51 protein-coding genes, 1 tRNA gene and 1 pseudogene (1 of these 53 running past the window's edge) are annotated in these 57671 nt (G+C 56.7%); 29 read left to right on the top strand and 24 right to left on the bottom strand.

Annotated features, from left to right (window positions below; genetic code table 11):
- Positions 1-358 precede the first annotated feature (358 nt).
- On the top strand, positions 359-1306 hold the full coding sequence (locus tag JOE34_RS08800; protein WP_209995143.1) for an IS110 family transposase: 948 nt from the start codon (positions 359-361) through the stop codon (positions 1304-1306).
- A gap of 150 nt (positions 1307-1456) precedes the next feature.
- Here JOE34_RS08800 and JOE34_RS08795 read toward each other — a convergent pair whose 3' ends face one another.
- Positions 1457-2086: a response regulator transcription factor gene (locus tag JOE34_RS08795; protein ID WP_003341145.1), complete on the bottom strand. Its 630-nt coding sequence runs from the start codon at positions 2084-2086 to the stop codon at positions 1457-1459.
- A complete protein-coding gene (locus tag JOE34_RS08790) occupies positions 2083-4095 on the bottom strand; it encodes a transporter substrate-binding domain-containing protein (protein WP_209995591.1) in 2013 nt (670 codons plus the stop codon). Before JOE34_RS08790 ends, JOE34_RS08795 begins: the two co-directional genes overlap by 4 nt.
- Before the next feature lie 114 nt (positions 4096-4209).
- Here JOE34_RS08790 and JOE34_RS08785 point away from each other — a divergent pair, with 114 nt between their 5' ends.
- Positions 4210-5214 (top strand): alpha/beta hydrolase family protein, encoded by a 1005-nt coding sequence (locus JOE34_RS08785; protein WP_074909568.1) that lies wholly within the window; start codon positions 4210-4212, stop codon positions 5212-5214.
- Positions 5215-5235: 21 nt separating this feature from the next.
- Here the strand turns inward: JOE34_RS08785 and JOE34_RS08780 are convergent, their stop codons facing one another.
- The 3 genes from JOE34_RS08780 to JOE34_RS08770 all read right to left on the bottom strand — a co-directional run bounded on the left by JOE34_RS08780 (position 5236) and on the right by JOE34_RS08770 (position 7802).
- On the bottom strand, positions 5236-6006 hold the full coding sequence (locus tag JOE34_RS08780; protein WP_003394942.1) for a TerB family tellurite resistance protein: 771 nt from the start codon (positions 6004-6006) through the stop codon (positions 5236-5238).
- A complete protein-coding gene (gene murU / locus JOE34_RS08775; protein WP_003394944.1) occupies positions 6007-6678 on the bottom strand; it encodes an N-acetylmuramate alpha-1-phosphate uridylyltransferase MurU in 672 nt (223 codons plus the stop codon).
- 101 nt (positions 6679-6779) lie between these two features.
- Positions 6780-7802, bottom strand: a complete 1023-nt coding sequence (locus tag JOE34_RS08770) for a phosphotransferase (protein WP_003394946.1) — start codon at positions 7800-7802, stop codon at positions 6780-6782.
- 129 nt (positions 7803-7931) lie between these two features.
- Between JOE34_RS08770 and JOE34_RS08765 the strand changes: the two genes are divergently transcribed.
- The 11 genes from JOE34_RS08765 to JOE34_RS08715 all read left to right on the top strand — a co-directional run bounded on the left by JOE34_RS08765 (position 7932) and on the right by JOE34_RS08715 (position 22006).
- On the top strand, positions 7932-10712 hold the full coding sequence (locus tag JOE34_RS08765) for an LPS-assembly protein LptD (RefSeq protein ID WP_032662888.1): 2781 nt from the start codon (positions 7932-7934) through the stop codon (positions 10710-10712).
- Positions 10693-12015: a peptidylprolyl isomerase gene (locus JOE34_RS08760; RefSeq protein WP_003341160.1), complete on the top strand. Its 1323-nt coding sequence runs from the start codon at positions 10693-10695 to the stop codon at positions 12013-12015. The genes JOE34_RS08765 and JOE34_RS08760 overlap by 20 nt, the downstream gene beginning before the upstream one ends.
- Complete coding sequence (gene pdxA, locus JOE34_RS08755) at positions 12012-13001, top strand: 4-hydroxythreonine-4-phosphate dehydrogenase PdxA (RefSeq protein ID WP_209995588.1); 990 nt, start codon at positions 12012-12014, stop codon at positions 12999-13001. Before JOE34_RS08760 ends, pdxA begins: the two co-directional genes overlap by 4 nt.
- Positions 12998-13804, top strand: coding sequence for a 16S rRNA (adenine(1518)-N(6)/adenine(1519)-N(6))-dimethyltransferase RsmA (rsmA, locus tag JOE34_RS08750; RefSeq protein WP_209995586.1), 807 nt, complete (start codon positions 12998-13000; stop codon positions 13802-13804). The genes pdxA and rsmA overlap by 4 nt, the downstream gene beginning before the upstream one ends.
- Before the next feature lie 116 nt (positions 13805-13920).
- Complete coding sequence (gene apaG / locus JOE34_RS08745; RefSeq protein WP_003316251.1) at positions 13921-14301, top strand: Co2+/Mg2+ efflux protein ApaG; 381 nt, start codon at positions 13921-13923, stop codon at positions 14299-14301.
- Positions 14301-15176 carry a symmetrical bis(5'-nucleosyl)-tetraphosphatase gene (locus JOE34_RS08740; protein ID WP_057445874.1) on the top strand — a complete coding sequence of 292 codons (876 nt, stop codon included), beginning with the start codon at positions 14301-14303 and terminating at the stop codon, positions 15174-15176. Before apaG ends, JOE34_RS08740 begins: the two co-directional genes overlap by 1 nt.
- A gap of 23 nt (positions 15177-15199) precedes the next feature.
- On the top strand, positions 15200-15520 hold the full coding sequence (glpE, locus tag JOE34_RS08735; RefSeq protein WP_003341167.1) for a thiosulfate sulfurtransferase GlpE: 321 nt from the start codon (positions 15200-15202) through the stop codon (positions 15518-15520).
- Between the two features lie 284 nt (positions 15521-15804).
- Positions 15805-17727 carry a PrkA family serine protein kinase gene (locus JOE34_RS08730; RefSeq protein WP_003341169.1) on the top strand — a complete coding sequence of 641 codons (1923 nt, stop codon included), beginning with the start codon at positions 15805-15807 and terminating at the stop codon, positions 17725-17727.
- Positions 17728-17848: 121 nt separating this feature from the next.
- Positions 17849-19120, top strand: a complete 1272-nt coding sequence (locus JOE34_RS08725) for a YeaH/YhbH family protein (RefSeq protein WP_003316246.1) — start codon at positions 17849-17851, stop codon at positions 19118-19120.
- Positions 19117-20679, top strand: a complete 1563-nt coding sequence (locus JOE34_RS08720) for a SpoVR family protein (RefSeq protein WP_003419771.1) — start codon at positions 19117-19119, stop codon at positions 20677-20679. Before JOE34_RS08725 ends, JOE34_RS08720 begins: the two co-directional genes overlap by 4 nt.
- Positions 20680-20776: 97 nt before the next feature.
- Positions 20777-22006, top strand: a complete 1230-nt coding sequence (locus tag JOE34_RS08715) for a multifunctional CCA addition/repair protein (RefSeq protein ID WP_024683319.1) — start codon at positions 20777-20779, stop codon at positions 22004-22006.
- A 119-nt stretch (positions 22007-22125) separates the two neighbouring features.
- Here the strand turns inward: JOE34_RS08715 and folK are convergent, their stop codons facing one another.
- Positions 22126-22650, bottom strand: a complete 525-nt coding sequence (gene folK, locus JOE34_RS08710; protein WP_209995584.1) for a 2-amino-4-hydroxy-6-hydroxymethyldihydropteridine diphosphokinase — start codon at positions 22648-22650, stop codon at positions 22126-22128.
- Positions 22641-22994: a dihydroneopterin aldolase gene (folB, locus tag JOE34_RS08705; RefSeq protein WP_003316242.1), complete on the bottom strand. Its 354-nt coding sequence runs from the start codon at positions 22992-22994 to the stop codon at positions 22641-22643. The genes folK and folB overlap by 10 nt, the downstream gene beginning before the upstream one ends.
- A gap of 74 nt (positions 22995-23068) precedes the next feature.
- Between folB and plsY the strand changes: the two genes are divergently transcribed.
- Complete coding sequence (gene plsY, locus JOE34_RS08700; protein ID WP_003394968.1) at positions 23069-23638, top strand: glycerol-3-phosphate 1-O-acyltransferase PlsY; 570 nt, start codon at positions 23069-23071, stop codon at positions 23636-23638.
- Between the two features lie 23 nt (positions 23639-23661).
- Here plsY and tsaD read toward each other — a convergent pair whose 3' ends face one another.
- Complete coding sequence (gene tsaD / locus JOE34_RS08695; protein WP_003394970.1) at positions 23662-24687, bottom strand: tRNA (adenosine(37)-N6)-threonylcarbamoyltransferase complex transferase subunit TsaD; 1026 nt, start codon at positions 24685-24687, stop codon at positions 23662-23664.
- 198 nt (positions 24688-24885) lie between these two features.
- Between tsaD and rpsU the strand changes: the two genes are divergently transcribed.
- The 8 genes from rpsU (at position 24886) to JOE34_RS08660 (ending at position 34799) form a co-directional block, all read left to right on the top strand.
- Positions 24886-25101 carry a 30S ribosomal protein S21 gene (gene rpsU / locus JOE34_RS08690; protein ID WP_002551877.1) on the top strand — a complete coding sequence of 72 codons (216 nt, stop codon included), beginning with the start codon at positions 24886-24888 and terminating at the stop codon, positions 25099-25101.
- Positions 25102-25580: 479 nt separating this feature from the next.
- The gene (gene dnaG / locus JOE34_RS08685; protein ID WP_003411786.1) at positions 25581-27536 is read left to right on the top strand and encodes a DNA primase; all 1956 of its coding nucleotides are present in this window, start codon (positions 25581-25583) and stop codon (positions 27534-27536) included.
- Between the two features lie 67 nt (positions 27537-27603).
- Complete coding sequence (rpoD, locus tag JOE34_RS08680; protein ID WP_003316235.1) at positions 27604-29454, top strand: RNA polymerase sigma factor RpoD; 1851 nt, start codon at positions 27604-27606, stop codon at positions 29452-29454.
- A gap of 269 nt (positions 29455-29723) precedes the next feature.
- Positions 29724-32210, top strand: coding sequence for a bifunctional diguanylate cyclase/phosphodiesterase (locus JOE34_RS08675; RefSeq protein WP_209995582.1), 2487 nt, complete (start codon positions 29724-29726; stop codon positions 32208-32210).
- A gap of 15 nt (positions 32211-32225) precedes the next feature.
- Positions 32226-32302: transfer RNA gene (locus tag JOE34_RS08670), tRNA-Ile, on the top strand.
- 127 nt (positions 32303-32429) lie between these two features.
- Positions 32430-33494, top strand: a complete 1065-nt coding sequence (locus JOE34_RS08665; protein WP_209995575.1) for a site-specific integrase — start codon at positions 32430-32432, stop codon at positions 33492-33494.
- 238 nt (positions 33495-33732) lie between these two features.
- A complete protein-coding gene (locus JOE34_RS25825) occupies positions 33733-33969 on the top strand; it encodes a hypothetical protein (RefSeq protein ID WP_010419322.1) in 237 nt (78 codons plus the stop codon).
- On the top strand, positions 33966-34799 hold the full coding sequence (locus tag JOE34_RS08660) for a hypothetical protein (RefSeq protein ID WP_010419319.1): 834 nt from the start codon (positions 33966-33968) through the stop codon (positions 34797-34799). Before JOE34_RS25825 ends, JOE34_RS08660 begins: the two co-directional genes overlap by 4 nt.
- A 276-nt stretch (positions 34800-35075) precedes the next feature.
- On the opposite strand, the gene JOE34_RS08655 is transcribed toward JOE34_RS08660, so the two are convergent.
- The 5 genes from JOE34_RS08655 to virB5 form a co-directional block, all read right to left on the bottom strand.
- Positions 35076-35267, bottom strand: coding sequence for an antitoxin VbhA family protein (locus JOE34_RS08655; RefSeq protein ID WP_010419316.1), 192 nt, complete (start codon positions 35265-35267; stop codon positions 35076-35078).
- A 292-nt stretch (positions 35268-35559) separates the two neighbouring features.
- Positions 35560-36639, bottom strand: a complete 1080-nt coding sequence (locus JOE34_RS08650) for a type IV secretion system protein (RefSeq protein ID WP_010419312.1) — start codon at positions 36637-36639, stop codon at positions 35560-35562.
- A 2-nt stretch (positions 36640-36641) separates the two neighbouring features.
- A complete protein-coding gene (locus JOE34_RS08645; RefSeq protein WP_010419308.1) occupies positions 36642-36896 on the bottom strand; it encodes an EexN family lipoprotein in 255 nt (84 codons plus the stop codon).
- Complete coding sequence (locus tag JOE34_RS08640; RefSeq protein WP_209995573.1) at positions 36893-37378, bottom strand: hypothetical protein; 486 nt, start codon at positions 37376-37378, stop codon at positions 36893-36895. Before JOE34_RS08640 ends, JOE34_RS08645 begins: the two co-directional genes overlap by 4 nt.
- A 1-nt stretch (position 37379) precedes the next feature.
- Positions 37380-38144, bottom strand: a complete 765-nt coding sequence (gene virB5 / locus JOE34_RS08635; protein WP_010419296.1) for a P-type DNA transfer protein VirB5 — start codon at positions 38142-38144, stop codon at positions 37380-37382.
- Positions 38145-38934: 790 nt separating this feature from the next.
- Between virB5 and mobC the strand changes: the two genes are divergently transcribed.
- From mobC to JOE34_RS25820, 5 genes and pseudogenes are all read left to right on the top strand, one after another.
- The gene (gene mobC / locus JOE34_RS26110) at positions 38935-39204 is read left to right on the top strand and encodes a plasmid mobilization relaxosome protein MobC (protein ID WP_010419294.1); all 270 of its coding nucleotides are present in this window, start codon (positions 38935-38937) and stop codon (positions 39202-39204) included.
- Positions 39205-39437: 233 nt separating this feature from the next.
- A complete protein-coding gene (locus JOE34_RS08625) occupies positions 39438-40322 on the top strand; it encodes a sce7726 family protein (protein WP_251007350.1) in 885 nt (294 codons plus the stop codon).
- Positions 40323-40327: 5 nt separating this feature from the next.
- Entirely contained in the window at positions 40328-41260 is a 933-nt protein-coding gene (locus JOE34_RS08620) for a sce7725 family protein (RefSeq protein WP_010419287.1), read from the top strand.
- A gap of 49 nt (positions 41261-41309) precedes the next feature.
- Positions 41310-42293, top strand: coding sequence for an RES family NAD+ phosphorylase (locus JOE34_RS08615; protein WP_245227002.1), 984 nt, complete (start codon positions 41310-41312; stop codon positions 42291-42293).
- Positions 42294-42447: 154 nt separating this feature from the next.
- Positions 42448-42693: pseudogene (locus tag JOE34_RS25820) on the top strand (conjugal transfer protein TrbJ); the annotation flags it as partial.
- Between the two features lie 402 nt (positions 42694-43095).
- Here the strand turns inward: JOE34_RS25820 and JOE34_RS08605 are convergent.
- The 5 genes from JOE34_RS08605 to msrA all read right to left on the bottom strand — a co-directional run bounded on the left by JOE34_RS08605 (position 43096) and on the right by msrA (position 46775).
- A complete protein-coding gene (locus JOE34_RS08605) occupies positions 43096-43773 on the bottom strand; it encodes a deoxynucleoside kinase (protein ID WP_010419277.1) in 678 nt (225 codons plus the stop codon).
- Between the two features lie 5 nt (positions 43774-43778).
- The gene (locus JOE34_RS08600; protein WP_010419274.1) at positions 43779-44594 is read right to left on the bottom strand and encodes a phosphoribosyltransferase; all 816 of its coding nucleotides are present in this window, start codon (positions 44592-44594) and stop codon (positions 43779-43781) included.
- A 4-nt stretch (positions 44595-44598) separates the two neighbouring features.
- Entirely contained in the window at positions 44599-45027 is a 429-nt protein-coding gene (locus tag JOE34_RS08595; protein WP_010419272.1) for a hypothetical protein, read from the bottom strand.
- On the bottom strand, positions 45024-45797 hold the full coding sequence (locus JOE34_RS08590; RefSeq protein ID WP_209995569.1) for a hypothetical protein: 774 nt from the start codon (positions 45795-45797) through the stop codon (positions 45024-45026). The genes JOE34_RS08595 and JOE34_RS08590 overlap by 4 nt, the downstream gene beginning before the upstream one ends.
- A gap of 471 nt (positions 45798-46268) precedes the next feature.
- Entirely contained in the window at positions 46269-46775 is a 507-nt protein-coding gene (gene msrA, locus JOE34_RS08585; RefSeq protein ID WP_010419266.1) for a peptide-methionine (S)-S-oxide reductase MsrA, read from the bottom strand.
- 441 nt (positions 46776-47216) lie between these two features.
- Between msrA and JOE34_RS08580 the strand changes: the two genes are divergently transcribed.
- Positions 47217-48032: a formate/nitrite transporter family protein gene (locus tag JOE34_RS08580; RefSeq protein ID WP_010419263.1), complete on the top strand. Its 816-nt coding sequence runs from the start codon at positions 47217-47219 to the stop codon at positions 48030-48032.
- Positions 48033-48205: 173 nt separating this feature from the next.
- Here JOE34_RS08580 and JOE34_RS08575 read toward each other — a convergent pair whose 3' ends face one another.
- The 4 genes from JOE34_RS08575 to JOE34_RS08560 form a co-directional block, all read right to left on the bottom strand.
- Positions 48206-48781: a LysE family translocator gene (locus tag JOE34_RS08575; protein ID WP_209995567.1), complete on the bottom strand. Its 576-nt coding sequence runs from the start codon at positions 48779-48781 to the stop codon at positions 48206-48208.
- A gap of 49 nt (positions 48782-48830) precedes the next feature.
- Positions 48831-49667, bottom strand: a complete 837-nt coding sequence (locus tag JOE34_RS08570; RefSeq protein WP_209995565.1) for an AraC family transcriptional regulator — start codon at positions 49665-49667, stop codon at positions 48831-48833.
- A gap of 99 nt (positions 49668-49766) precedes the next feature.
- The gene (locus JOE34_RS08565; RefSeq protein ID WP_209995563.1) at positions 49767-50399 is read right to left on the bottom strand and encodes a 4'-phosphopantetheinyl transferase superfamily protein; all 633 of its coding nucleotides are present in this window, start codon (positions 50397-50399) and stop codon (positions 49767-49769) included.
- Positions 50396-54436, bottom strand: a complete 4041-nt coding sequence (locus JOE34_RS08560; protein WP_209995553.1) for a Pls/PosA family non-ribosomal peptide synthetase — start codon at positions 54434-54436, stop codon at positions 50396-50398. The genes JOE34_RS08565 and JOE34_RS08560 overlap by 4 nt, the downstream gene beginning before the upstream one ends.
- Positions 54437-54981: 545 nt before the next feature.
- Here JOE34_RS08560 and JOE34_RS08555 point away from each other — a divergent pair.
- Complete coding sequence (locus JOE34_RS08555; protein WP_161421597.1) at positions 54982-56112, top strand: Fic family protein; 1131 nt, start codon at positions 54982-54984, stop codon at positions 56110-56112.
- Positions 56113-56136: 24 nt separating this feature from the next.
- Here JOE34_RS08555 and JOE34_RS08550 read toward each other — a convergent pair whose 3' ends face one another.
- Positions 56137-57363, bottom strand: coding sequence for a type II toxin-antitoxin system HipA family toxin (locus tag JOE34_RS08550; RefSeq protein ID WP_161421595.1), 1227 nt, complete (start codon positions 57361-57363; stop codon positions 56137-56139).
- Positions 57363-57671, bottom strand: the 3' portion of a protein-coding gene (locus JOE34_RS08545; protein WP_003316216.1) for a helix-turn-helix transcriptional regulator. The gene runs 15 nt beyond the window's last position; the window shows 309 of its 324 coding nt (coding positions 16-324); the start codon falls outside the window, past its right edge; the stop codon is at positions 57363-57365. Before JOE34_RS08545 ends, JOE34_RS08550 begins: the two co-directional genes overlap by 1 nt.

Genomic DNA, 57671 nt, shown 5'->3' with positions numbered 1-57671 from the left:
CACTCATCGTTATACACAAGTCCTAGAACGCGCAGGATAAAGGGCTTCAAGGCTTCGGCCCGAAGGGCGTAGGAGCGAACTTGTTCGCGAAGACAGTTTTTCAGACGATTCATTTTCGGCGATCATACCGGCCCTCTCGCGAACAAGTTCGCTTGTATGGTAAGACTTGAAGGGAGGAGGAGGGACTTAGTTCGCTTCTGACTGTTCGCGCAGTACAGACCCGTAGGAGATTTCACCCCTCCTCCTTTCACCCAAGCGCCGATAAAGAATGCTTAAGGCTCACAACCTACGATAGAAACAAGCCTGCGCCTCTGGGTGGCCCCTTCAAGTCTGTAAACCTTATCCCCGAGGAGGCGTTATGGCAATGCGGGTTACTCTGGAAAAACCGATCATCGGTGTAGATGTCGCCAAGAATGAGTTGGTGATCTACCACGATCAATATGATCGACTTGAGGCAATCCCCAATACCAAAGTCGCCATCACACAATGGCTGAAGGCCTTGGCGAGCAGCTGCGCCATCGCCATCGAAGCCACTAACGTCTATCACGTCCTGTTCGCGGATGCGGCCCACGAAGCAGGCTGTGACGTTTATATGGTGGATGGCTATCAGCTCAGTCATTACCGTAAAGGCGTCAACATACGCGCCAAAACCGATGCCCAAGATGCTCGTTTGTTGGCCCGATACCTGAAAAACGAGCTTGATGAGTTGCGGCCCTGGATACCTGCGAGCCCGCTTTATCGGCAGCTTCTGAGCCTGTTCCGACGTCGTGCAGCCTTGGTTCAGGCTCGTACTGGCCTGGTGCAAAGCTGGACCAACGAGCCTTTTCTGAGAACAGCGTTCGCCAATCAGGTCAACTCGATGAAACGATTTGAGGCGCTCGTTGAAAAGAAGATTCGCGATGTACTGCAGGAAGCCGGTCTGATGAGGCAGGTCAACCGCTGTATGAAAGTAGAAGGGATCGGCTTTCTGACTGCAGCTCGCTTGGTCACTTCTTTTCAGCGAGGCGAGTTCAGCGGAGCGAACGCCTTTATCGCGTTTCTTGGGCTGGACCTGAAAGTATCCAAATCAGGGCAAAGTGATGGACCTCGTCGATTGACCAAACGCGGCGATCCAGAAGCCCGACGGTTGCTGCACAACGCGGCTATGTCCGGGAGCCGTACGCCGGCCTGGAAGCCTTTTTATGAAGAGCAGAGAAAGCGTGGCTTTAGTACAACTCAAGCGCTGGTCATGCTCTCCCGAAAGTTGGCTCGAGTAGTCTTCGCTCTGTTAAAGAACCAGAGCGAATATCAAACAAAAGTGGCTTGAGGGCTTTGCCAAAACCATAGAATCTCCTACGGCCTTCGGCCAGAATCCAAATCAGACTTGTGTACAACGATGAGCGCTCCAGCGTGGGAATGCAGGTCTCGACGCTCTGCGTCGCAAAGGGGCGCGGGGTGTCGGGTGTCGTTTTCAGACTCAGAGCAGCTTGTGCTCCATCGCGTACTTGACCAGATCGGCCAGCGAGTTGAGTTTCATTTTTTGCATCAGCCGGGCCTTGTGGGTGCTGATGGTCTTGCTGCTCAAGGCCAATTGCTGAGCGATGTCGTTGACGTTGGCGCCTTGAGCGAGGCGCTCGAATACCGAAAACTCGCGCTCCGACAATAACGAGTGCAAAGGCCGGCTGTCGGTGAGGCCGACTTCAAAGACCATACGGTCGGCCAGATCCGGATCGATATAACGCCCGCCGGCCGCCACCCGGCGAATGGCCGTGAGCAGCAGCGCCGGGTCGCTGTCCTTGGTGGCATAACCTGCCGCGCCGACCTTCAATGCACGCGCAGCCATCTGCGCCTCATTGTGCATCGACAGCACCAGAATGGCCGGCGGGTTGGTCAATGCGAGAATCCTCGGTATCGCCTCAAGGCCATTGACGCCGGGCATGGAGATATCCAGCAGCACTACTTCGCAGGCCACATGACGCAGGGTTTCGAGCAACTGTTCGCCATTGCTGGCCTCGCCCACCACTTGCAGATCCCTGGCCAGGCCAATCAATTGCTTGATCCCTTCACGCACGATGGTGTGGTCTTCGGCTACCAAAACACGAATCACTGTTTTCGCTCCTGTGCGAGGGTGTCCAGCGGGATATAGGCGCGCAAGGTTGTGCCCTCACCCACCTCGCTGTCCAGCTCAAGTCGGCCGCCGAGCATCAGCACCCGCTCGCGCATCCCGACCAGACCGAACGAAACCGCCCTGCCCGACTCGATGACAAAGCCCTGCCCGTCATCGGCGATGCTCATGCACATCATGCCGTCCTGCAGCGTCAGGCTGATCTCTACCGTGTGTGCCTGGGCATGGCGCATCACATTGGTCAGCGCCTCCTGAAGGATCCGGAACATGCCTGTGGCCCTGGCATCGCTGAGCGTCGGGAGATTGTCCGGCACCTGCACCAGACACGGGATCTGCGTACGCGCCTCGAAACGGCGCGCCTGCCATTCGATGGCCGAAGCGATACCAGCGTCGAGAATCGGTGGCCGCAAGGCCGTGGCAACATCGCGCACCAGTTGAAACAACTGAGCGATCAGACGCTTCATGCTCTCCAGCCGCTCGCTCAGGCCAGGGTCGAGGTCGGCATAGGCCAGCTCGCACATGGACGTCTCGAGCTTCAATACCGTCAGCATCTGACCCAGCTCGTCGTGAACCTCGCGGGCAATATGCGCCTTCTCTTCTTCACGCACGCTTTCCAGATGCGCTGACAAGTCACGTAACTGCTCATGTGCGCGGCGGCGCTCGCTGACGTCAGTGAGGAACACCACCAGGTATTCGGCATCGCGAAAGCGCAGGAAGCTCAACGAGACATCGACAGGCAGCAGGCTGCCATCGGCGCGCAGGCAATGGGTCTCGAACACTTGCGGGCTGTCTTCGCTGGAGCGCGCGTTCTTCCACAGGTTAAGCCAGCGATCCATGTGCAGACCGGGCTCGAAATCGATCAGCGGGCGCTCGACCACCTGCCCCGACGCATAGCCCAGCATGGATTCCGCCGCCCGGTTGGCGTAACGCACCCGGCTGTCCCAGTTGACCCAGAGGATGCCGACGGTGCTTTGATCAATGGAAAACTGCGCCAGACGCAGCGCCTCCTCCTCTTCGACACGGCGGGCGAGTTCTTCACGCGCAGCCAGCAGCTCCTGCTCCAGCGCCTGCTGCTGGCGACGTTGCCAGATCACGATGGCGAAACACGCCAGCAACATCACCAGCAGCAGAATGCACAGGTTCTTCCAGAGTTTGGTCGACTCGATGAAATGTGAAGGGGTCAGCGGCATCCAGCGCGCATGCAGTTGCTCCAGCTCCTTGGCAGGGATCGCTCGCAAGGCTTCGCTGACGATGGCTGCCAGCTCCGGCATGTCGCGACGTGAAGCCACCCGCAACAATTGCGGCAGCCCGATATCCCCCACCACCGCCAGCCCGGCGAACCCCGGCTCGCGCAGCAAACGACTGAGTTGCGCTTCGTCCACCACGGCATAACGTGCCTGCTGACTGAGCAACAGCTGCAAGGCCTGGCGCTCCAGCGGTACCCCTTGCAGGTTGAGGTGCGCAAAGTTGCTACGCAGGTAGTCGGCCGTGGTGCTCGGCATGCGTACCGCGACGCGCGAAAGGCTGTCGAGTTTCTCCAGGTCCACGGCAGTGCTGCCATCACGTTCGCCGATCAACAGCTGCGAAACACGTAGATACGGGTCGGAAAACAACCACAGACGCAGGCCTGCGGGTGTTTGCATCAAGCCGGGCGCAACGTCGATTTCACCCTTGGCCAGCGCGTTCTCCAGCGCGCTCTGGTCAGGAAAATTCCGCCACAGCAACTCGACCGGCAGCGTCGCAGCCAGCGCATTCATCAGGTCGACGTTGGCGCCGGACAACTGCTGCAAGCGTTGATCGAACTGCGCGTAAGGCGCACGCAACACCAGCCCTACGCGCAACGGGCCATGCTGGTCGAGCCAGTTGCGCTGTGCTGAACTCAAGTGCGCAACGGCAGGTGTTTCAGGTTCGTCAGCCTGCGTATTCGCCATCTGAGCCATCAAGAGCAAGGCCAGGCAGCCGATAAAACCGGTGCGCAGAAGACGAATCATCAGTATGTCGCTCTCGTGTGTACGTATCACGGCCGTGTGCCGCGCAGGCTCAGGCCTGACAAAAGCCGATCAACCCATTAGGCTGCCGGGATAGTTTCTGGCTTGGAATATCCGATGTCCTACACCTTTCGCGCAACGTTTCCTGCATTGTTTCTGTCATTGATACTGCCTTGCGCCTTGCCTGCCCTCGCAGCGGACCCGACCCCTGACCCGGCCAAGGACGCTGCTGCGCAAGCGCCCGTCGAAAGAGCCCCGCTGCTCAGCCGCTCGCAGGAAGACGCAATAGCGCTGGAACGCCAATTGCCGCGCGAAGACCAGCAGCAACTTCAGGCCGGAGATGACAGCTTTCTCGCGCTCTGGAAACCCGCCAACACTGAGGCCCCTGAAGGCGCGGTCATCATTGTGCCTGGCGAAGCCGAGTCACCGGACTGGCCCGACGCTGTCGGCCCGCTGCGACGCAAGTTTCCGGATGTGGGCTGGTCGAGCCTGAGCATCACCATGCCGGACCCGCTCGACAACACGCCGGGCGCGCGCGAGCCCGATGCTGCCTCGGCAGATGCAAACGCCGCTAAAGCCACTGAGGCACCGAAGGAAACCTCCAAGGACGCCAACGCGACAGCAAAAGACCCGTCCGCAGAAGCCGAGGCGCTGGCTGCGGCTGAAACAGCCAAGGCTGCTGCCGACGAAGAACTCGACAAGGCTCAGGCCGAGCGCATCTTCGCGCGGATCGAAAGCGCGATCAGCTTTGCGCAGCAGAACAAGGCACGCAGCATCGTGTTGATCGGCCACAGCAGCGGCGCGTACTGGGCGGCCAGGTTCCTCAATGAACGGACGTCGCCTGTGGTGCAGAAACTGGTGATGCTGGCGGCGCGCGAACCCCTGAATGCCAAGCCTTCGCTGCTGGACATGGTGCCTCAGCTGAAAGTAAAAGCCGTCGATTTCATCTACAAAAACTCGCCTGACGAGGCTGCAAAGGCCCGTCTGCAGGCCAGTAAACGCACCAAGGGGCCGGGATTTACACAGATTGCTCTGATCAACATCGCCGGTGGCGGAGATGCCGAACAAGAGCAGCTATTCCGCCGTGTTCGCGGCTGGATAGACGCCAAAGAGGAAAAGTAAGCGCCAGACGCACCAGCAGGCTCAGTTGAACCCGCGTCGGGCTTTCACCACCCGATAGGCATTGTGCAACTCACTGGTCCTCTCGGTCGCCACCCGCACTTGCTGTGGATTGGCGCCCGAGCCGGCAATCTTGTCAGGGTGATGCCGGCTGAGCAGGCGCCGGTAGGCACGCTTGATGCTCAAAGGATCGGTGTCCGACTTTATCCCCAGCAGCGTCATCGCACTTTTGTAGTCGCCGCCGCTGCTGCTGATCGGCGAGCGCTTCATGGGGTCGTGGTCAGCAGCCAGCGCCTCGATCTGTGGACCTGTCCAGCCAAGCCACATGCCCCACACCCCGATCAGCTCGCGCTCGACCCGAGAAGCCTTGCCGTCCGCCCACGCCATCCGCCAGCAGGCGCGCAACATATCTTCGGCAATATCAGGCTGGCCTTGCAGGTCACGCAGATAACTGCGCAGGCCATCGGTGCCGTCGCGGCCGCGTTTGAAGGCGTTTATGGCGCGCAACTGATCCGCCTCGTTCAGATTCAAACGGCGCATCTCGGTACGTGCCTGATGGATATGGCTGGCCAGAACCCGTCCGTCACTTTTGGCCAGACGGCCCAGCAACACAAACAGCAGATCGTCCTTGTGGACCGTTGCACGTCCACCCAGGCGCTCACGCAGATGCGCCCAACTCTGCAGTTTCAGGCGCCGGTCCAGCGCCTGCCCCAACAGAGCACCGAGCATTGCGCCTGGAATACTGGCAATTGCGTAACCGACTCCAGCGCCGATCAGTGTGCCGGGCCAAAGCATTCAGCGAGTCTCCACAAGCATCTGCTCGGCTTCAGCCAGGCGCTCGTGGGTACCGACATCGACCCAGCGCCCTCTGTAGTGCTCGCCCGTGACCAGCCCGTTATGCATCGCCTCGCGCAACAGCGGCGCAAGCTTGAACGCGCCGGGCTCGCAATTGGCAAACAGCTGTGGATGAAGGATGGCGATACCGCTGTACGTCAGGCGTTGACCCGCCGAATCGTCGTCGCGCACCTGACCATCGACCAGCGAGAAGTCACCCGTCGGGTGATGCGCGGGGTTATCGACCAAGACCAGGTGAGCGAGGCCCGCAAGCGGCACACGCAATGCGCTGAAGTCGTAATCGGTCCAGATATCCCCGTTGATCACCACGAAGGGCTCAAGGCCAAGCAACGGCAATGCGCGCTGAATGCCACCGCCGGTTTCCAGCGGCAGGCCTTCGGGGGAGTAACGAATGCTCAGGTCGAAACGCTGACCGTCGCCCAGGTAATCCTCGATCTGCTGGCCCAGCCACGCATGATTGATGACCAACTGGTGAAACCCTGCATCGCGCAAGGCGTTCAGGTGGTATTCGATCAACGGTACATCGCCGACACGCACCAGCGGTTTGGGCGTATGCAGGGTCAACGGGCGCATTCGCTCGCCTTTACCGGCGGCGAGAATCATCGCTTTCATGCAGTCCTCTTCGACACAATCAAGATCTTTTCCAAAATGGCCATGTTTCAAAGCGGCCCTGTATAAACGGGCTGTCTATGACGTGGGCCGTCTCTGTCATTTCAGACAGCGGCGTCTACCGGCTGCAGACTGGTAAGCAATTGCCCGAGCTGCGCCAGTTCTGGGCGACGTGACAACACCGCTTCTATATAAGCGAAAAAGCGCGGAACGTCTTCCAGGTAGCGAGGTTTTCCATCCCGGTGGCAAATGCGGGCAAAAATGCCGATCACCTTCAAATGTCGCTGTACGCCCATCAGATCACTGGCGCGCTCGAATGCGGCAAAATCTTCCTGTACCGGGATGCCGATAGCCCGCGCCTGATCCCAGTAGGTGCGCAGCCAGTCACTGACACGTTCCTGCGGCCAGCTCAGGAATGCGTCCTTGAACAGGCACGTCACGTCATAGGTGACCGGGCCATAGACCGCATCCTGAAAATCCAGCACGCCCGGGTTAGGCTCGCTGATCATCAGGTTTCGCGGCATATAGTCGCGATGCACCAGTACTTTGGGCTGTGCCAGGGCGCTGTTGATCAACAGCTCGCTGACCTGCTGCCAGTCGCTCAACTGCGCCTCGTCCATCTCGACACCCAAGTGCCGCTTCACGTACCACTCTGGAAACAGCTCCAGCTCACGGCGCAGCAACGCGACGTCATAGCTGGGCAATGGCGCGTCCATAGGCAGTTGCTGGTAGGCCAGCAACGCCTGGATAGCATCAGCGAACAAGGCATCGGCATTATCGGCGTCAATGACATCCAGATAAGTCTGACGGCCCAGATCGTTGAGCAGCAAAAAGCCTTGTGTCAGGTCTTCGGCATAAATTTTTGGAACATTAATGCCCGACTTTTCCAATAAATGAGCGATATCCACGAACGGTTTGCAGTTTTCCTGCGGTGGAGGGGCGTCCATGACAATAAAAGTTCGGTCCGCACCCTCCCAGCGAAAATAACGGCGAAAACTTGCGTCACTGCTGGCCGCAGTCAATGTAGCCGGGGGCACGGCGCCCCAACCGTGCGCCGAAAACAGCGCCGGCAACTGCTCATCGAGCCAAACTTTCAGGGATTGCAGGCGTATATCTTGATCTGACATTACAAGGGTCTCCGACGGCGCTAGCCGTCAAGCGGGTCATGCTTTATTATCCGGAATCTTTTTCAGCCCATCGAGAGGCGTGCGGCCCCCCCGCGGGCAGATGGCGCGCAGGAAGCCCGGACTAATAAGATGGCATTGAAATCCCCCGCGTTTCGTAAAAAATTTCCGTTGCTCGTAACCGGCAGTCTGCTGGCGATGCAACCTCTGGCCACTCAGTTCGTGGTCGCCGCGGAACAGTATGACTGCTCAGTCTCTGCTTCGGGTGCCTGGAACTGTGCGCCGAAATCCAATGCTGCTGCAGTGGATCTGCCTCCGCGCCCCGTGCATGACACGACGTCGGTCAGTTCCAACGGCACGGTCACCTCACAAGGCACCTCTTCGGGTGAACAGTCTGCGGGTACGCAACTGGTCACTGAAGCCAAGGGCAAAGGTCTGAAGTCGCGTAGTGCTGACTACAGCCACCTCGATTGGGTTCCTCGCGAAAAGCTTACCGCAGCGCAACTGGCCGAGACCGGCCCGTATTGCTCGGGTGCCTACGTCGAGCCGATCCGTCCTGGCATGGACGACAAGACGCCGATGAAAGACGCGCCAATGTTCGTGGGAGCCAAGGCTTCGCGTTACGAACAGGAAGCGCAGGTCGCCACGCTGGCGGGTGATGTCGTGATGCGTCAGGGCAGCATGCAGGTGCAGGCCCAGGAGGCTGCACTGCATCAGGCCGAGAACCGTGGCGAGCTGAACGGCGATGTCCGTCTGCGCGACAACGGTGCGCTGATCGTTGGTGACAAGGCCGAACTGCAACTCGATACCGGCGAAGCCCGTGTCGACAACGCCGAGTACGTCCTGCACAAGTCGAACATTCGCGGTAACGCCCTGTACGCCAAGCGTGCAGAGAACGCGATCATCCGGCTCAAGGACGGTACCTACACGACGTGCGAGCCGAACAGCAACGCCTGGACGCTCAAGGGCAACAACATCACGCTGAACCCGGCCACCGGCTTTGGTACAGCGACGAACGTTACCCTGCGGGTCAAGGACATACCGGTTCTGTACACGCCGTATATCTACTTCCCGATCGACGACCGTCGCCAGTCCGGTTTCCTGCCGCCGACCATTGCAGCAGGCGGCGACAACGGCTTCACACTGGTCACCCCGTACTACTTCAACCTGGCGCCGAACTACGACGCCACGTTGTACCCGCGTTACATGGCTGATCGTGGCTTGCTGATGGAAGGCGAGTTCCGCTACCTGACCAAGGGCAGCGAAGGTCAGTTCGGCGGCGCGTACCTGAACGACGAGAATGACGACCGCAAACAGCAGTCGGACTACGACAAGACCCGCTGGATGATCAACTGGCAGCACAAGGGCGGGCTTGATACGCGCTGGCTGACCCAGGTCGATTACACCGACATCAGCGATCCTTACTACTTCCAGGATCTGGAAACCGATCAGATCGGCGTCAAACGGACTGACTATCTCAACCAGCAGGGCTCCCTGACCTACCGTGGCGACAGCTTCGCGGCAGTGCTCAATGCTCAGGCCTACAAGCTGGCGACGGTTGCCAACGTTACGCCGTACAACCGTCTGCCTCAGCTGACGCTCAACGGTACGTTGCCCTACAACCCCGGCGGTCTGAAGTTCGATTATCAGACTGAAGCGGTGCGCTTCGAGCGTGACCTGCGCAGCGGCGCGTTCATCGATGAAGATGGCAACTCCGAGACACGTCTGGACAACAACATCTCCGGCCTGGCTCGCGCCAACGGCGATCGCCTGAACCTGGCTCCGTCCGTCAGCCTGCCGATGAACTGGACCTATGGCTTCCTGACGCCGAAGCTGAAGTACGTCTACACGCAATACGATCTGGATCTGGACAGTCAGGGCAAAAACACCCTGCTGGCCGGCGAAGAGTACAGCAGCAGCCAAAGCCGCAGCGTACCGATCTTCAGCGTCGACAGCGGCCTGTACTTCGACCGCAATACCAACTGGTTCGGCAAGGATTACCGCCAGACCCTGGAGCCGCGCCTGTTCTATCTCTATGTTCCCGAGAAAGACCAGACCGACATCCCGGTATTCGACACCAGCGAAAGCACGTTCAACTTCTCCTCGCTGTTCCGTGACAACCGCTTCACCGGTTCCGACCGCATCGGCGACGAGAACAAACTGTCGCTGGGCGTCACCAACCGCTGGATCGAAGACAACGGCTTCGAACGTCAACGCTTCAGCATTGGTCAGGCACTGTATTTCGAAGACCGTAAAGTGCAACTCCCTGGTGTCGCGTTCGCTGACCGTGACGATGCGCGCTCCAAAGTCTCGCCTTATGCACTGGAATACGAATACCGCTTCAACCGCGACTGGCGCTTCAATTCCGATTTCAACTGGGATCCGGACAGCCGAAGCACCCGTTCGGGCAGCGCTATGTTCCACTACCAGCCTGAAGACAATCCGAACAAGATCGTCAACCTCGGCTATCGCTATCGCAACGACCAGATTCGTTACGACGAAAGCACCGGCCGTTGGGTCGTGGGTGGTGGTGACTACGGCACCCCGGGTTCGCCAAACTACGTGAAGGACTACTACAAGATTCAGCAGCACGATTTCTCGGTCATCTGGCCGATCGTGCCGCAGTGGAGCCTGATCAGCCGTTGGCAGTATGACTACAACCGTGAACGCACCATCGAAGCTTTCGGCGGGTTCGAGTACGACAACTGCTGCTGGAAAATGCGTCTGGTCAATCGCTACTGGATCGACTACGACGAGTTCAGCCAGGCAGCACCTCAGAACGAGAAAGGCGACCGCGGCATATTCCTACAAATCGTGTTGAAGGGGCTCGGCGGTGTAACTGGCGCCAAGGTAGACAGCTTCCTCGACAAAGGCATTCAAGGTTATCGTGAACGTGAAGACCAAGCTTTCTGATTGTCTGCGCCCGCTGATGCTGGGCGCGTTACTCCTGAGCGGTGCAGTGCATGCTGCGGTTCAACCTCTGGACAGTGTCGTGGCTATCGTCGACAACGATGTGATCATGAAAAGCCAGATGGACCAGCGTGTACGTGAAGTTCAGCAGACCATTGCCAAGCGCGGCTCTGGTGTACCGCCTGCAGAAGCCCTGCAACCACAGGTTCTGGATCGTCTGATCCTGGAAAACCTGCAGTTGCAGATGGGCGAACGCTCTGGCATTCGTGTCTCCGACGAAGAGCTGAACCAGGCCATCGGCACCATTGCCCAGCGCAACAACATGAGCGTGGAGCAGTTCCGCGCCGCGCTGGCGCATGACGGCCTGTCCTATAACGACGCGCGCGAACAGGTGCGCCGGGAAATGATCATCAGCCGCGTGCGTCAGCGCCGGGTGGCCGAACGTATCCAGGTGTCCCAGCAGGAAGTGAAGAACTTCCTCGCCTCGGATATGGGCAAGGCTCAGTTGTCTGAAGAGTTTCACCTGGCCAACATTCTGATCGCCACACCTGACAGCGCTTCCTCGGACGCCATCCAGGCTGCTGCGGTCAAGGCCAAGGGTATCTACGACCAGCTGAAGAAAGGCGCTGACTTCACCCGTCTCGCAGCCACCTCCTCGTCCAGCGAAAACGCACTGGAAGGCGGCGACATGGGCTGGCGCAAGGCTGCGCAATTGCCACCGCCGTTCGGTGACATGCTCAGCTCGATGCCTGTCGGTGACGTGACGCCTCCTGCGCGTACGCCGGGCGGTTTCATCATCCTCAAGCTGCTGGAAAAGCGCGGCGGCCAGGGTGAGGCGCAAATGCGTGATGAAGTGCATGTGCGTCATATCCTGATCAAGCCAAGCGAAATTCGTAACGAGGCAGAGACCAAGCGTCTTGCAGAGAAGATCTACGACCGCATCCAAAACGGCGAAGATTTCGCCGAGCTGGCGAAAAGCTTCTCGGAAGATCCGGGCTCTGCACTCAATGGCGGCGATCTGAACTGGGTTGATCCCAACTCTCTGGTTCCGGAATTCCGTCAGGTGATGAGCGAAACGCCACAAGGCGTCTTGTCCAAACCGTTCCAGACCCAGTACGGCTGGCATGTCCTAGAAGTGCTCGGTCGTCGCTCCAAGGACGCTACCGATCAGGCTCGGGAACAGCAGGCGCTGAACGTATTGCGCAACCGCAAGTACGACGAAGAGCTGCAAACCTGGCTGCGTCAGATCCGCGACGAAGCCTACGTTGAAATCAAACTCCCTGGCGCGACCCAGGCTGCACAGTGAAACCCAAGCGTTTCGCACTGACACCCGGCGAGCCGGCCGGCATAGGTCCTGACCTTTGCCTGCTGCTCGCCACGCAGCCTCAGCCATACCCCCTGATTGCCATCACCAGCCGCGACCTGCTCCTTGAGCGGGCCGCGCAACTGGGTGTGTCGGTCAGTCTGATAAAGGTCACGCCCGACGCGTTTCCCGACCTGCCTGCGCCTGCCGGCAGTCTGTACGTCTGGGATACGCCACTGGCCGCTCCGGTGGAAACCGGCGTGCTGAACAAAGCCAATGCTGCATTTGTTCTGGAAACCCTGACTCGCGCGGGCCAGGGCTGCCTGGACGGACTGTTCAGCGGCATGATCACCGCCCCGGTGCACAAAGGCGTGATCAACGACGGCGGTATCGCGTTTTCCGGACACACCGAATTTTTCGCTGAACTGACTCACACCGAACAGGTGGTGATGATGCTGGCAACCGGCGACCTGCGCGTAGCACTGGTGACCACTCACCTGCCGTTGCGCGATGTGGCCGACGCCATCACAGCGGATCGTCTGGAGCGCGTGACACGCATCCTGCACGCCGACCTGGTCAACAAATTCGGCATTGCCCATCCACGCATTCTGGTCTGCGGCCTCAACCCTCATGCCGGCGAAAGCGGGCATCTGGGTCGTGAGGAAATCGACATCATCGAACCTGCTCTGGAGCGCCTGCGCAGCGAAGGCCTGGACTTGCGCGGCCCGCTGCCTGCAGACACTCTGTTTACCCCCAAATATCTGGAGCACTGCGACGCAGTGCTGGCGATGTACCACGATCAGGGCCTGCCCGTGCTGAAATACAAAGGTTTCGGCGCAGCGGTCAATGTGACGCTCGGCCTGCCAATCATCCGCACCTCTGTCGATCACGGCACGGCGCTGGACCTGGCCGGCACTGCGAACATCGACACCGGCAGCCTGCACGTCGCACTGCAAACCGCCTACCAGATGGCCGAGACCCATTCATGACCGAGCAATACCAACACCGGGCGCGCAAGCGCTTCGGGCAGAACTTCCTGCACGATTCAGGCGTTATCGACAAGATCCTGCGTGCCATCCGTGCCAAACCTGAAGACCGGCTGCTGGAAATCGGGCCGGGCCAGGGTGCACTGACCGAGGGCCTGCTCGACAGCGGCGCTCAGCTGGACGTGGTCGAGCTGGACAAGGACCTGATCCCGATCCTGAACGGTCAGTTCGCCAGCAAGCCGAACTTCAACCTGCATCAGGGCGATGCGCTGAAATTCGACTTCAACACCCTCGGCGCCGAACCGCGCAGCCTGCGGGTGGTGGGCAACCTGCCGTACAACATCTCGACACCGCTGATTTTTCACCTGCTGCAGAACGCCAGCCTGATCCGCGACATGCACTTCATGCTGCAAAAGGAAGTGGTCGAGCGCATGGCTGCCGGACCCGGCGGTGGTGACTGGGGCCGTCTGTCGATCATGGTCCAGTACCATTGCCGCGTCGAACACCTGTTCAACGTCGGACCGGGTGCATTCAACCCGCCGCCGAAAGTGGACTCGGCCATTGTGCGCCTCGTCCCTTACGAAACACTGCCGCACCCTGCCAAGGATCACCGTGTGCTGGAGCGCATCGTGCGTGAAGCGTTCAACCAGCGTCGCAAGACCCTGCGCAACACCCTCAAGCTGCTGTTGACCAGCGATGAGATCACCGCTTCCGGAGTAGACGGCAGCTTGCGTCCCGAGCAGCTCGATCTGGCTGCATTCGTTCGTCTGGCAGACACTCTTAGCGAAAAAGTTGTGACAGAGTGAACCCTGAGGACAAGTAAACGGCAGGCTCAGTCTTCATTTTCCGCTTACTTGTCCTAGACTGATCTACCTGCCGCACACGCCCTTTTTTCGCAGCTATGGATTTCAAGGCCTATTGCATGCCCGATTCTCGTTACAAAGTCGACGTCAGCGTCGTCACACGCTTCCTCTCGGAGCAGTCGCAACCCGAGCAGAACCGCTTCGCTTTCGCCTACACCATTACCGTGCACAACAATGGCGAGCTCCCTGCCCGGCTGCTGTCGCGGCACTGGGTCATTACCGACGGTGATGGCAATGTCGAGGAAGTACGTGGTGAAGGCGTGGTCGGCCAGCAGCCACTGATCAAGGTCGGCCAAAGCCATACCTACAGCAGTGGTACGGTCATGACCACCAAGGTCGGCAATATGCAGGGCACTTACCAGATGCTGGCCGAAGACGGCAAACGCTTCGATGCCGTTATCGAGCCTTTCCGTCTGGCCGTTCCGGGCTCGCTGCACTGATGGCGGTGTACGCGGTCGGTGATCTGCAAGGCTGCCTTGAACCTCTGCAATGCCTGCTCGAGCACGTGCACTTCAACCCGGAGCAGGATCGCCTCTGGCTGGTGGGTGACCTGGTCAACCGTGGCCCGCAATCGCTGGAAACGCTTCGCTATCTGTACAACATTCGCGAATCGCTGGTGTGCGTGCTCGGCAATCATGACCTGCACCTGCTGGCAGTGGCCCGTAAAAAAGAGCTGCTGAAGAAAGGCGACACGCTGCTTGAAATCCTTGAAGCGCCTGATCGTGACGACCTGCTTGGCTGGGTGCGTCGGCAGAAGCTCATGCATTACGACGCAGAACGCAACGTCGCCATGGTGCATGCCGGTATCGCGCCACAATGGACGCTGAAAAAGGCCTTGAAGCACGCTGCCGAAGTCGAGCACGCGCTGCAGGACGACACGTTGTACGGCGCCTTTCTCGACGGCATGTACGGCAATGAACCGGCCAAGTGGGACAACGACCTGCAAGGCGTGACGCGTCTGCGGGTCATCACCAACTACTTCACCCGCATGCGCTTCTGCACCAGCGACGGCAAACTCGATCTGAAGAGCAAGGAAGGGGTCGGCACCGCGATACCTGGCTACGCGCCCTGGTTCAGCCACCAGAGCCGCAAGACCCGCGACGTGAAAATCATTTTCGGCCACTGGGCTGCGCTTGAAGGTCGCTGCGACGAACCTGACGTCTTCGCCCTCGACAGCGGATGTGTCTGGGGCGGCTCGATGACGCTGCTCAATGTCGATACGCTTGAACGTCATCAGTGCAATTGCGATGCTATCGGCAATGCCGCCGACGGGCTTGTTACCCGCGTGCAACCCGGCGCTACTCCCCTTCCGTAACCTCAGGCTCAGGAGCCCAGGCAATGACTGAATTCAAACGTATCCCACCTGAACAGGCCCAGGCTCTGCGCGAGCAAGGCGCCGTGCTGGTCGATGTTCGGGACCCACAGGCTTTCGAGAGCAATCACATTCCCGATTCCGTGCATCTGGACAACCACTCGATCGCTGACTTCATCCGCGAAGCCGATCTGGACAAGCCGCTGGTGGTCGTCTGCTACCACGGCAACTCCAGCCAGAGCGCTGCAGCCTATCTGGTCGGCCAGGGTTTCTCCGATGTGTACAGCGTGGACGGCGGTTTCGAGCTGTGGCGCGCCACTTACCCGCAAGAAACCGTGCAAGGCTGATAGAAAATATTTTTATGACAGCTGATCCCGCGTTCTACGCGGGCTCGCGAGCCATCTGACGAACGGTCAGCCCGTCTTCTCGCGCATCCCTTCTTTATCTTTCCGAATCCGAACTATCCTTAGCCTAGGCCATCCGTATTCAGGGGAGAGCCGGTACACCGGCGCGTGGGTCATCGGTAGTTACTTTTAGGGTGTTCTGGGGGGAAACAGCGGCCGTAATTAGGTCGCTGCCAGCATCGACTGACGATCCGCCGCCGGCTCCACGTATCGAGCGAGGTGACGTCATGAGTATATTCAGCCACTTCCAACAACGCTTCGAAAGCACGCGGCAAGAAGAGCTCTCGCTACAGGAGTATCTGGAGCTCTGCAAACAGGATCGCAGCGCCTATGCCTCTGCCGCAGAACGTCTTCTGCTGGCCATCGGCGAGCCTGAACTGGTGGATACCTCCGCCAACTCCAGGCTGTCGCGCATTTTCTCTAACAAGGTCATACGCCGCTATCCGGCCTTTGCCGACTTCCACGGAATGGAAGAATGCATCGACCAGATCGTTTCGTATTTCCGCCATGCCGCCCAAGGCCTGGAAGAGAAAAAGCAAATCCTGTATCTGCTCGGCCCGGTGGGTGGCGGTAAATCGTCCCTGGCGGAAAAACTCAAGCAACTGATCGAAAAAGTCCCGTTCTACGCCATCAAGGGCTCGCCTGTCTTCGAGTCGCCCTTGGGCCTGTTCAACGCTACGGAGGACGGCGCGATTCTCGAAGAAGACTTCGGGATTCCGCGACGCTACCTGAGCACCATCATGTCGCCCTGGGCGACCAAACGCCTGGCCGAGTTCGGTGGCGACATCAGCCAGTTCAAGGTGGTGAAGCTCTACCCTTCGATTCTCAACCAGATTGCCGTGGCGAAAACCGAACCCGGCGACGAAAACAACCAGGACATCTCTGCGCTGGTCGGCAAGGTGGATATCCGCAAACTGGAAGAATTCCCGCAGAACGATGCCGATGCCTACAGCTACTCGGGCGCGCTGTGCCGGGCCAACCAGGGCCTGATGGAATTCGTCGAGATGTTCAAGGCCCCGATCAAGGTCCTTCACCCGCTGCTCACCGCAACCCAGGAAGGCAACTACAACAGTACCGAAGGGCTGGGCGCGATCCCGTTCACCGGTATTTTGCTGGCGCACTCCAACGAATCGGAGTGGCACAGCTTCCGCAACAACAAGAACAACGAAGCCTTCATCGACCGTATCTACATCGTGAAGGTGCCGTACTGCCTGCGTGTCAGCGACGAGATCAAGATCTACGACAAGTTGCTGTTCAACAGCTCGCTGTCCAAGGCGCACTGCGCGCCGGACACCCTGAAAATGCTCGCGCAGTTCACCACGCTGTCGCGCCTCAAAGAGCCGGACAACTCCAACATCTACTCCAAGATGCGCGTGTATGACGGCGAGAACCTGAAAGACACCGACCCTAAAGCCAAGTCGATCCAGGAGTACCGCGACAGTGCGGGCGTCGACGAAGGCATGAATGGTCTGTCTACCCGCTTCGCGTTCAAGATTCTGTCCAAGGTGTTCAACTTCGATCCGCATGAAATCGCCGCCAACCCGGTGCATTTGCTCTACGTACTGGAGCAGCAGATCGAACAGGAGCAGTTCCCTGCTGAAACGCGCGAGCGCTATCTGCGCTTTATCAAGGAATACCTGGCACCGCGCTATATCGAGTTCATCGGCAAGGAAATCCAGACGGCGTACCTGGAATCCTACAGCGAGTACGGTCAGAACATTTTCGATCGCTACGTGCTGTATGCGGACTTCTGGATTCAGGATCAGGAATACCGTGATCCGGAAACCGGCGAGATCCTCAACCGCGTGGCCTTGAACGAGGAGCTGGAAAAGATCGAGAAACCGGCTGGCATCAGCAACCCGAAAGATTTCCGCAACGAAATCGTCAACTTCGTACTGCGTGCCCGCGCCAACAACAATGGCAAGAACCCGACCTGGCTCAGCTACGAGAAGCTGCGGGTGGTGATCGAGAAGAAAATGTTCTCCAACACCGAGGACCTCCTGCCGGTCATCAGCTTCAATGCCAAGGCCAGCAAAGAAGATCAGCAGAAGCACAACGACTTCGTGACACGAATGGTCGAGAGGGGCTACACGGACAAGCAGGTACGTTTGCTTTCCGAATGGTATCTGCGCGTGCGGAAATCGCAGTAAAGCAGCTGCAAGCTTCAAGCTATCAGCTGCAGGCGACAAGCGATCAACACCCGGTCTCGGGATTGATCGTTTGCTCGCTTGCAGCTTGAGGCTTACAACTTGAAGCTCCCCGGAGGAGCCTATGAGCTATGTGATCGACCGACGTCTCAACGGCAAGAACAAGAGCACGGTAAACCGCCAGCGGTTTCTGCGGCGTTACCGTGACCACATCAAGAAGGCAGTGGAGGAAGCGGTCAGCCGGCGCTCCATCACTGACATGGAACACGGCGAACAGATCAGCATTCCCGGGCGTGACATCGACGAACCGGTCCTGCACCACGGTCGCGGCGGCAAGCAGACCGTTGTTCATCCTGGCAACAAGGAATTCACCACCGGTGAGCACATCGCCCGCCCTCAAGGTGGCGCTGGCGGTAAAGGCCCCGGTAAGGCGGGCAATTCCGGCGAAGGGATGGATGAGTTTTCGTTTCAGATTACCCAGGAAGAGTTTCTTGAGTTCATGTTCGAAGACCTGGAGCTGCCGAACCTGGTCAAGCGCAACCTGACCGGCACCGACACCTTCAAGACCGTGCGCGCCGGGATCAGCAACGAAGGCAACCCGTCACGGATCAACATCATCCGCACACTGCGTTCGGCGCATGCACGCCGCATCGCACTGTCCGGTAGCAGTCGAGCGAAACTCAGGGAAGCGACCGCCGAGTTTGAGCGCATGAAGCGCGAAGAGCCGGATAACTTCGGCGACCTTCAGGAACTGGAAGTAGAAATCGACCGACTGAAGGCTCGCATTCGTCGTGTGCCCTATCTCGATACCTTCGACCTCAAGTACAACCTGCTGGTCAAGCAACCCAACCCCAGCTCAAAAGCGGTCATGTTTTGCCTGATGGACGTCTCCGGCTCCATGACCCAGGCGACCAAGGACATCGCCAAGCGCTTCTTCATCCTGCTGTACCTGTTTCTCAAGCGTAACTACGACAAGATCGACGTGGTCTTCATTCGTCACCACACCAGCGCCCGCGAAGTGGACGAGGAAGAGTTTTTCTATTCCCGGGAAACCGGCGGCACCATCGTTTCCAGCGCCTTGAAACTGATGCAGGAAATCATGGCCGCACGCTACCCGAGCAGCGACTGGAATATCTACGCGGCACAGGCGTCCGATGGCGACAACTGGAACGACGATTCGCCCATTTGCCGGGAAATCCTCACCAAACAGATCATGCCTTTCGTGCAGTACTACACGTACGTGGAAATCACGCCGCGTGAGCACCAGGCCTTGTGGTACGAATACGAACGCATCGGTGAAGATTTTGCCGACACGTTTGCCCAGCAACAGCTGGTCTCTGCCGGTGATATCTATCCGGTATTCCGCGAACTCTTTCAGCGAAGGTTAGTGTCATGACCGCCAGAGAGCAGAAGCGCCAACCCCTTTCCACGGGGTCAGAGTGGACATTCGAACTGATCCGCGCCTACGACCGCGAAATCGGCAGAATTGCCGAGCGGTACGCGCTGGACACCTATCCCAACCAGATCGAAGTGATCACGGCCGAGCAGATGATGGACGCCTATGCCTCGGTGGGCATGCCGCTGGGCTATCACCATTGGTCCTACGGCAAACACTTCCTCAGCACGGAAAAATCCTATTCTCGCGGCCAGATGGGCCTGGCCTACGAGATCGTCATCAACTCCGACCCGTGTATTGCCTACCTGATGGAAGAAAACACCATCTGCATGCAGGCGCTGGTGGTGGCCCATGCGTGCTATGGCCATAACAGCTTCTTCAAGGGCAACTACCTGTTCCGCACCTGGACCGATGCCAGTTCGATCATTGATTACCTGGTGTTCGCCAAGCAGTACATCATGCAATGCGAGGAGCGCCATGGCATCGATGCTGTGGAGGACTTGCTCGACTCCTGCCATGCGCTGATGAACTACGGTGTGGACCGCTACAAGCGCCCCTACCCGATTTCAGCCGAAGAAGAGCGGCGTCGGCAGAAGGACCGGGAGGAGCACCTTCAGCGACAGATCAACGATCTTTGGCGCACCATCCCGAAAAGTGCCGACAAGAGCAGCAAGGAAGACAACGCGCGCTTTCCGGCCGAGCCGCAGGAAAACATTCTCTACTTCATAGAGAAACACGCCCCGCTGCTGGAACCATGGCAGCGCGAAGTGGTGCGCATCGTGCGCAAGATCGCGCAGTATTTCTATCCACAGCGCCAAACCCAAGTGATGAACGAAGGCTGGGCGACGTTCTGGCACTACACGCTGATGAATGACCTGTACGACGAAGGGCTGGTCACCGACGGCTTTATGATGGAGTTCCTGCAGTCGCACACCAGCGTTATTTTCCAGCCCGGTTTTGACAGCCCCTACTACAGCGGCATCAATCCCTATGCGCTGGGCTTTGCCATGTATCAGGACATCCGGCGGATGTGCGAACACCCTACCGATGAGGATCGCCAATGGTTTCCGGAAATTGCCGGCAGCGACTGGCTGACGGCGATCAAGTTCGCGATGACCAGCTTCAAGGACGAGAGCTTCATTCTCCAGTACCTGTCGCCCAAGGTGATTCGCGACCTGAAGCTGTTCAGCATCATGGACGACGACCAGAAGGACGACCTGCTGGTGCCCGCCATTCATGATGAAAACGGCTATCGGACCATCCGCGAAATACTCGCTGCACAGTACAACCTGGGCAATCGGGAGCCCAATGTGCAGATCTACAGCATCGACCGCCGAGGCGACCGCTCGCTGACCTTGCGCCATCAACAGCACAATCGCAAACCGCTTGGTGACTCGACAGACGAGGTGCTCAAACACCTGCACCGGCTGTGGGGCTTTGACATCCACCTGGAAACCTTGCAGGGCGATCAGGTGGTCAAGACTCATCACGTACCACCGAAAGGCGAGCATGCCGACAGTGAGTATCCCCGGCTTGATATGGCGGTCGTCCACCTTTAAGCGCTAGGGCACTAGCGCGTTAAACGCTTGCTCATACAGCTTTAGCCTCCATAAGTACGACACAAGGTTTATCCTGTCGCGCTTACGGAGGCTTTTTATGCAGATTTATAAAGTGGGCGGTGCTGTACGCGACCGTCTTCTGGGTCAACCTGTCACGGACATCGACTGGGTGGTAGTCGGCGCAAGCACCGAGGACATGCTGATCAAGGGCTATCGCCCGGTCGGTACAGATTTCCCGGTGTTTCTGCATCCGCTGACCAATGAGGAATACGCGCTGGCGCGCACCGAGCGCAAGAGCGGTGTGGGCTATGGGGGCTTTGTTTTCCACGCCAGCCCCGAGGTAACGCTCGAGCAGGACTTAATTCGGCGCGACCTGACGATCAATGCCATGGCTGAAGACAAGGACGGTAATTTAACCGATCCCTACAACGGCCAGAAGGATCTGGAAGCGCGGATATTACGTCACGTTTCACCCGCATTCGCCGAAGATCCCCTCAGAGTCTTGCGTGTGGCCCGATTCGCAGCGCGCTACGCCGGTTACGGTTTTACCATCGCGCCCGAGACCCTGGGATTGATGCGACAGCTCAGTGAATCGGGCGAACTCAAGGCGCTGACTGCCGAGCGAAGCTGGAAGGAAATCTCTCGCGCACTCATGGAAGAACAGCCTCAGGTGTTCATCCAGGTACTGCACGACTGCGGCGCGCTCAAAGAGCTGATGCCCGAAGTCGAAGCGTTGTTTGGTGTACCGCAGCCGGCGGCGCATCATCCGGAAATAGACACTGGCGTCCACGTGCTCAGCGTCCTTGAGCAATCCGCACGCCACAAACACCCGCTGACAGTGCGCTGGGCCTGCCTGCTGCACGACCTCGGCAAAGGGCTGACGCCGGAAGCCGAATGGCCAAGGCACATCGCCCATGAACACACCGGCCTGCGCCTGATAAAAGCGGTCAACGAGCGTTTTCGTGTACCACGGGACTGCCAGGAACTGGCGCTGCTGGTCGGCCAGTACCACACTCATGGCCACCGTGCGCTGGAGCTGAAACCCTCGACCCTGCTGGAGCTGTTGCAAAGCTTCGACGTCTACCGCCGCCCGCAGCGCTTTGAAGAGTTCATTGCCGCATGCGAGATGGACGCCAAGGGGCGTCACGGCTTCGAGCAACGCAGTTATCCACAGGCCGACTACCTGCGCGGCGCCGCCGAGGTCGCACGCGCGGTATCAGTACAGCCGTTGCTGGAACAGGGCCTGAAAGGCAAGGAACTGGGTGACGCACTGAAGAACGAGCGCTTGAAGGCACTGAAAACCTACAAGGTCGAGCACCTCGCCTGACAGCCTCTCGTGCACGGTTATCGCTCCCGCGCTCCGCGTGGTAGCGCAGCCCTGGACGCTCTGCGTCCGATCTTCAGCTTTGGCACGAGAAGCGTCAGAGCTGGAAGGCGCGGACAGGCTCAGCTACGCAGCAAATCCTCAGGCGTCAGTGCCAACCCGCGCCACTGGAACGCCACCGGCCAAAGCTGCTGATCGATCTGCGCATCAGCCCAGAGTTTGCTGAAAGAAATCCCCACACCGGGATGCAGACGTTCAGAGGCAATCAACGCCAATGGACGCAGTACGAAGGCATTCTTCAGAATTTCTGCCCTCGGCAAGATCAGCCCGTCGAAATTACCGACCTGTTCGCCGTACAGCAGCACATCGATATCCAGCGGCAACCCTTTGCGATCCGGGGCATAACGGCCATTGTCCGCTTCGATGAATTTCAGGCGACGATCCAGCTCCATCAAGGGCAGATCGGTCAGTGCCGACACCACGAGATTGAAGAATGGCCCGCTCTTGATACCCACGGCATGGCTTTCAAAAACCGGCGAACAGCTCAGGTCGGTCAGGAAGCCATCCAGCGCATCGAGCCCCGCAACCAGATGGCGCTCACGCTCGATGTTGCTCCCCAGGCCGAGGAAAATCCGCGTCAGCGACATCCGCGCTCGATCTCCACGCCCACACCGGCTGCGGCCGCTACAGCACCGGGCTTGGTCAGTTTCAGGCGCAGCCAGGGAATATTGAATTCACCCATCAGCACTTCGGCCAGTCGCTCGGCGAAGGTCTCCACCAACTGGAACTGTGCCTGCTCGGCGAACGCCTGAATACGTGTCGAGACACTGGCGTAGTCGAGGGCCTTGCTCAGATCGTCCCCTGCGGCTGCGGGGCGATTGTCCCAGGCAAAGCTGAGGTCCAGACGCAGGCACTGACGAATGCCGCGCTCCCAGTCATAGGCGCCAATGACCGTATCGACCTCAAGGCCCTCGATGAAAACTCTGTCCAAGCACTACTCTCCACTGCACGACAAGGGCGCGATGCGCCGTTAGAATCAGGGCATCCTCGCCCGGAATGGTTCGCATGTTTTGGTTACTGGCCACCTTCGCCTACCTGCTTGGCTCGCTGTCCTTCGCCATCCTGCTCAGCCGCCTGAGCGGCAGGCCGGACCCGCGCGCCAGTGGCTCCGGCAATGCCGGCGCGACCAACATGCTGCGTCTGGCCGGGAAAAAACTCGCCATCCTGACCCTGCTCGGCGACCTCTGCAAAGGCCTGGTGCCGATCCTGATCGCCAGCGCCTTGGGCATGGACATCGCACAACAGGGCTGGATCGGCGTCTGCGCAGTGCTGGGCCATCTGTTCCCGCTTTACTTCCGCTTCCGCGGTGGCAAAGGCGTAGCGACCGCCGCCGGTGTGCTGCTGGGCCTGTATCCGCCCGCCGCTGCCCTGGCGATAGTCGCCTGGCTGCTGACGCTGTACCTGACCCGCACCAGCTCGCTTGCCGCCCTGATTGCCACACCCCTGACCCTGCCATTGCTGGCGTGGCAGGAGCCTCATGCTTTGCTGCCGATGAGCGTGTTGACCCTGCTCATCGTCTGGCGCCATCGCGGCAATCTACGCGACCTGCTCGCCGGGCGCGAACGACATTTCTGAGGCGTAACCCGCCTCGTCTACCGTCACAGCCCCGACAACTGCTCCATGGGCCAGCGTGCCTGCACGCTGATGCTCAAATCTTCCTTCTGCCCGACCTGCAGGCGCTGGCACCCGGCAAACGCGATCATGGCGCCGTTATCGGTACAAAACTCGGGCCGTGCGTAATAGACATGGCCGCGCAAGTCGCCAAGCATGCTTTCCAGCGAAGCGCGCAGTGCCTTGTTGGCGCTGACGCCACCGGCAATCACCAGGCTCTTGAGACCGGTCTGCTTGAGCGCACGCTTGCACTTGATGGTCAAAGTCTCCACTACCGCCTGCTGGAAGGCCAGAGCGATGTCGCAGCGGGTTTGCTCACTGTCGTCTCCAGCGTTCCGGCATTGCTGCCAGGTATTAAGCGCAGAGGTTTTCAGGCCGCTGAAGCTGAATTCCAGACCTGGACGATCGGTCATTGGCCGAGGGAAGACAAAACGCCCTGCCACGCCCTGCATGGCCGCCTTTGAAATCTCAGGACCGCCGGGGTACTGCATGCCCATCATCTTGGCGGTCTTGTCGAACGCCTCGCCTGCGGCATCATCCAGCGTCTCGCCCAGCAGCTCGTACTGACCGATGCCGTCGACGCGCACCAGCTGCGTATGGCCGCCCGACACCAGCAAGGCGACGAACGGGAACTGTGGCGGGTTTTCTTCCAGCATCGGGGCCAGCAGATGACCTTCCATGTGATGCACGCCCAGCGCCGGGATATCCCAGGCGAACGCCAGTGCCTGAGCGCACGAAGCGCCGACCAGCAAGGCGCCGACCAGCCCAGGGCCGGCCGTATAGGCAATGGCGTCGATATCAGTGGCCACGCAGTCCGCCTCGGCCAGTGTCTGGCGAATCAGGGGCAGCATGCGCTTGACGTGATCGCGCGAAGCCAGCTCCGGCACCACACCGCCATAGGCACGATGCAGGTCGATCTGGCTGAATAATGCGTCCGCAAGCAAACCGCGTTCGCTGTCGTATAACGCGACGCCGGTTTCGTCGCAGGAGGTTTCTAATCCCAGTACTAGCATGGGGTTGCGCCTTGTAGGGGGCAGATTTGAAGGCGCGAATAATAGTCGCCGACCGAGGTGCCGACCAGCGGTTTTCGATCAGAGGCTTTGCATTCCTCTCAATGAGGGGTTAACATCCGCAACCCTTAAAAACCGACGTACTTTTGTGCAGTGTTTGCACTGAGCGTTGACCCCGGTAATGAATGAAGGTAGCTCTGGATGCCAGCCGTCAAAGTTAAAGAGAACGAACCCTTCGACGTAGCTCTGCGTCGTTTCAAGCGCTCCTGCGAAAAAGCCGGTGTTCTGGCTGAAGTTCGTAGCCGCGAATTTTACGAGAAGCCGACTTCGGAGCGTAAGCGCAAGGCAGCAGCTGCTGTCAAACGCCACGCCAAGAAAGTCCAGCGCGAACAGCGCCGCGCCGTTCGTCTGTATTAATTTACAGACCTTCGTCGCAAGCTTCTGCCTTGCCCGGCCAACCAGCCGGGCTGTCGGCAGTTACAGCTTCGCTGTTTTGCGTTTGCTTTATTGATTGACCCTGTCCAGGCCGCACATGCGACTCGGATATTCAGTCAAGCACGTCCCGGCCTGTTCACAGGCTACATCGGTCATGCCCACTCGGGCAGCACATCGACCGATGACAAGACGAGTATGCCTTGATGACTTCGCAAGAAGCTCAGCCAAGGCAGCGTCTTCCGTGTCCTCAGGCTCTGACCACTCACCGTGGGCAAAAAAGCTTGTGGCCTTTCTGATCCACTCGCGGGATCAGATCTATTCCTTTCAGGCCAACACCGTCCTTCGGATGCAAAGACGTGCCCGTTTATTGCCGACGTCTTCAAAAAGACGGCTGACAGGCTGACGGAACGCTCGTAGAGTCATCCGATACTTTTGCACCACGCTTGAATGATGAGAACGCCATGGCCGGGCTGATTCCCCAGAGCTTTATCGACGACCTTCTGAACCGCACCGATATTGTCGATGTTGTCAGTTCGCGCGTGCAGCTCAAGAAAGCCGGGAAGAATTACACCGCGTGCTGCCCGTTCCACAAAGAGAAAACACCCTCTTTCAGCGTCAGCCCGGACAAGCAGTTCTATTACTGCTTCGGCTGCGGCGCAGGTGGCAACGCGCTCGGCTTCATCATGGACCACGACAACCTGGACTTCCCCCAGGCCGTCGAAGACCTGGCCAAGGCCGCCGGCATGGAAGTGCCTCGCGAACAGAGCGTAAAAGGCCAGAAGCCCCGACAACCGACCGATTCCCCGCTCTACCCGCTGCTGACCGCCGCCGCCGAGTTCTACCGCCAGGCCCTGAAAAGCCACCCGTCACGCAAGGCTGCGGTGGACTACCTCAAGGGCCGCGGGCTGTCCGGCGAAATTGCCAGGGACTTTGGCCTGGGCTTCGCCCCTCCCGGATGGGACAACCTGTACAAGCACCTGAGCAGCGACTCATTGCAGCAAAAGGTGATGATCGATGCCGGCCTGCTGATCGAGAACGCCGAAACCGGCAAACGCTACGACCGCTTCCGCGACCGGGTGATGTTTCCGATCCGTGACTCACGCGGGCGCGTCATCGCCTTTGGCGGCCGCGTACTGGGCGATGATAAACCCAAGTATCTGAACTCCCCGGAAACACCGGTTTTCCACAAGGGCCAGGAGCTGTACGGGCTGTTCGAGGCGCGCAAATTCAATCGCAACCTCGATGAAATCATCGTCGTTGAAGGCTACATGGACGTCATCGCCCTGGCCCAGCAAGGGTTGCGCAATGCCGTGGCCACGCTGGGTACTGCAACCAGCGAAGAGCATTTGAAGCGCCTGTTCAGGGTCGTGCCTAACGTACTGTTCTGCTTCGACGGCGATCAGGCCGGACGCAACGCTGCATGGCGTGCGCTGGAAGCGACCCTGTCGAACCTGCAGGACGGACGCCGGGCGCGCTTTCTGTTTCTTCCCGAAGGCGAAGACCCGGACACGCTGGTGCGCTCCGAAGGCACCGACGCGTTCAAGGCACGCATCAATCAGCACGCGCAGCCGCTGGCCGATTATTTTTTCGAGCAACTGACCAAAGAGTCCGATCCGCGCTCGCTGGAGGGCAAGGCGCACATGGCCACCCTCGCGGCGCCATTGATCGACAAGGTACCCGGCGCGAACCTGCGTATTCTGATGCGTCAGCGCCTGACCGAAATTACCGGACTGACCGGCGAAGCCGTCAGCCAGTTGGTGCAGAGCGCGCCGGCAGAGGCGCCACCGAGTTACGACCCGTATGTCGACTACGACGCCATGCCTGATTTTGCCGATTACCAGCCACAAGGCGGTTATGAGCCTCAGCAGGAATGGACGCAGAAGAAAACCGGCGGTCCGAATCAAAAAAAATGGGACAACAAATCCTGGGGCAAAAAAGGCAAGCGCCAGGACTTCGAACCTCGAACGCCGCGCGTACCCACCGCCGTCGAGCCGCCCATGCAGGCCGCACTGAGAACCCTGCTGCATCACCCCGAATTGGCGGAAAAGGTCGAAAATGCCAGCCATTTCGCTGCAGAAGACCAATCCAACGCACAACTGCTGGTCGCTCTTATCGAGGCTCGGCAAAAGAATCCAAACCTTCGGTCGTTACAGTTGATAGCGCGATGGCACGGTACTGAACAGGGCCGCTTGCTGCGTGCCCTGGCAGAAAAGGAATGGCTGATTGAGGCCGATAACCTTGAACAACAGTTTTTCGACACTATAACTAGCTTATCCGCTCGCCAACGCGAGCGCAGTCTGGAACATCTGATCAGCAAGGCTCGGCAGACCGAGTTGAGCGCAGAAGAGAAAATTCAGCTTAGGGAACTGCTAAATCGCAATGTTCCCGCACAAACCCCGACCTCAACTGGCGCGTGAGGTCATAGCTCGGGTATAATCCTCGGCTTGTTTTTTGCCCGCCAAGACCTTCAGTGGATAGGGTGTTATGTCCGGAAAAGCGCAACAGCAATCTCGTATCAAAGAGTTGATCACCCTGGGTCGTGAGCAGAAGTATCTGACTTACGCAGAGGTCAACGACCACTTGCCCGAGGATATTTCAGATCCCGAGCAGGTGGAAGACATCATCCGCATGATCAACGACATGGGGATCCCGGTACACGAGAGTGCTCCGGATGCGGACGCCTTGATGCTGGCCGACGCCGATACCGACGAGGCAGCCGCAGAAGAAGCGGCTGCAGCGTTGGCAGCGGTCGAGACCGACATCGGGCGTACCACCGATCCTGTTCGTATGTACATGCGGGAAATGGGTACCGTTGAACTTCTGACCCGTGAAGGCGAAATCGAAATCGCCAAACGTATCGAAGAAGGCATCCGTGAAGTGATGGGCGCAATTGCGCACTTCCCAGGCACGGTTGACCACATTCTCTCCGAATACACACGCGTCACCAGTGAAGGCGGTCGCCTTTCCGATGTCCTGAGCGGCTATATCGACCCGGACGACGGCATTGCGCCGCCTGCCGAAGTCCCGCCGCCTGTCGACCCCAAAGCCGCGAAGGCAGAAGGGGCCGATGACGACGAGGAAGAGTCGGCAGACGCCAGCGACGAAGAAGACGAAGTCGAGAGCGGTCCTGATCCGGTCATCGCCCAGCAGCGCTTCGGTGCGGTTTCCGATCAAATGGAAATCACCCGCAAGGCCCTGAAGAAATTTGGTCGCGACGACAAGCACGCCATTGCCGAAATGGTTGCGCTGGCCGAACTGTTCATGCCGATCAAACTGGTTCCAAAACAGTTTGAAGGTCTGGTAGAGCGTGTACGCGGTGCTCTTGAGCGTCTTCGTGCTCAGGAACGCGCCATCATGCAGCTGTGTGTACGTGATGCACGTATGCCGCGCGCCGACTTCTTGCGCCAGTTCCCGGGCAACGAAGTTGACGAAAGCTGGACTGACGCACTGGCCAAGGGCAAGAGCAAATACGCCGAAGCCATCGGTCGCCTGCAGCCTGACATCCAGCGTTGCCAGCAGAAGCTGTCCGCACTGGAAGAAGAGACCGGCCTGAAAATCGCCGAGATCAAGGACATCAACCGTCGCATGTCGATCGGTGAGGCCAAGGCCCGCCGCGCGAAGAAAGAGATGGTTGAAGCGAACTTGCGTCTGGTGATCTCCATCGCCAAGAAGTACACCAACCGTGGCCTGCAATTCCTCGATTTGATCCAGGAAGGCAACATCGGTTTGATGAAGGCTGTGGACAAGTTCGAATACCGTCGTGGCTACAAGTTCTCGACCTATGCCACCTGGTGGATCCGTCAGGCAATCACTCGCTCGATTGCCGACCAGGCACGCACCATTCGTATTCCGGTGCACATGATCGAGACGATCAACAAGCTCAACCGCATTTCCCGGCAGATGTTGCAGGAAATGGGTCGCGAACCGACCCCGGAAGAGCTGGGCGAACGCATGGAAATGCCTGAGGATAAAATCCGCAAGGTATTGAAGATCGCAAAAGAGCCGATCTCCATGGAAACCCCGATCGGTGACGACGAAGATTCGCACCTGGGTGACTTCATCGAAGACTCGACCATGCAGTCGCCAATCGATGTCGCCACTGTTGAAAGCCTGAAGGAAGCGACACGCGAAGTGCTGTCGGGCCTTACTGCCCGTGAAGCCAAGGTTCTGCGCATGCGTTTCGGCATCGACATGAATACCGACCACACGCTTGAAGAGGTTGGTAAGCAGTTTGACGTAACCCGCGAGCGGATTCGTCAGATCGAAGCCAAGGCACTGCGCAAGCTGCGTCACCCGACAAGAAGCGAGCACCTGCGCTCGTTCCTCGACGAGTAATCGCACCAGCGAGTCAACAAAACCCCCGGCATGCCGGGGGTTTTGCGTTTCCGGGGCAAAAGAAAATTCAAAGTTTGCAGGCTCAGTTGTCAATTGACCCAATCAAGAAGAGGTCAGACATCAGTCTAATTGCAGCTCCTGAAGAATTGACCTACAACTATGTATCACACCAGACACCAGCGCTCTTCGAACCAAGCCTTGGATCATTGAAGTTACAAGGTTACGCCACACCATCACCAGCGATAGTCAGACACGGACGTAAGCCGCATATGCGTGGAGTAATCAACAACAGTGACCGGGAAGCGTCGTGCCTGTCCGAGGGAAAATTCGCCTCGATCTTCGCTCAATGTCCGGATGCCATGCTTATCGTCAGCCTTGCTGACGGGCACATCATGGACGCCAACGAGGCGTTCGTAGAGCGAACCGGCCTCCCCCTTGATGAAGTGATTGGCAAGACACCGACAGAACTGAATCTGTGGGCAGTGCCAGGCATCGGCCCAAAAGTCTTGCTGCAATTGCAGACCGACGATATCCATAATCTGGAGATACCCTTTCGGCGCAAAAACGGCGAAACCTTTTCAGGGCTCATGTCCGCCCAACCGTTCGAGCATAGCCCGATACCTGCCGTGCTGGTGATAGTGCGTGACATCACCCAGCTCAAACTGGCCCGCCAACAACTGCAGCTTTCCGAAGAGAAGTTCGCCAAAGCCTTTCATGCCTCGCCTGACGGGATGGCGATTACCCGGCAACAGGACGGCATGCTGCTGGAGGTCAACGAAGGGTTTTGCCGTCAGACCGGGTACAGCGAAAAGTACTGCCTTGACCACTCGACATTTGACCTGGGCATCTGGGTTGACCTGAGCGAGCGCTCAAGGCTCATCGAACGCATGAAAAAGCATGGCTTCGTCAAAGACATGCGGGTCCGCATTCGTCACAACAATGGCGATATTCGACTGTGCGAACTGTCCTCTCAACCCCTCATCATCGCCGGCGAAGACTGTCTGCTGACGATCACACGCGATATCACCGAAAGCAGGCAAATGCAGGAGAAACTGCATCTGGCGGCGACTGTTTTCGAGAGCACTGCCGAAGGTGTGCTCATCACCAATACCGACCAGAGCATCAGCGCCGTCAACCGCGCGTTCACGGAAATCACTGGCTACAGCGAAAGTGAAGCCATCGGCCAGACCCCTCGCCTGCTTGCCTCTGGCCAACATGACAGCGCGTTCTATGCCGCGATGTGGCACCAACTCACAGCCGAGGGCCACTGGCAGGGCGAAATCAGCAACCGCCGCAAGAACGGCGAGCTCTACCCGAGCTGGCTGACCATCAGTGCCGTGCGCAACAAAGACGACCTCCTGACCCACTTCGTCGCCGTCTTCGCCGACATCTCCAGCCTCAAACACGCCCAGGCGCGCCTCGACTATCAGGCCCACCATGACCCGCTCACCGGCCTGCCCAACCGAATACTATTCGAGAGCAGGCTTCAGGCCGCCCTGCTGCACAGCGAAGAATCCGGCAGTCTCGGCGCAGTTCTGTTCCTCGATCTGGATCGCTTCAAGCACATCAATGACAGCCTGGGCCACCCGGTCGGCGACCTGCTGCTCAAAGGCATCGCACACCGCCTCAAGGAGACCCTGCGCGACATCGACACCGTCGCACGCTTGGGCGGCGACGAGTTCATCGTTCTGCTGCCCGGCCTGCTGCAAGCCAGCGACGCGCAGGCCATCGCCAATAAATTACTGGCCTGCTTCAACACGCCCTTCGAGGCTGGCGAACATGAGCTCTACATCAGTCCCAGCATCGGCAGCTGCGTGTTCCCCACCGACGGCACCGACGTAGCCACACTGGTCAAAAATGCCGACGCTGCGATGTACCGCTCCAAGGCAAAAGGCCGCAACCGCGTCGAAAGCTATACCTGCGACCTTAGTGAGCAGGCCAGCGAGCGCATCGCCCTCGAGCAGGAACTGAGACGAGCCCTGGAGCGCAATCAACTGACACTGGCCTACCAGCCCAAAATCAACCTGACGACCCAAACACTGGCAGGCGCAGAAGCCCTGATCCGCTGGAACCACCCGACCTTTGGCGAAGTGCCGCCCGAGCACTTCATTCCCCTGGCTGAAGAAAACGGCATGATCCTGCAGATTGGCGACTGGGTGCTGGAGCAGGCCTGCCGCCAGATGGGCGTATGGCGCAAGACCTGTCAGCCGTTCGGCCCGCTCTCGGTGAACCTGGCAGGCGCGCAACTGCGCCAGACCAACCTGCTGGAACGCATCGAACAGCTGCTCACGGACAACGGCCTGGAACCCGGCTGCCTGCAACTGGAGATCACCGAAAACTTCATCATGAGCCAGACCCAGGAAGCGCTGGCCGTGCTGCACCAATTGAAGACACTCGGCGTGCAGCTGGCGATCGACGACTTCGGCACCGGCTACTCCTCACTGAGCTACCTCAAACGCCTGCCACTGGACATCCTCAAGATCGACCAGTCCTTCGTCCGCGGCCTGCCGGAAGACACCCACGACGCCGCCATCGTCCGCGCCATCATCGCCCTAGGGCGCAGCCTGCAACTGACCGTGATCGCCGAGGGCGTGGAGAACAGCGAGCAGCAGCAATTCCTGACCAGCGAAGGCTGCGAACAGATCCAGGGCTACATCGTCAGCCTGCCCCTCGACGCCGAAGAATTTCGCGCAAGATTTCTTCTTATGAATCTTTCGGACTTTTCGGATAGCACAGCCGCGAAACCGCCGTTATAATCCGCGACCTACTGAGGGCCCATAGCTCAGTTGGTTAGAGCAGAGGACTCATAATCCTTTGGTCCACGGTTCGAGTCCGTGTGGGCCCACCAACTTCAAAGCCGCGCATTGCGCGGCTTTCGCGTTTCTGGGTGGTTCTTCACTAATACAGTCCTATGGTCCAAAGGTACAAAATCGGTACAGTGCTGGTGCGCCAGTACACCTTTGGAGTCCTTTCAGATGGCAACACTTGTCAAAACTCCTTCCGGCACTTGGAAGGCTTTGATCCGCAAAACCGGCTGGCCAACAGTGGCCAAAACCTTCCGCACCAAGCGTGATGCGGAGGACTGGTCTCGGCGCACCGAAGACGAGATGGTGAGGGGTGTCTACATCCAGCGCAGCGGCTCCGAGCGTATGACGCTCGAAAATGCGCTGCAGCGATATCTGCGTGAAGTCAGCCCTACCAAAAAGCCCACCACGCAGAAGGCTGAGGCAACCAAGGCTCAGCAGTTGATCAAGCACCTGGGCAAATACTCGCTGGCAGCTCTGTCATCCGAGGTTATTGCCAACTATCGCGATACACGCCTGGGCTCCCTGACCAACCGCGGCCAACCAACCAGCAATAACACCGTGCGGCTAGAGCTTGCCCTCCTTAGCCACCTATTCACTGTCGCAATTCAGGAATGGGGCCTCGGACTCACATACAACCCTGTGCTCAACATTCGCAAACCGAGCCCAGGTGAAGGCCGAAATCGTCGGCTTACAGCAGACGAGGAACGTCGCTTGCTGAAAGAGGTAAACAAGCACAGCAACCCTATGCTCGGATGGATCGTCAGCATCGCCTTGGAAACAGGTATGCGGTCGTCTGAAATCACAGGACTACGTCGGCATCAGGTCGATGTCAAAAAGCGCGTAGCACACCTTCTGGTAACGAAGAACGACAGCGCCCGGACTGTGCCACTTAGCAAGCTCGCTGCAGCGACATTCCAAGCAGCACTTCAAAACCCTGTGCGCCCCATCGATTGCGATTTGATCTTTTTTGGTGAACCTGGAAAGGACGGAAAGCGGCGCCCTTATGCCTTCACGAAAATCTGGGGATTGCTCAAATCTAAGCTGGGCATGCCAGATTTCCGCTTCCACGACCTCCGCCATGAGGCAGTCATCCGATTGGTTGAAGGTGGGCTTTCAGACCAAGAGGTTTCTAGCATCAGCGGCCACAAGTCAATGCAGATGTTGAAACGATATACGCATCTTCGCGCGGAGGACCTGGTGGTGAGGCTCGATAGCTTGAAAGCTAAAAAATAGGCAAAAAATAATTTCTATTACACATTAGCCAACAATAGATTTCAGGTAAAGCCCTATACACATTAGCTTTTCAACACCTGCCAATTAGCCAAAACTATATATTTTGGCAACCACAGACTAACAAAGTCTTTAATCCAAACTAATACGCCTTGGTCGAAAACCGAGGCGTAGCCATTTGACGACTGCGCATCATTACCCAAAGATACGCCTAACTATTAGCAACTATGGTTGATTGACAATGACGACCGAACAATATTTGCTTGAGCGCTTTGGCCCACTAATGAGCATCGTAGACATTGCCGCGATATTAGGCCGATCTCCAGAAGGAGTTAGAGTGGCCCTCTACTCAAACACCGAAATTTCTAAAAGACTCAAACCTACGATGCTCAAGATCGGCCGGCGAGTTTATTTCCGCACCCTCCAAGTCAAGGAGGTATTGTCGCTCGACGGAGAGCGTGGAATTGCAATCCCATGAGCACGGATCAAACCTTCAAAGTCAAAAGGCCGCCCTACTGCATTGTTCCAGCAAGCGTCCTAACGGAGAGCAGGCTGAGCTGGCGCGCGCGCGTGGTCTTGTCTTGGATGCTGGGTCAGAACGAAGGCTGGGAGCTTAGAGTCGGCCACATACGTGGAAAATTTGGCCTCAGCGAGCAGCAATGGAGCGCCACAAGCAAGGAGCTAAGGGCGTTAGGCTACTTCAAGCAGGAGCGTTTCCAGAATGAATCAGGGAAGATCATCTGGGAGAATTTTGTCACCTATACCCCCAGTGAACCATCCCCCCAAAAACCAGGGGATGGTCGATCATGCCATGGTGAGCCACTGCCCGGGAAACCATCCCTTGGCCCCAAGGGGGATATACCAATAAAAAGAGAAAACAATACAAACCATACCAATATAAAAGAAACTAGAACAAAACCTAACACCAGCGAGATTCCACCGAAGCATACGCTCACATGGCCAACACTGGCCGCCACAGAGCGGAGGCTCATCGAGGCTTTATTGATAGATGTGGATCAACAAGCCGCTCAGATGCTTCTTGATGAGCTAGCAGGTAACCTGGAAGCAGGTAGAGTTAAGGCACCTAACAGATGGTTTAAAGCAGTTCTCAAACGCTACAGGGAAGGTAAGTTCTCACCCACGATTGCACGCGCCATGGCAAACAAGCAGAGTTCGTCATTGCCAGACCAGCCCCCCAAAACGAAGCGGGTAATTAAGACGAGATCGGTTGCGGATGCAAACATCTCCGGCATGCCAAAGCACATAGCCGCAGTTCTGAATAGAAAATATCAGCAGCCACAAGCGTAGGAGCGGAGCGCTGTGAAACCTCGCCTTTATTCGCCGTTCATCTCCGCGCTTCGCTTGGGCAACCCCTTCGGTTGCATTCCGCGTCCTATCCTTGCCGGACGGGCGGCAGGGGCAGGTCCGGCGGCTTCGCCTTGTTCCTCCCCCTGTCGCTAGGCTTGGTCGCTTACAGCTGCATCAAGGGTAAAGGCTTTGCCCATCATCCTCACCCGTTCGGTGCTCGCCCTTCGGGCTCCGCTCCGCTGCGGCCTGCGGTGATGCCCTTGACCCAGCCTCCAGCTATTGAGCAATTTCTACAGAGATAAATTCAGCAAGGGTCAGCTTGCCGTTCACGAAGGCCTGTGCACGTTGCTCTTCATCGTTGCTGATTACAAAACCCTCAAGCGCAAGCGATGCGCGGGCATAATCAACTGCTTTTTGACGACGAAGCATTTCCGCACCCGAAACGTCGATGATGTCTGGACTATTCATGGGCCCTACAAGTACTCAATGATTAAAAACAAGACAATTTCAGCGCTAGATAGGCAAGGGGGGGCAAGGGCGTCACCGGAGGCCGCAGCCCGCGAAGCGGGACCGGGTGAGGATGACGGCGAAGCGAACCCTTGACGCAATGCAATTCCAAATCCTATCTGCGGGGGTTGCTGGGCGCTTTTCCCAACGGCCCCTGCTACCGGCGAGGGCGGGAAGTCCAGAGGGGCAGAGCCCCTTTGGGTAAGCCCGCCAGGGCGCGCAGCGCGATTCACTGCACTGCGGTTTTAATCTGCTAGCTACTGACCTTCCCTCCCCTTGCCTTACCCCAGTTACGTCCAAGGTTTTGCATCACGTGCTGTCGATAAGCCGGGTTCCAAGCAGTATTGCCCGCGACCCAGTGATTGGCCGCCCTCGCGCTGGTCATCATGCCTGACTGAAGATCGCGCCGTGTTGTCATGGGGTTAACAGCGTTATAAACCGCCTTTGCGGGATTCATAGCAGCTTGGGCCATCTGCCTTAGTGTAATCGCGCTGGACGATAAACCACCCGCAAGTTGACTTCCCAAGGCGCTGGCCTGATAGACCATGTAGAGGACTATCCCACTCAGCGCCAAGACCTCCAACATATCGGTAGCGGGGCCATTCCCAGCAGTCGGCTGGATGTCAGCCAACATCGTTGTGAAAAATTTCATACCTAACGTCAGCACGGACGTTATCGCTGCGCTCTGCATGATGTAGTTCATCACTTGTGCAAACCATTGGTCGAACCACTTGCCGGTCATCTGGCCGAAAAGCAGCATTGCTATGAAGATCGGGCCACACCCCAGCAGAAACGACATCAGCACCTTGGCGGCAATGATCATGGCACCAGCAGGCAGCGTGATCAGAAATGTTGCGACGAGCATCGTGCCAGCCATGAGCAAGTCATAGCACATCATGCCTATCTCCGTTATGCCTCGCCTCCCTGCGCGGGCAAGGAGATCAGATGCAATTTTGAAACCATCAGTCATAGCCCTGTCGATTACCTGATAGACAGACGTCGCTGTAGCTCCCTTACCATTGGGTGAAAACGCATCGGCCAACCCAACCTCCAAGCCACGAACCGCTTCTACGACCCATCCAAGGTACGTGTTGGCGTTTAATGCTAGGGCGCCAATGAATGCCCATTTAAGTGCGATTTTGAAGAGATGTGGTAAAGGTTGCTCAATGAAGCCGCCGACGGACAATAGTCCCATCGTCATGAAAAATAGCGCACCACCCAAGGCGAGCAAAACGGAGAAGTCGCCAATGACACTCTGCGCCATGAGCTGGACGTAGTCGTTCAAAACTACGTCGATAGATCCACCTACCCATTCGTAGAAATTGGATTCCATAGTCACCGCTCCTTCAAATCTAAAGTCTCGCGCTTACGGAACGCTCGCTCGGCAAGCCGCAGCTCATTCTCGGCCTGCTTGGCATTGACGCAATTCGGCGTCAACGCAAGCCTTCCCGGATCACGCTCACATTCCAAAATATGAATCGCCCTTTCCGCGTTATAAGCCTTGTACCAATCGACAGAGCGGACAGGTTCATCCGCTCCGCACCCTGTGAGCAGTAAGGGAAACAAAACCAACCAACGAGAGGTAATCATTCCTGATCCTCCCGCTCGACAACGCTCAGGTTCCGGGGCGATGCGCAACGAGCCTTAGCTCGAAACTGTTCTGCGTATTTAAGGGAGTAAGCGAGTTCGGCAGCATCGATAATCTGCAAAGCGGCAAGCGTGCGCAGGGCACTTTCTCTTGTGCCAGCCCAACTACCAGCAATGCGAGCTTCGGCCTGCGAAACCAAAAGAGCCGAGGCAAGCGCGCAGGCAAATGAAATCAAAACTGCAAGCGTTGATGAAATCGGGCCTGTTGCTCGAGGCGGGACTATCTGGAGCCAATCAGCAAGCGCCAAGAGGAATGGCATCACTGCCGTAGCGGCGGCGAGCAGATCACTCTGAATCAGTTCTGGGGCACGCCGCGATACTTCTTTCAGAGCGCCGAACCGGCCGATACACAACCAGAATCTACGCAATGACGTGAGAATGAAGAAGCAAACGATGATCGGGAGGATGTGAGCGTACGAGACCATTTCAATTTCCCCCCAGGTTCAGCATGGTGCGAGTTTTGAATCCTCGCTTATCAAGAATCTGGGCATTCAATTCACGCTGCCTCTGCTCCTGTACCTTGTCCTCTGCCTGAGCCACCATTTGGAACATCTGCAACTTGGTCTGCTCGTTTTGAATCATTGCTTGCTCTGCAGCAATGCGCCCCTGTAGCTCGGCGATGCCTTTGGGGTCTTGGGTTTTATCAATTTGCCCCATGAGCTGATCAAGCTGACGCAGCCTACCTTTGGCTTGATCATAGGCATCCAATGCGAAAGCCTTGTCCTGTGATGGTTTTACGGCTTGCGCCTGGCAGGCAGTACGTTGTTCATCCTGAGCGAAACTTTGGCATGCATCGAACACCTTGTTATCTGCATAGATCGTCTCCGCACGGCCATCTAGGCCTGTATAACCGCCACGTTTCACTGAGTCATACACCGCTTGCCATTCTTGAGGCAGATACTCTCGAAGCTGAGGGTCATCGAACACTCTTCCGAGTCCTCGCGAGCCTGTGATCGCTCCGTACTGCTGCTTCATCTGATCAATCTGAGAAGCCATCTGTTGAACCTGCTGGCCCCAGCGGGTGGAGTTAGAAGCAAACTCAGCGATAGTCATTGGGGATTCGGTTACCTGGCTGGTAACGGTTACGGGAATTTGTGCAAAGCCTTGCTGCGCGCACATCAAGGATGAAAATACGGTAGCAATACGAATTGGTCGGTTGCCCATACGAGCTAGGCACTTAAAAAGATCCATAGTCACCTCTCCATTAGAAATGGTGAGCGCTGGACCGTCTGTCCGGCCTGTCGATCTGTTTAGGAACCGCACCCGGCACGGCGTTGCCGTTCTTGGGGTGACTATGCGCCAGTCTTACCCGGTGTAGGCCCCGTCTTTTAGGGGCCGCGCCCATAATGCAAGCAGCATCAGCGAGGCGGTTTCAGCGTTCGTTTTAGAAACCAAAAAACAGTATTTTGGCGAAACAATTATCTCATTATGGTGCTATGACCTGAAGTACCGACCGTCCAGGAAACTTCGTCATGACGAAGTTTTTCTCTGTCCAAAAGCTAGTGACGCATCAGCTAAAATCAAAACACTATATATTGGCAAACCAACTATATAACTTTGGCTCAACCGTCGAATAATGAGCTCCTAATTCTTCGTCATGACGACGTTTTCATTGTCACGAAATACTAGTGCAGGATAGGCTAACCGCCGGTAAAGCGTCATACATCACGGATGTCACTTTGTTTGCGAGCACAGGCCCCATCCCATGAATACTGAGAAAAGATCGCCGATTCTGAGTGTCCGTCTAGGGCCTGAACTTAAAAGTCGTTAGGAAAAATATTGCGAACAGCTAGGCCGAGCCCCTAGCTCCGCAATCAGAGAGGCTGTCGAGCGACAACTTAAGGCTGTTGATGAACCTCTTGCACCTAAAACCTATCGCCAGATCGAGAACGAGCAAGAAACAAAACAACGCTTTGAAATCCTGCTGACCACTTCCGAGAAAAATTCAATAAAAGAGCGGGCACATATTGAGCGGTGCTCAATGCGTCGCTGGATTATTGATGCCATCCGCGCTGAACTTACGCACGAACCAAAGTTTGGGACGTCTGAAATTTACGCACTAGGTGAGTCCAACTATCAGTTGTTGGCCTTAGGCCGCAACCTTAACCAGATTGCCCGGCGATTGAATGAGGGGAGTTACGAACCCGTCACTGTTCAGCGAATCGAGGCACTAAGCCGGATCATCGACAAACACACTGACCTGGTTAGCTCAGCCATTCGCGCGAGCTTGGAGCGATGGAGCCTCAAGTGACCTAGTCCGACCTAGGTTCATCCGCGCTTTCGCCGACGGCCGAGCCGAACCAGGCACCTTCTCGGACCCAACACCCAGCGGTAGCCGCCGTAAGCCAAGACTCACGCGGCATCACGAGGTCCAATCGGCACAGACTGCCTGTGCAGATCGACTCAGAAATTCCCCGCTGCGTGTGAATGGTCTAGAATTGCTTACCGCTTTGAAATCCTAGGCAAGCGGTCTGCGGAGGCATCGTGTCACCTAATGCATCACAACTCTCAGCGCTTTCACGGCTGTTTTCCCCAGGTGTTTTCCGGGAAATTTCACGGAAAGGGCAGTCGGCGCTGTTTTCTCGGCTATTTTCGCAAACGGGCATAGACTTGGTGTCACACCACACGGTGGCTGATGGCTTCGATGCAGCCTTTGCGATTCTCCGAAGGTCTGGGTGTCGTGACGAGTATGTCTATCGTGCTGCATTAACCCAGAACGTCTTGCTCGGCACCCACTCCTTAAATAGTGCAAGCATGTTGACAGAGTTTCGCGCTGGTGCCTGCAAAGCCGATTTGGCTATTCTAAACGGAACAGCAACTGTCTATGAGATCAAATCTGAACGAGATTCGCTCGCACGTCTAGAAAATCAGATTAAAAATTATCGGAAAGTCTTTGCCAAGATATATGTTATCGCAGGTGAAGCGCATGTAAACAGCGTGTTGGACAATACACCCCCCGATATTGGAGTGATGTGCTTAAATCGCAGAAACCAGATTTCTAAGGTTCGCGCAGCAGTTGACAAGTCGGAGAGTGTATGTTCTGTCACAATCTTCGAATCTCTGCGTTCCGATGAAGCTCGTTCAATTCTGAACGACTTTGGATTGGTGGTTCCTGACTTACCAAATACCATTTTACGCAGTGCTATGCGGGACTTGTACGCACAACTCGCACCAGCAGAAGTTCATAAGGCTATGGTCAGCACCCTGAAACGGACGCGTAGCCTCGCTCCTCTTAGTGGATTTATTCAGCAGTTGCCTCTATCACTGCGCCCAATAGCTCTATCAGTACAGCTAAGGAGCAAAGATCAACAGCAGCGCTTTATCAACGCAGTAAATCTTCCTCTAGCTCAAGCCATGGACTGGAAATAATCTGAATGTACTACCCATATTTTCGTGGAAAACAGTTCGAACTAATTTCTATTCGTGAAAATGCATCTCTTATGGCTGCTTCAAATTTTGCACCCATAGTCGAGCCAGTCCGAGAGGCGCTAAGTGGTTTAGACAGAGCTATAAAAGCTGTTTGCGAAGCGAAGGGGAAAGCAATAGTGATCGTCAATCCCTATCATGGTGATCATCGGGAGAATGGGGCAGGCATAACTGAATTTGTACGAGGATATATTAATAACTCATCGATTGGAGCGGGGATTCTACTCCGTCAAGATATGGGGATAGCTGAGGCGATGCAGCTTTGCGAGCGTCATCACCGACATCAACTAAACTTTATCCATGCTGGATTCACGCACGGGAAGGAGTTAGCGCACGAGCTGGGAGAAACTATCCCTACAGCGCGACACATTTTCAATGAGAGCTTCTGTCCCAAAACATATCGGAAACATTTCAGCGGAAGTGAGCGTATTCTTCTCCGAGATGGCTTCAAGCGCCGTCGAAATAGAGACTATCCACCGGTAGAACTATTTTCAGACCTTAACGTGACCTTCCAAGATGAAGGCATGAACGCTTTCGGAGATTTCTCGATCGTTGGAGATGACTACTCGGAGTCTGGCGGGCCAGCTTATGCAGTCGCAATCCACTTAACATTCATTGATCCCGACCAAGATGATGCAATGTTTATATATCACTTTGTATCCACTAGCCAAGACACTCCTACCGATCCAGCGGGAAAATTTGCTGAAGCGCTTGACAAGCTAATCGACAAGCTCAACTCCGGAACATCTAATTTATACGAGACTAATGCTTTGCAAGAGCTTCGTTCGCTGCATAGCAAAGGGCATTTCCCAGGACTAGGCTATTTAAAGAAAATCTCTCTGAATCACCATATCGAGACCGTAGCCAAATTTTTTAGCTGAGAATAATATGCCAGCCCATTGCTGCCCAGAATGTTTTGGTGACCGCGGATTGAGACACAGTATAATTCCGCTGAATTCTCAAACAGTTGGAAAATGTGATTTTTGTGACTCAGTCGATCAGAATCTAGTAGAGCCTGGAATTCTAGCAGAATGGTTCCACTTATTGATAAGCATATATGAACCAGATACGGATGGTAAGCTATTAGTTGAGTGGCTGAAAGAGGACTGGGAGCTTTTTTCGCACACAAAGATGGATATTGCTCACGCCAAGGAGCTGCTGGGTGAAATACTTGACGATGGAGATATCGTTCGTCGAAACTTTTCTCCGTCCGAGAAGTATATAAGCGAAGTACTAGTTAGATGGGAAACTTTACGCGACGAGTTAATGTACAAAAACCGATATTTTCTTGATGAACCATTAGATACTGATCGGCTTAAAGAATTATTGACTCACCTGCCCGCTGATGACTTACCACAATTATGGTACAGAGCTAGGATTCGTACTGGCGAAACAAATTATGAAATCAAAGATATGGGGCCTCCCCCTAATTGTCTAGCTTCCCATGGCCGAGCGAATCCTCCCGGAATCCCATATTTGTATGTTGGCTCACAGCCGGACACAGCAGCCTCGGAAGTCCGCCCTCATACTGGTGAAGTTGCATGCGTAGCTGAATTCAAAATTACCGCTCCCCTCCGAGCAGTAGACCTTAGAAATCCACGAAAGCTGGTATCGCCATTTTTGCTGGGTGACGCAAGTGCAATCGGGCAACTGCGTGCCGACATTCCGTTTCTTGAGCGTTTGGGGGAGGAACTTACCAGGCCAGTTCTACCTCAAGGTGCAGCGATTGACTATGTACCAAGTCAGTATCTATGTGAGTTCATTAAGAAAAGCGGATACGACGGGGTAATCTACCGAAGTTCAGTAAGCGACGGAATGAACTTAGCCCTTTTTGACCCAAGCAAAGCAGAGGGTGGACATGTCAGCCTGTACAAGATCAATAGAGTATCAGTGGACGTTCAAAGAGAGCAGTGACAATCATCTTTAGAGTCTTCCTGAAGGCGGATATTAACTCTAGCCTTAAGCTCTACCGTCAAGCAGAAGGTCTGAAAGAGCCTAAACAGCGATTCGAAATATTGCTGACCGCATCAGAAAAGATGGCCATCCAGGAACGAGCCAGAATCGAAAGTTGAAGAAACAGCAGTGGATTTTCGCGGTAGCAAGCGCCCTGCCCTTTCACCTTGCATTCGCCGGAATCCCTGTTGTAGATGGATTGAATCTGAGCCAGCCGACTGTCAGCGCGATTCAAAATGTCGCTGCGGTGACAAAGCAGATTGAGCAGTACAAAACTCAATCGCAGCAGTACCAGATCATGCTGCGCATCTCAGCGGCTCCAGCAGACTACATCTGGAGTCAGGCCGATCAGACAATTTCCAAACACCACATTGGAGTGTTTAAAGTCAAACAGCTTCGCATGAGCCAAAATTGTTCATACACTCATGAAAATAGCCACCGACTAGATTTTTTCGACTTTGGCATCGGGTGGCAGCATGGCGTGCGAGCTTCAGAAATAAATCAGAAACACAGCATCGGGGATCAGCTAGGCGCTTTGCATGTGGGGTTCATGGAGCGCGTACCTCAGTACAACAGCCCACCGCCGACCAAGATCCCCGCGTGGAGGCCCGCCGCGAGTAACTTGTACGGGCTATGCAGTTACTTGCCGAAGTCCGCGCTTAGGCGCATCTAGGGCTACTATGGCCTTCGGCTGTTCAAGCACCAAGGGGTCTCTATAGGTTTCGAAAACCCCATACGACGGAGCATCAATCGCATGCGCGCTCTAAATTTGAAGTCCGCGCGAAGCCATTTCGTTCTGAATCAATGCAAAAATCTCATTCTCACTGAGCAACCTTCCGTCTTCAAAGCAGTTTATCGCTACCCAGTCATTTTCTCGAACAGCCATATCCTTAAAAATTTTATAGACCTTTAAAAGATAGCTATCATCTTCTTCGTGCAAATCCTTTTTCTTGTCCGTATAGTTACGAGCATCTTTCCTGAATATAAGATCACTAGATACTTTCGGAGGAACGTCCAAAAATATTGTCAAGTCTGGCCTTGGCAACTTGTACACATCAAACTCCAGCGCCTCAATCCACTCTCTAAGTTCGTTACGATCTTCATCCGAGACTTTGGCTATTTGATGAGCTACGTTAGAATACACATAACGGTCGCAAATAAGAACGCTGTCACGAGTAGATTTGTTGACAATCTCCTCTTTACACTCAAACCTATCGCCTGCATACAACATGGCTGACAACTTCGGAGAAATCTGTTCAATACTACCAAACTCGCCATTCAGATAACTGGCAACCTCCTTGGCAAAAAATGTCTTTCCGTACTGTGGAAATGAGATTTTGGAAGCCTCAACTCCTGACGACAGGAATGCTTTAAGCATTTTATCTGTCTGGGTGTTTTTCCCGCTTCCGTCAATACCCTCAACAACAATAATCTTGCCCAAAATTGTCACCGTTTAATAATAGAATGCAATCTTACGCCATTAGTAGAAAGCAGATTCCCTCCATCTTTCCCTTGCGGCTCAAATACAACCAAGCAGTCGCTAACCACGCAACCTAATTTGCGAAGATCACCAACCAAAGAATTGACCTTACGCCCGCCAGTTGTACTATCGTCAACAACAAGAGCAACCATGCCGCTCTTTATTTCAATCGCACAGTCAAAACGAGAGATTTTATCAAGGCTTTCAGACTGCGAGTGATATTTCACTTCATTACAGTCATGCAATGCAAACGGTTTCCCCAGCAGTTTCGCAAACTCATAGCCTATAATTGGAGAACCTCCTTTGGGAGTGACAACCAAATCAAAGTTCGCATCACTGAAGGCATTGTAATTCATCCTGAAATAAGTACTTAGGCATCTCGCCATAAGCTCAGCATCCCTAGGAGCACAAGAGCCCGACATCAAGTCGGCATACTCGGGAACATTAAACATTTTGGTCTTCCCTACTTGAAATCCTCCTTTTTTCAAATTCCTTGAAATAATCTCTTTTACCGTTGAAACGACATCCTCTTCCCTTTTAAAGAAAGAAGAAATCTTATAGAATAACTTATGCTTTTTTTGTTCTTTAAAATCAACCCCCATATCAATGAGAATGGACTTTATTTCGTCGACGCGATTTTTAAACACTAACCTGGAGATCCATACTGGCAGAAAACCACACCAGTCCAAGATAGTTACAACCGTTGCAACTGCTAAGATCGCAAGAATAATAGCACCGACAACATTATTGGTGAAATTGTTCAGCCATTGCACTAAGTCCATAAAATTACCTATACGCTTTCCAGTTCGACAACACAGCAGCGTAGAATTCTTCAGTCACACCTAAATCAGCAATAACTGAGCTGATCACCTTTTTTCTTAGATCGGGCGGGAAGTACATTGCATCACTTAGCCGCCCCTCAATCGCTTTTACCAGGCCAAATGCCGCCTCTAGGTCGGATGCTGTATTACCAAGCAGCTTGTATGACTTAGAGTCAAAAACCAGTAAATCCCTGCGAACACTTTGCTCCATCACATAATACACGCAGAGGTCTGCCACGGACTCTTTAAACACACTTGAAAAACCGAGCGAATTTAGCAATGCAACCAACAATGAATCAACATTCGAAAACTTTGAAATCGCCTCACTAAGACCCAGACTTTCGATCTCACAAAAATGATCTTTAACATAAAGAATTTCGTTATTGGTGCTCATTCCGCCCTCCAGTGATCAATCATCTCAGTACTGCTCCGAAATGCAATATACCCTTTATTCCTAAAAAATTCCAGAATCTCAATTTGCTGGTCATCTTTCTTAACGTATAGCCCTAGCGAGGGAATCGGCGCAGCCTCAAGTACATCTTGTTGCAAAAACTTGTCATAGAAAAACATTTCCCCGACAACAACAGGGAGCTGATGCTTTTCCACCAGATCAAAAAAGAGCTCCAAATCTGAGATGGTCACACCATTAAGCACGGGCTTAATATATAGGCAAACATTGACTCCAGTTTCTTTTATTTCAGAGATTTCAGAGAATCGACTTGCAGGACTTGCCGTACCTTTTTCATGAGTCTTCCATTGCGAAATAGTCGCACAGGATAAGAAGACAGATAGCTGGCCAGGCCATGTAATTTTTCTTGAGACATCTTTCAACTGCTGCACAGTCACCTTGCGTTTGGTGGCGAGCTGTATCGGATTACCTAACGCAAGTGCAAGGTCGATAAAGTCAACTGTTACAGCTACATTCCCCTTGCTCCAGCATTCGGAATAGCAACCAATTGAAATTAAAGATCCATGCCTGCCAGGTTGAAAATCGGGAAAATTTACGAGGCCATCATATAAAAAAGCCGCACTTACTGGTGGCAAAGGTTTTTGACCAATGCTGATTCCCTGACTCCCCAAATAACAGTATGAACAATTAGAGCCACATCCAAGCGTCGGATTGATAAAAACTCTCCGACCGTTCCCTGATACATTTCCTATCATATCCTACCCATGGCGGCTGTAATCTTGGTTTAGCCGATTTCTCGCATGCTTCCCGCCCCCGCTCGATGACGTCCCCCGACGGTACACTGGCGGTACAGTTGCTGGCTTCGCTAACCTTTCATAAATTCACTAGAAACGTAGGCTGTATGCGCCCTGCAGATGAGCTCGCATGTGCTAACCTACGCTGGATTATACTTGACTTGCAGCTTGTCGAGCTAACTCATAATCCTTTGGTCCACGGTTCGAGTCCGTGTGAGCCCACCATACTCAAAGCCGCGCACTGCGAGGCTTTTGTGTTTTTGGTGAGGTCCTCTCAGATACAGTCCTGTAGTGGTCTAACTCCAGACACTCATTCAGGCGAGAATATCGCCAGATAGAAGTGTCTGATTACCACTACAGCTGCCTGCATGACAGGGGCAGGTCAGCTTTTGCGCTCTCCCCTATCGCGGCCTTTCCCGGTGCGATTCAGGTTCAAGCCCGCTTCGGCAACTTCCAGTTCGGCCGGATGAAGTGGCAGCTATAACCGTTCGGTATCCGCTCCAGATAATCCTGATGCTCCGGCTCCGCCTCCCAGAACTCACTCGCGGGCTCGATTTGCGTGACCACACGCCCCGGCCACAGCTTGGAGGCGTCCACGTCAGCCGCGGTATCTTCGGCAATATCCCTTTGCTGTTCGCTCAGGTAGTAAATCGCCGAACGATAGCTTGGCCCAAGATCATTGCCCTGCCGGTTAGGCGTGCTCGGGTCATGGATCTGGAAAAAGAACTCAAGAATCTGCCGGTAGCTGATTACCGCCGGGTCAAACACGATCTCAATCGCTTCGGCATGGTTGCCGTGGTTGCGGTAGGTGGCGTTCGGTACGTCACCACCGGTGTAGCCGACTCGCGTATGCAGCACGCCGGGGTAGCGTCGCAACAAATCTTGCATGCCCCAGAAGCAGCCGCCGGCAAGGATGGCGGTTTCGGTTGGGTTGGTCATGGTCTGTCCTTGCGGTTTATGGAGACAGGGATAGTTATGGGGTGATGCCGGGCAATACCAAGCCGGATGCAGTAAAAAACAGGATCGTGTTGCGAAACGAGTAAACGTCCTACAGAAGCCTTGGCGCCTTGCTCCGTTGCCTATAGTTGCGTCAGAATCCGCTGGCTTGAGCGCTTGAGTCAGCATTTCCAAGATGGCTCGGTAGCTGACAACTCAGTGATCGGGTTTAGTCGACCCACTACAAACCTGCCAACCAAACAGCTATAAGCCCACTCCCGCGAAAACCTGCCCAGTCATCGACCCTCTCAATCACCCGATCAAAACATCCGATTAGCCATCCTCCGAAACATTCCGTAACGTTGTTTCCCGGTGCGACAGATGCGCGCACCGCTTGAGCTTTTAATCCCCCCCGCTCAGCCCACGACCACGCACGAGCCCACCATGTCTTTGAACACCCCGCAGCAAATCGCTGAAATTGCCGTCGAAAGCGGCGTCAAGAAGGCCCACCTGGGCCTGCCGTCGCTGATGATCCTGGGCTTTCTGGCAGGTGCCTTCATTGCCCTCGGGTTTCTTCTCGATATTCATGTCAGCACCATGATCCCTCACGAGTGGGCGTCGCTGGGCAATCTGCTTGGCGCTGTGGTGTTTCCGGTCGGGCTGATTCTGGTGGTGCTGGCCGGTGGCGAGTTGCTGACCGGCAACATGATGAGCCTGCCCATGGCGCTGTTCGCCGGGCGTATCGGCCTGGGTCAGTTGGTGCGCAACTGGTTGCTGGTGACGCTGGCCAACCTGATCGGCGCGCTGTTCGTCGCCTATTGTTTCGGCCATGTGGTGGGCCTGACTGAAGGCGCCTTCATGGCCAAGACCGTGGCCATCGCCAATGCCAAGGTGGGGGCCAGCTTCGAACAGGCCTTCATCTCGGGTATTGGCTGCAATTGGCTGGTGTGCCTGGCGGTGTGGCTCAGCTACGCGAGCAAGGATGTGATCGGTAAAGTGGTCGGCATGTGGTTTCCGGTGATGGCATTCGTTGCGATCGGCTTTCAGCACATCGTCGCCAACATGTTCGTCATTCCTGCAGCGATCTTCGCTGGCGCCTTGAGCTGGGCGCAGTTCGGCGACAATTTCGTTCCGGTATTTTTGGGTAACGCGGTGGGCGGCGCAGTGTTCGTCGGCCTGGCTTATCACTTGGCCTTCTTCAACGCGGCGACCAAGCCTATTGAAATGTCCAGGACCAGCGGTGCGCAAACACCGGAATAATCTGACGCCATATAAGCTCTGCGGTGAGAAGAGATGACGACCGCAGAGCAAACAACAAGTTGAAGAGCAAAACTCACGTCACAAGCAAATAGCGAGTTGCTCGACAAGATCAGTCTTTGAAATGAAGCCGACTCTTCGCGTGCCTACTGCCAAACCAGGCATGCAGCACACGTTCAGACACTGTCCATAAAACCGATCCACGCCGCCAGCAGCAATAAAACAGCCAGCACTCGATTCATCCACTGCACTCGCCAAGGCGATGTAAGCCAGCGGGTCGAACCTGCGCCCATCAGCGCCCAGCTGCCGAGGCACGGCAAGGAAATCAGAAAGAACACCAGCGCCAGGTAAGGCACCGGGTTGCGCTGACTGAATACACTGACTACCGCCAGCGCCATGACCCAAGTCTTGGGATTTACTATTTGCAGTGCTGCGCCACCGATAAAGCCCATCGGCAGGCTGTTTTGCCGCTCGATCGAGTCGGTCGGGCTGGCACCTATTTTCCAGGCCAGCCAGCTCAGCCACAGCACCCCGACCCATGCCATGACGCGCTGGGCATTGGGGATCGCGAGCAGTGATTGACCGACACCCATGCCGACGAGCAACACCAACAGTGCAGCGCCGGTGCAGGCTCCCAGAATCAACGGTACAACGGCGCGCCAGCCGAAGCGGGCACTGTTGCTTAATACCAGGATGTTGGTGGGGCCGGGGGTGATCGAGGCGACGAAGGCGAACAGTATGAAAGGCAGCATGATCGGCAATCCAGGGCTGAAAAAGCCCATGCTGCGACATGCCACAGGATCAGTCTGGAAGGTTTGAGCAGCGCAAGCGATAGGCCGCCGGGCTCAGTCCGTAGGCGCGCATGAACCAGCGGCCCAGATGGCTTTGGTCAGCGAAGCCCAGATCGCTGGCTACCCGAGCGGGCCAGATTCCGGCTGCCAGCATTCGACGGGCCTTGGCCAGGCGCAGCTGTACCAGATATGCATGAGGCGGCAGGCCGAAGGCGGCCTTGAACGCCCGCGTCAGGCGAAAGCGGTCGACACCACAAACAGCTGCCAACTCGTTCATGCCCACGTCTTGGTGCAGATGCGCGTGCAGATAATCCCTCGCCCGCAAGGCCACCTGCGGCAAGCGCGGATCGGGATCGGTCATCCGTCGCCATTGCACCCAATCAATGAGCTGCGCCAGTAATTCATCCACCGCGCTTTGACGAACGATGCGTAACTCTTTTTGGTGCAGCGCCGTGAAAGCGAACATGACCGCGTGAGCCAGCCGTGATTCGGTTTGCAGGGTGTTGACGAAAGAAGGCAGATGCCGGTCGGGAGCCTGTTCGAACAAACCACTGAGCTCCCGGCTCAGCCAATGCGGGTCCAGGTACAGCATCTGATAGGTGAACCCTTCGGCGCACGGGGCATTGCCATCATGGATTTCTCCCGGCTCCAGTGTGAACACCTGCCCGGGCGTGCTGGCATGGCGCTGACGGCGGCAATTGAACTGCTGCACACCTTGCCGGGTAACGCCCACCAGATAGCTGTCATGCCAATGGGGATCATAGGCATGCCCCTGAAAGTGGGCGTGCAGCGTCTCGATGCCGGTATCAAGGTCGCGAGCGAGGTCTATCCAGTGTGTGGAAGGCATAGAACACCTGAATCGATGAAAGCGATTGGTTATCGCTGACGTCAGAAGGTGAGTCTAGAACATTCGTGCACTCATCTTCGATTGGCAGCAGCGCATCAATCAAGGTGCCGCACGCCGCTCAGCCTGATTCATGTAGTCCATCAAAACCTGACTCAACGCCACCACCCCCACCATCCCCTCCCCCAATTCAACCTCGACCCCCACACCCTGCAACCCGCCCACTGCCGTCCATTCCTCAAGCGCCAAGCCGTGCAACTTCAAAAACGCTTCGCGCCTGCACCATGCCTTGGCAAACGCCATAGTGCGAATCGACTCGGGCAAGCCTGACAGGCCGGTAGCAACCTCAGCCCCCAGATAATCCTGCGCGACAGCATGCCAGTCCGGCACCGTCTGAACCTGCATCAAGTCCACGCCCACTGCGCCTTGGAGATTGATGGCAGCCAGCGAGCATCCGGTTTCGTGGCTGATGGAAAACCCGGGCACCGGCAGCCCGTCGATAAGCAATCGCGGCGCGACACCAGGGGCGCTGATGAACGTGATCGCGCCCGATGGCAATTCGAGCCACTGTTCCACGGCGGTACGCACGCAAGTCCGAATGCGGTTTCTGGCTTCATCCCTTGCACAGCCCGGCCTGGTAACGCAGCTGACCAGCAATACATTCTGCCGAGGGAAAGGCTTTGGCGGGGCAAGCCGGCCATCTTCATCGAATGCCCAGCTCGCCCCGCACTTCATGCCCTGTCAGGTGACGCGGGACAACCGGCCCAGCGGCTGCCGGCAGGGATGTGTTCGCCCTTCATGACCAGGGTCAGTGCGCCAAGGTGCGCATCGTTGCCTACGACGGCGCTGTACAGCACGGCGCTGCGTGGGCCCATGTACACGCGTTCGCCGATGCTGACGTGGTCGATCTTCATGACTCGGTCTTCAAACAGGTGGGTCTGCGGGCAGGCGCCAGCGTTCAATTCGCTGTCTGCGCCGATGCTGACGCAGTCGAATTCAGTGATGTCGGTCGTGTCCATGTAAACCCCGCGACCAATCTTGCAGCCGAGCACATTGAACGCCAGCGGCAACCACGGCGTGCCGCGCAAGTAGCGCATGAAGTTTGGCGCGGCCATGCCTTCGTACAGACTGGTGATGCCCTCCGAAAGCCATACGAAGGGCGTCCACATCGGGTCAGCGCGTTTGCGATAGCGGCCCATCACCAGCCATTTCAGGGCCGCAATCAGCAGAAAGTTACCCACGCTGTACGCCACGCCGATCACTGCAAGGTAGGCCAGCACCGCGCCCCAGCGCTTGTCGTCAGCGAGAGGCATCAGGTCAAGCATCACCGTGTAGCCGACGGCGATCACCACCGCGTGCGGGGTGACGATGCGCACGCCTTCGACAAGGCCGCGGGCCAGGCGTCGCAGTGGTGAAGGTTTGAAGGTCAGCGATTCGGGAGCGCCACTGACCTGCTCGCGGGCCGGCAGGTGGATCGGTGGGGAGCCCAGCCAGGTGTCGCCGTCGACTATTTTGCTGTTGTGCGGTGCGCAGGAATGGACGCCGATCAGGACGTTTTCCGGCAGTACCGTGCCGTCCGCGATGTATCCGCCGTTGCCGACAAAGCTGCGATGGGACACGACCGTGGGCTGCATGGTCATCCAGCCGCCGTCGATGCGCTCATCACCGAGCATCACCGCATCGGCGATAAAGGTTTCATCGCCCAGGGTCAGCATGTCCGGGATGACGCCCTGCGCACTGGAGATCTCGGCATCACGCCCTACTTTCGCGCCCAACAGCCGATACCAGAAGGGCGAATACACCGTGGCGTAGATGCCGGACAGCACGTTGAGGCTCGCTTCCTGAATCTGGCTGATCAGCCATTTGGCGCAGTAGGTATTGCTGTGCACCTCATAACGGCCCGGTTTGAGGCGCGGGAAAACGATCCAGCGCAATGCCGCAGACGCCAGAACAGTCGCGACAATCAGCACCGCACTGGCCGGGAACGCGAGCAGGAAATAGCGCGCCAGTTGTCCCAGTGGCCCGCTGCCCTCGAACCATGGCAAGACATGCTGCGTGTCGAACCAGTCGATCAGGAAAAAGGTCGGGAAGACCGGGATGAAGAACAGCGTCGCGATCAGCAGTACGCCGAAGGCGAAGAACAGTTTTTCTGCCCGCAAACGCGCAGGGCTGGTCACAGGCCGCGCAGGTTGACCGAGCGTATCGAACGCGCCGACATCACGCGCTGGCGAGCCCTGCCAGATGCGTCCAGCGGGAACTTCCCGACCATCGGCCATGGCCGATTGGGCTTCCAGATGCCCCCACGGGCCTACAGCCGTATTGCCTTCCATGATCACGTAAGAGCCGACACAGGCATTGTCCTGCAAGGCGATACGCCCCAAATGCAACTGGCCCCGTTCAACCCGCGCATTTTCGAAGCTGACACCGTTGCCGACGCTGACCCCGTCACCGATTTCCAGCAGGTCATGAGCCCGTACTGTAGCCCCGCCGATAATCACGTCCTGCCCGATTTTCGCGCCCAGTGCGCGCAGCCACAGAGGATAAAGTGAAGAGCCGCTCAGCAGATAAGTCGGCGCCGACTCGACCATGCGGTCTGCGGCCCACCAGCGAAAGTAGGTAACGCCCCACAGCGGATAGATCCCAGGCTTAAGGCGGCCGACGATCAGCCACTTGGCTGCCAGCGCGATGAAAAACTGCAGAACGGTGGCAATCAGAAACACCGAGATCGACGCCAGAGTGGCCAGCGCGACAGAGTCGTCGGGCGAGCCGGTGAGCAGGTGATAGGTAAAGAACGGTGCGAGCCACTGGGTCATGCGCAGGCTGACCATGACCGGCAATGCCAGCGCCTGGGCCACGCCGCAGCGCCAGCGACGCCAGGCTGACGGAGGCGTCCAGTCCACCGGCGCGTCCACCTCTTGTGGCGCCTGGTCCAGCACTTTGGCAATCGCCCCGATACGCCGATGCTGGTAAATGTCGCGCACCGTGACTTGGGCGAAACGCGGGTTGGCCCGCAGCGCCGAGGCCAGACGCGCGGCAAAGAAGGAATGCCCACCCAGATCGGTAAAAAAGTCCGCATCGCGGCGGATCGGCATGCCGGGGAAGAGCGTGCTCAGCGCGGCAAACAGTGCGATCTCACCTTCGGTTTGCGCCACATCGGAGTCTGCGCTGGCGGCCTTGGCATCCACCGTCAACGGCCGGGCCTTGAGCGTTTTGCGATCGATTTTGCCGGACGTGAGGCGCGGCATGCTGTCGAGCAGTTCGAAGTGTCCCGGGACCATGTACGGCGGCAACTGTGCCTGCAGGGTTTTGCGCAACTGACTTGTGAATGCGGAAGGCGCAGAAGTGTCGCTCACCAGATAGGCAATCAGCTGATCAACGCCCGCCTCGTTGCGCAACAGGACGGCAACGGTGCCCACGCCAGGCTGTTGCGCCAACAGCGATTCAATCTCGCCCAGTTCGACGCGAAAGCCGCGAATTTTTACCTGATCGTCGGCCCGCCCGAGGCACTGCACCTGCCCTTCGTCGTCGATCCGGGCAAGGTCGCCGGTTCGGTACAGACGCGCATCGTGATAGCCGGTGGACCATGGGTTCGGCAGGAATTTTTCCTGGGTCAGGTCCGGTCGGCCAAGATACCCCTCGGCCAGGCCGGGGCCGATAATGCACAGCTCACCGACCTCACCACGCGGCAGCAGGCTGGGCGCCAGGGTGCTCCCGACCGCAGAATCGTTGGCGATGACCAACAGCCCGTAATTGGGTAACGGTTTGCCAATCGACACCGGGCGACCACGCGAAAGACGCGCCAGGCTGGCCGATACAGTGGCTTCGGTAGGGCCGTAGGTGTTGAACATCTGCCGGTTCGGCGTTGCCCAGCGATCTACCAGCGACTCAGGGCACATCTCGCCGCCCAGGTTGATCAAGCGCAAGCCGGGAACGTCTTCGCTGAACAGCGCCAGCAAAGTGGGCACCGCATGCAAGACGCTGATGCGCTGCTCATTCAGCAAGCGCGGCAGGGTTTCGGGGTCACCGCTGGTTTCCTTCGGGCCTATCCACAGCGTCGCGCCCACCAGATAGGCAATCCAGATTTCTTCGAAGGACATGTCGAAGGCCACGGAAAAGCCCTGGTAAACCCGGTCGCTGGCCCGAATGCCGAGTATCGCGTTCTCGCTGCGCAGAAAATGGCAGATGCTGCGCTGGGAAATCAGAATGCCCTTGGGCTTGCCCGTAGAGCCGGAGGTATAGATCACATAGGCTGGATGTTCGGGAAGCACACCATTGCGGCGCACCAACGCTGCGTCGGTCGGCGTCAGCAGGTGTTCGGCAGTCCACACCTTCAAGCCGGTATCGGCCAACACCGGCATCAACGCATCACAGGAAACCAGCCCGACTGCGCTGGCGTCCTCCAGGCAAATCTGCAGGCGCTCCACCGGCGTGTCCTGATCCAAGGGCAGCCAGGCAGCGCCCGCCTTGGCGATGCCGGCCTGCATGACCAGCAGCTCGATGCCGCGTGGCAACCATAGACCGACAATGTGCCCCGGCCGAACACCCGCATCGATCAGCGCAGAAGCCACCTGATCGGCCTGCCGGTCCAGCTCGCCATAACTGATCTGACGCTCGCCGAAGATCAATGCCACATGCTGCGGATTGCGCCGGGCACTGGCTTCGAGCAGATCGGCCAGCACTTCCTCACGTAGCAGCTCAGGTTGAATAGGACCGTAAATCACGTCCAGCGATTGTTCGTTCTGGCCTAGCGTCGACAGGTTCAGGTTATTCATGGCAGCAGGTATTAGCTCGTCTGAAGGAGGTGCCTGAGATTTTCTGGTTATGAGCCGGTCCGTCAGCGATTGGCGCGAATTCTGTGGTCGTTGCGTGTCCGGAATATGTCCGTTTTGATACATCTTGGCTGGAGCGCTGCAGCTCTCACCGAGGCAAGAGAACAGGCTGGCAAGGCGAATATGGCAAAGGCTGGCTGTACGAATCTTGAACAACAAAACGAAGGTGGCGGATTGCCCACCAGGTGTTCATGTGTCGGACTTGCAACTCAATGAGCAAAAGCAGAGGTCGTTGAACAGCGCCCTGGTCCGGGGCTATACAGTTGATCTAGCAGGATGCGGTGTGAGAGTCACCCGCCACATTGCTGCGCGAGTTACAGCAGACGCCTCACACTTCGGGTTCAATGACTCACAGACCGTGATGAGCTCTCACGTAATCCGTGCCGCCTCGATAAGCACATCTGGACGGTGAGCCGAATAATCACCACAATCGGCTCACTTCATGAGCCGATTAACTTTTTATTCGGCTCACTGCATAGGCGGATACGATGTCCGAACATCTCTGGATCTGGCAACAGCCGAACTGGCCGCGCTTCCATTGGCGCGAAGAACGCCTTGCACCGTTGATACGAGCGTGCGCCAAGGCTCAAGGTCGCTTGCTGGGTATGAGCGGTGCAGTGGGTGGCGATGCGCAAATGTGCGAGGGCTTGAATGCCCTGCTGCAGAATATCGTCACTTCGTCCGCCATCGAAGGCGAGCGACTGAATGCAGATTCTGTCAGGTCGTCGCTGGCACGCCGCCTGGGGATCGCCGATAACGGCAAGCATAGCCCTCGCAGCGAGGGGTTGGCCGAGCTGATGCTGGACGCCACACGTGGTCATGATCAGCCACTTGACTTGCAACGTCTGTGTACCTGGCATCGCTGGCTGTTCCCGGAAGAGGACAGCTTTGTGTCTGCTCGCATCCTGGTTGGTCAATTGCGTAGCGACGAACCTATGCAGGTGGTCTCAGGGAGACTTGATCGACACATCGTGCATTTTGAAGCGCCACCGCGGGCTGGACTTGAGCAACAGCTGGAAGATTTTCTCGACTGGTTTGCCAGCAGTCAAAGTGATCCGACGCTCGATCCATTCGTGCGGGCAGGTATCGCGCATTTCTGGTTTGTAACCCTGCATCCGTTTGACGACGGCAATGGTCGCCTGACTCGGGCCATTACAGACCTGGCGCTGACTCAGGGCGATCAGCAAGCCATACGACTGTTTGCCATGTCCGCCAGCATCCTTGCTGACCGCGCCGGCTATTACCACGTTCTGGAGACCAGTCAGAAAAGCACGACCGATATCACCGAGTGGCTGGAATGGTTCCTGCGCACATTGTTGAAAAGCATTGAAAACGCCTTGGTTCATATAGAACGAGTACTGGGCAAAACGCGATTTTGGCTATTACATCGCGACAACGACCTGAGCGTCGAACAGGTCAAGGTGCTGAATCGGCTACTGGATGGCGGCGAGCGTGGCTTTGAGAACGGTCTGAGCGCAGCGCAGTATCAGGCAGTGGCGAAGGTCTCGAAGGCCACCGCTACCCGCCACTTAAGTGATCTGCTTGCCAAAAACTGCCTGGTTCGCCTACCCGGTGGAGGCCGCAGCACTCGCTACCAGATCAATCTGCCCTTGCCGTAGAACCCTACACAGCAGAAGGAGCTGCTAGCGCTTCAGACGTGCGCCACTGGTCGCATCGACTGTAGCATCCAGTTCCGCACCGGACAGGAACTGGCTGTAGTAATCATGCAGTTCGGCTTCCCAACCGGCCACCTCGTCCAGCGCCGCCTCGGCTTGTTCCTTGCTCAAGGCAAAGTGAGCGTGCTGACTGAGCAGATTGCCTCGGTTGAGACGCGACCCTTCGATGCCGACTGACATGGCAAGTGCCTGAGCAGGCCCTTCGTCCAGAATGGGCAGTACGTCGTACATCGGCGATAACCTCCAGCCACCTTCTTTCCAGATGACTGCGTGGTTACGGGGATGGTCATCGGCATTGCCGACCAGCACGTTGTAGGCCATGCGCCGATACAGCGCCTGCCGATCAACGTCAGGCGCACCACGACGATACAGCTCATCGGCGAGTGCCGCATATTGCCAGTCGGGGTGCGTACGGGCCTTCCACTCGGCGTCCAGCAAGGTCAAGCCGCTGAGCATCGGCAGTCGGCGGAAGCGATGGGTTTGCTCATCAAAAGCGCGGTCGAAACGCTCGACCAACAGTGTATTGATCCGCTCGCCGCGATACAGAGAGGTGTTGGCCGCCTGCAACCCTTTAAGCCCTGCGAAGGTCATGCAGGCGTGCTCAACGGAGGGCAGGTCATAGTGATCGAATTTGTCGCGAGGCTTGGCCAGAATCAGTTTTCTGTCGCCCAGATAAGTTCGCTTGGGGCGTGCGCCACCAGCGGAAGATCGCTGATCCCTTACCTTCAGAACCTCCAGCTGCTCGGCGCTGAGCTGGCTGTCATAGATCGCTTCACAGGCATCGATGAAATGATCGAGCCCTTTGGCACGAAAGGCTTTGGGAGGCGTCTGGCCCAGCCCGTCCTGCGCGACACGCGACAGGCCGGCCATGATATTGCCCGCTCTGTCGCTGTTGGGCGACTTGAGCAGCAGCTGTATCGAGTCCAACGGGCCTTTTTCAACCCGATGCAGCAACCGCTCTCCCCAACCATCGGGCATGGCATCATCGATAAAACCCGGGACGCCACCATTTTTAGTCACGGTGTAGGATCGCGTGGACAGTGGATACCTGAAAGGATCCGGCACCCAGATGTTTTCCTGCACCGCATCCGGTGCATATTGGAATGTCCCGACGCCAGCCTGAATCGTCAGCTTGCCCAGCGTCAGTCTCTCTCCGCTGACAGGGCATTCCATGTAGATATAAGCCTGGGCCATCAGAAGTCCTCCGGCTTGTGTCGAGGCAGGCGGACACGCTTTCGGTCGGCAGCTTCAAGCTGCTCGACACTGAACGACTCGTCATCCCTAAGCCCTTGAAACAATCGCTCCGACACCCCCAGCCCCCAGACCACCAGCATGAAGTCACGCAGCGATACGCCTTCGGCATTCCCTGCCTCGATACGTCGAAACGTACGAAGCGAGATGCCCAGCCTTTCGGCAAGATCGACCTGGCGGATGCCTTGCTGCAACCTGGTCTGCTTTACCAGCAGGGCAATGCGCAAAAGCGTGTCGGTGCACTGAACGGG

Origin of the sequence: Pseudomonas sp. PvP028 (assembly GCF_017832255.1) — a bacterium.
Classification (GTDB): Bacteria; Pseudomonadota; Gammaproteobacteria; order Pseudomonadales; family Pseudomonadaceae; genus Aquipseudomonas; species Aquipseudomonas syringae.
Note: the sequence above shows the minus strand (reverse complement) of the source record. Positions and strands in the feature narration are given on the sequence as shown.

Coding starts and splice junctions, on each gene's coding strand:
- JOE34_RS08595 (WP_010419272.1), bottom strand. CDS start 45,027: ATGAGCACCAATAACGAAATTCTTTATGTTAAAGATCATTTTTGTGAG.
- glpE (WP_003341167.1), top strand. CDS start 15,200: ATGACTGAATTCAAACGTATCCCACCTGAACAGGCCCAGGCTCTGCGC.
- JOE34_RS08725 (WP_003316246.1), top strand. CDS start 17,849: ATGAGCTATGTGATCGACCGACGTCTCAACGGCAAGAACAAGAGCACG.
- JOE34_RS08765 (WP_032662888.1), top strand. CDS start 7,932: ATGGCATTGAAATCCCCCGCGTTTCGTAAAAAATTTCCGTTGCTCGTA.
- JOE34_RS08675 (WP_209995582.1), top strand. CDS start 29,724: ATGCGTGGAGTAATCAACAACAGTGACCGGGAAGCGTCGTGCCTGTCC.
- msrA (WP_010419266.1), bottom strand. CDS start 46,775: ATGACCAACCCAACCGAAACCGCCATCCTTGCCGGCGGCTGCTTCTGG.
- JOE34_RS08555 (WP_161421597.1), top strand. CDS start 54,982: ATGTCCGAACATCTCTGGATCTGGCAACAGCCGAACTGGCCGCGCTTC.
- rpsU (WP_002551877.1), top strand. CDS start 24,886: ATGCCAGCCGTCAAAGTTAAAGAGAACGAACCCTTCGACGTAGCTCTG.
- JOE34_RS08800 (WP_209995143.1), top strand. CDS start 359: ATGGCAATGCGGGTTACTCTGGAAAAACCGATCATCGGTGTAGATGTC.
- JOE34_RS08640 (WP_209995573.1), bottom strand. CDS start 37,378: ATGGTCTCGTACGCTCACATCCTCCCGATCATCGTTTGCTTCTTCATT.
- JOE34_RS08560 (WP_209995553.1), bottom strand. CDS start 54,436: ATGAATAACCTGAACCTGTCGACGCTAGGCCAGAACGAACAATCGCTG.
- folK (WP_209995584.1), bottom strand. CDS start 22,650: ATGTCGCTGACGCGGATTTTCCTCGGCCTGGGGAGCAACATCGAGCGT.
- apaG (WP_003316251.1), top strand. CDS start 13,921: ATGCCCGATTCTCGTTACAAAGTCGACGTCAGCGTCGTCACACGCTTC.
- JOE34_RS08600 (WP_010419274.1), bottom strand. CDS start 44,594: ATGGACTTAGTGCAATGGCTGAACAATTTCACCAATAATGTTGTCGGT.
- tsaD (WP_003394970.1), bottom strand. CDS start 24,687: ATGCTAGTACTGGGATTAGAAACCTCCTGCGACGAAACCGGCGTCGCG.
- JOE34_RS25825 (WP_010419322.1), top strand. CDS start 33,733: ATGACGACCGAACAATATTTGCTTGAGCGCTTTGGCCCACTAATGAGC.
- JOE34_RS08550 (WP_161421595.1), bottom strand. CDS start 57,363: ATGGCCCAGGCTTATATCTACATGGAATGCCCTGTCAGCGGAGAGAGA.
- JOE34_RS08575 (WP_209995567.1), bottom strand. CDS start 48,781: ATGCTGCCTTTCATACTGTTCGCCTTCGTCGCCTCGATCACCCCCGGC.
- virB5 (WP_010419296.1), bottom strand. CDS start 38,144: ATGGATCTTTTTAAGTGCCTAGCTCGTATGGGCAACCGACCAATTCGT.
- JOE34_RS08580 (WP_010419263.1), top strand. CDS start 47,217: ATGTCTTTGAACACCCCGCAGCAAATCGCTGAAATTGCCGTCGAAAGC.
- JOE34_RS08655 (WP_010419316.1), bottom strand. CDS start 35,267: ATGAATAGTCCAGACATCATCGACGTTTCGGGTGCGGAAATGCTTCGT.
- JOE34_RS08715 (WP_024683319.1), top strand. CDS start 20,777: ATGCAGATTTATAAAGTGGGCGGTGCTGTACGCGACCGTCTTCTGGGT.
- JOE34_RS08770 (WP_003394946.1), bottom strand. CDS start 7,802: ATGTCAGATCAAGATATACGCCTGCAATCCCTGAAAGTTTGGCTCGAT.
- JOE34_RS08665 (WP_209995575.1), top strand. CDS start 32,430: ATGGCAACACTTGTCAAAACTCCTTCCGGCACTTGGAAGGCTTTGATC.
- JOE34_RS08785 (WP_074909568.1), top strand. CDS start 4,210: ATGTCCTACACCTTTCGCGCAACGTTTCCTGCATTGTTTCTGTCATTG.
- rpoD (WP_003316235.1), top strand. CDS start 27,604: ATGTCCGGAAAAGCGCAACAGCAATCTCGTATCAAAGAGTTGATCACC.
- JOE34_RS08650 (WP_010419312.1), bottom strand. CDS start 36,639: ATGGAATCCAATTTCTACGAATGGGTAGGTGGATCTATCGACGTAGTT.
- plsY (WP_003394968.1), top strand. CDS start 23,069: ATGTTTTGGTTACTGGCCACCTTCGCCTACCTGCTTGGCTCGCTGTCC.
- JOE34_RS08590 (WP_209995569.1), bottom strand. CDS start 45,797: ATGATAGGAAATGTATCAGGGAACGGTCGGAGAGTTTTTATCAATCCG.
- JOE34_RS08565 (WP_209995563.1), bottom strand. CDS start 50,399: ATGAAGTGCGGGGCGAGCTGGGCATTCGATGAAGATGGCCGGCTTGCC.
- murU (WP_003394944.1), bottom strand. CDS start 6,678: ATGAAAGCGATGATTCTCGCCGCCGGTAAAGGCGAGCGAATGCGCCCG.
- mobC (WP_010419294.1), top strand. CDS start 38,935: ATGCGTCGCTGGATTATTGATGCCATCCGCGCTGAACTTACGCACGAA.
- JOE34_RS08570 (WP_209995565.1), bottom strand. CDS start 49,667: ATGCCTTCCACACACTGGATAGACCTCGCTCGCGACCTTGATACCGGC.
- JOE34_RS08620 (WP_010419287.1), top strand. CDS start 40,328: ATGTACTACCCATATTTTCGTGGAAAACAGTTCGAACTAATTTCTATT.
- JOE34_RS08720 (WP_003419771.1), top strand. CDS start 19,117: ATGACCGCCAGAGAGCAGAAGCGCCAACCCCTTTCCACGGGGTCAGAG.
- JOE34_RS08730 (WP_003341169.1), top strand. CDS start 15,805: ATGAGTATATTCAGCCACTTCCAACAACGCTTCGAAAGCACGCGGCAA.
- JOE34_RS08790 (WP_209995591.1), bottom strand. CDS start 4,095: ATGATTCGTCTTCTGCGCACCGGTTTTATCGGCTGCCTGGCCTTGCTC.
- JOE34_RS08645 (WP_010419308.1), bottom strand. CDS start 36,896: ATGATTACCTCTCGTTGGTTGGTTTTGTTTCCCTTACTGCTCACAGGG.
- rsmA (WP_209995586.1), top strand. CDS start 12,998: ATGACCGAGCAATACCAACACCGGGCGCGCAAGCGCTTCGGGCAGAAC.
- JOE34_RS08780 (WP_003394942.1), bottom strand. CDS start 6,006: ATGCTTTGGCCCGGCACACTGATCGGCGCTGGAGTCGGTTACGCAATT.
- JOE34_RS08740 (WP_057445874.1), top strand. CDS start 14,301: ATGGCGGTGTACGCGGTCGGTGATCTGCAAGGCTGCCTTGAACCTCTG.
- dnaG (WP_003411786.1), top strand. CDS start 25,581: ATGGCCGGGCTGATTCCCCAGAGCTTTATCGACGACCTTCTGAACCGC.
- JOE34_RS08660 (WP_010419319.1), top strand. CDS start 33,966: ATGAGCACGGATCAAACCTTCAAAGTCAAAAGGCCGCCCTACTGCATT.